A 45,895-nucleotide genomic window follows, 5' to 3' on the forward strand; every position below is an offset into this window, starting at 1 on the left:
TTGGCCCCGCGGGGGGTCCCCCCCCCCCCCGGGGGGGGGGGGGGCCCCGGGGGCCCCCGCGCCCCGGGGGGCCGGCCCCGCACGGAAGGGGCCGGCCGGGAGGGTGCGTTACCGGCCCAGCCGGTCCAGGAGGGCGTGGTACTCGTCCCAGAGCTCGCCGGGCAGGTGGTCGCCGAAGGTCTTGAAGAACTCGGGGACCAGGGCGGCCTCCTGCTTCCAGACGTCGGTGTCCACGTCCAGGACGAACTCCATGTCCTCGTCGGAGACGTCCAGGCCCTCGGTGTCGATGGCGTCGGCGGTCGGCACGTAGCCGATCGGGGTCTCGGCAGCGGTGGCCTCCCCCTCCAGGCGCTCGACGATCCACTTGATGACGCGGCTGTTCTCGCCGAAGCCGGGCCACACGATACGGCCGTCGGCGTCCTTCTTGAACCAGTTGACGTAGAAGATCCGGGGCAGCCTGGACTCGTCGGCCCCCCGGCCCAGCTTCACCCAGTGCGCGAAGTAGTCGCCCATGTGGTAGCCGCAGAACGGCAGCATGGCGAAGGGGTCGCGGCGCAGCTCGCCGACGGAGCCCTCGGCGGCGGCGGTCTTCTCCGAGGAGACGTTGGCGCCCAGGTAGACGCCGTGCTGCCAGCTGAAGGACTCGGTGACCAGCGGCACGGCGGAGGCGCGGCGACCGCCGAACAGGATGGCCGAGATGGGCACGCCCGCCGGGTCCTCCCAGTCGTCGGCGATGGTCGGCGCCTGGCCCGCCGGGGTGGTGAAGCGGGAGTTCGGGTGCGCCGCGGGCTCACCGGACTCCGGGGTCCAGGGGCGGCCCTTCCAGTCGGTGAGGTTGGCGGGCGGCTCCTCGGTCAGGCCCTCCCACCACACGTCACCGTCGTCGGTCAGGGCGACGTTGGTGAAGATGCTGTTGCCCCACAGGGTCTTCACGGCGTTGGCGTTGGTCTTCTCGCCGGTGCCCGGTGCGACGCCGAAGAACCCGGCCTCGGGGTTGATGGCGCGCAGCTGCCCCTGGTCGTCGAAGCGCATCCAGGCGATGTCGTCGCCGACGGTCTCGACCCTCCACCCGGGGACGGTCGGCTGGAGCATGGCGAGGTTGGTCTTGCCGCAGGCGCTCGGGAAGGCGGCGGCGACGTAGTGCGGCCGCCCCTCGGGCGGTGTGACCTTGAGGATGAGCATGTGCTCGGCCAGCCAGCCCTCGTCGCGGGCCATCACCGAGGCGATGCGCAGCGCGTAGCACTTCTTGCCGAGCAGGGCGTTGCCGCCGTAGCCGGAACCGTAGGACCAGATCTCACGGGTCTCGGGGAAGTGCGAGATGTACTTGGTGGAGTTGCACGGCCAGGCGACGTCCTGCTGGCCGGGCTCCAGGGGGGCGCCCACGGAGTGGACGGCCCTGACGAAGTCCCCCCGCTCCTCGATCAGGCGCAGGGCGGCGGTACCCATGCGGGCCATGATGCGCATGGACACCACGACGTACGGGGAGTCGGTGATCTCGACGCCGAGCTGGGAGATGTCGCCGCCCAGCGGGCCCATGCAGAAGGGCACGACGTACATGGTGCGGCCGCGCATGGCGCCCCGGAAGATCTCGCCGAAGGTGGCGCGCATCTCGTCCGGCGCGATCCAGTTGTTGGTCGGGCCCGCGTCCTGCTCGCGCTCGGAGCAGATGAAGGTGCGGTCCTCGACCCGGGCGACGTCGCTCGGGTCGGACTTGCAGTAGAAGCTGTTGGGGCGCTTGTCCGGGTTCAGGCGGACGAAGGTCCCCTGCTCGACCAGCTGGTCGGTCAGGCGGGTCCACTCCTCGTCCGAACCGTCGCACCACACGGTCTCGTCCGGCTGAGTGAGCTCCGCGACCTCGCGAACCCAGGAGACGAGTCCTTCGTGATCGGTCGGTACGGTGCCCACTTCGATACCCACGGCAGTCACAGCGGCTCCTTTACAAGGTCGAGATCTCTCGCATCATGGACGACAACACCCCATGGTGACCAATTGGTATAGGCCAATGGTCTATAGGTGTGACACGGGACGAGCGGATTCCGCCGCACAGCAGGGGATCCGAGTGGTCTACCACCGGGTAGGCGAGCGCACGTCCAGGGAGCACTCCGGTACTGTTCGGAGCCGATTCCCCCGGTCACCGGGGCACACCGCCGACAGCGCACGACACACCGTGCTGTTCGTCACACCAGGGATTCCGGCCGCGGTGGACGCACTAGACCTGTGCCCGCGTCCGAGGACCGTGTGGGCGGATCCGCCCACGTGACCGGGCTCGGAGCCGCCCAGCGGGGCGCGGGGGAGCCGTGACCGGTCAGCGCAGTATCGCGACGGGGCCCTTGGCTCCGTGCAGCACGGAGTGGCTCACCGAGCCGAGCAGCAGTCCTCGGAACCCCCCGCGGCCGCGTGAGCCGACCACGATGAGATCGGCGGGTGTGGCCTCCTCCAGCAGGGCGACCACCGGATGCGCGCGCACCACACGGGTGCGCACGGTGACCCCGGGATGGCTCAGGCGCGGCCCGGCCAGTTCGTCCTCCATCGCCTGCCGGGCCGCCTCGGCGGCGGTCTCGTCGTCGAACAGCTCCGGGGGGATGGGACCGGTCGCGGCGGCGAAGGCCACCAGGGGCTGCCAGGCGCTCACGGCGATCAGTTCGGTCTCGGCGAAGTCGGCCTGTGTGAAGGCGAAGTCCACGGCCCGCCTGCTGGGATCGGATCCGTCGATGCCCACGATCACACGGCCCCGGACACCGTGCGCCGACGCGTGCTCGTGGGGCAGCACGACCACCGGGACGGGCGAACGGGCGGCCAGTTCGATCCCGACGGAGCCGACGAAGGCGGCCGCGATCCCGCTCAGCCCGCGCGAGCCGACCACCACGGCGACGGTGCCCTCCGCCGCGGCCTCGGCGAGCAGCGCCTCCACCGGGCGGGCGTAGGACATGCGGGTCTGCACCCGCAGTTCGGGGAAGAGCCGGGACACCCAGTCGCTCGCGTACTCCAGCAGGCGTTCGGCCCCCTGGGTGTCGGCCTCGTCCGGGGGCACTTCCCGGTCGAGGCGCGTGTGCCCGGCGAACACGCCGACGGAGGCCAGCGGCCCGGCGGCCGCGACGATCCGCACCCCGAGTCCGCGCAGAACCGCCTGGTGCGCCGACCACTCCAGCGCGTGACGGCTGGAATCGGTTCCGTCGATTCCCACGATCACCCAGCGCGTCGTGGATGCGCCGTCCATGCGTGCGCCCTTCTCGTCGGTCGTCACCTACCCGTTACCCGCGTCTTCGCCGGTGTCCCCCGATGATGCCGCGTGAACACGCACCCGTGGATAACAGTGCCGCCGCGAGTTGGGTGACGTCCGGGCAGGGAAAGCGTAGGGTCCCGAGACAACGGTGAATTCGACAGCGCCACCGCTGGACCGTCCCGGTGATGGGAACGTCCGCGGAAGAGGGGGCACGATGCCGCACTCCGCACAGTTGCACTGGGACTACCGGGACGGGAAGGTCGCGGCCGTGGCGGCCGCGATCGTGTACAGCCTGTGGGCCGTGGACGTCATCCTGCCGGGGGGCGCGGCCGTCCAGGGCGCCCTCGCCGACCAGGACGCGGGCTTCAGCAGGTTCCTGGAGAGTGCGCACCGCATCGGGGCCGTCCTGGTGATACTCGCCGCCGGCCTGGGACTGTCCCTGGGCGCGAAGGAGACCAGCGCCTGGCTGTCGGTGTCGTGGTGGTCCATGGTCGTGTTCGGCGCGGCGTCACTGGTCGCCACGCTGTTCCCCGGACCGTGCGTGGTCTCCACCGACGTGGTGTGCACCGCGGAGTCGCTGGCGGAGGGGATCCCCGGAGCCACCGCGGCCCAGTCGCTGGTCGCGGCGGTCGCGGTCCTGGCCGCGCTGGTGGCCGTGTCCACCCTGGCGGTGAACCGGTACCGGCGCCACGACCGCCTGTGGGTGCTGTTGGCGGTCCTGGCCGTGCTCCAACTGGCGTCGGCCGTCGCCATGCTGGTCATGGCGGTGCGGACCTACGCGACCGGGGGCGACGGCGAACCGGGGGTCGTGTTCGGCGCCCTGCAGCGCGCGCACCTGGTGACGGTGGCCCTGTGGCTGCTCGCCGCGGGACTGCTGCCCGGCCCGTGGAAGGGGACTCGGGCCGCGCCCCGCACCGGGGTCAGCCACTGACGCGGAGGACCTCCGGCAGGGGCCGCGCGTGGACCACGTGCAGGGTGCTGACGGCACGGGTGAGCACCACGTAGAGCCGGTTGGCGCCGCGCTCCTCGGCCTCGACGATGGCGGCCGGTTCTGCGACCACGACCGCGTCGAACTCCAGGCCCTTGGCGAGGCCGGCTGGCACCGCGACCAGGCGGCCCGCGTCCGGCCCGGTCCCCGCCTCGCCGAGCAGCGGCGTGGGCAGGCCCCCGGCCTCGAGAGCCTCGCGCAGGGCCGGCAGGTCGGTGTCGGCGGCGACGAGCCCCACGGAACCCTCTCCCCCGAGCGCGGTGCGGCAGGCCTCGACCACGGACGCGGCGAGGCCGTCGACGGCGGGGGTGACGCGAAGCGATCCGGACGCACGGCGCACGGAGACCGGCGCGAAGGGATGCCCGGAGCCGGAGGCCCCCGTCGGGGAGAGGTGCCCGACGGGGGCGATGGAGGGCAGGAGGCGTGCGGCGAAGTCGATGATCTGGGCGGGGACCCGGTACCCGCGGTTCAGGACGCTCAGGTGGCCGGTGGGCTTGCCGAGGTGTTCCAGGAGCGTGGACCAGTCGGTGGCGGCCGACGGGCTGGTGCCCTGGGCGATGTCGCCGAGCACGGTGAGCGAACCGGACACGCAGCGGCGGCCGATGGCCCGGCACTGCATGGGGCTCAGGTCCTGGGCCTCGTCCACCACGATGTGGCCGATCCCGGCCGGGCGCCCGATCAGCGCGGCGGCCTCGTCGACGAGCGCGAGGTCCTCCTCCGACCAGCGGGCCGACTTCGGGCCGCGGGGTCTGCCGGGCAGCAGGACGGCGGCCTGCTCCTCGGGGGACAGCAGCCCCTCGGCGGCGCGTGCGAGCCGCTCGGGATCGGTGAGCAGGCCGAGGACGAGCTTGAGCGGATCGGTCCTGGGCCACATGGCGGTGACCGCCGACCGCACGGCCGGGTCACGGCGCACCTGCTCGTGGGTGCGGTCGTCGCACACCTCCCCCCGGCCCTCCATGAGGGACAGGACGGCGTGGGCGATGCGGTGGGAGAGGAGTTCGCGGCCGGAGCCGTAGGCGACGCCGCGTCCGGCCAGCTCGTCGAGGAGGGGGCGCAGGTCCTCGGGGTACAGGCGCCAGCGGCGCGACCCGCGGCGGACCACGACCGCCTCCTCGGGTGCCCGCAGGTGCGACCACAGGTCGCGGCGCAGCACCTCGGCCATGCGGGCCCGGCCCTTGGTCCGCGCGGTGGAGGGCTCCTCCGTGCGGCGCACCCACCCGGCGGCGGGGCGGGCGCGTTCGGGCAGCCCGGCGGTGAGCATCTCGGTGACGGTGGTCTGCCGGACGTCGACCTCGCCGAGGGCGGGCAGGACGTCGCGGATGTAGGAGAGGAAGGAGCGGTTGGGGCCCACGATCGCCACGCCGGAGCGGGCGAGGCGTTCACGCTCGGTGTAGAGGAGGAAGGCGATGCGGTGCAGGCCGACGGCGGTCTTGCCGGTACCGGGCGCGCCCTGCACGCACAGGGTGGTGCTGAGCGGGGCGCGCACGAGGTCGTCCTGTTCGGGCTGGATGGTGGCGACGATGTCGCGCATGGGCCCGGTGCGGGGGCGCTCGATCTCGGCGCTGAGGAGTGCGCCGGCGCGCTGGTCGGCCTCGGCGGGGGTGACGGTGAGCGGCTCGTCCTCGAAGGCGGTGAGCACCACCTCGGGATCGGCGTACGGACCGTGGTCGAGGGTGGTGAAGCCGTAGCGGCGGCGCTTGCGCACGCCCATCCGGTCGCTGGGCGAGGCCCGGTAGTAGGCGACGCAGACGGGCGCGCGCCAGTCCAGGACCATGGGGCGTCCGTCGGTGTCGTGGACGTGGCGGCGGCCGATGCGCACCCGGTCCGGTTCGGCGCCGGGAGCGGGACCGCCGGGGCCGCCGTCCAGGAAGACGGTTCCGGGCTCGAAGTCGAGGCGGCCGAAGAACAGCGGGGCGCCGGGGACGTCGGCCAGGGCGGCGAGGCGGCGTTCGCGGCCGCGGCGCAGGGCGGCGTTGGTGACCTTGTCGCTGACGGCGTCGCCCAGGACGAGTTCGCTGCCCTCGACGTCCTCGCGCATCCTGCGCAGGGCGTCGCGGGCGGCGGCGAGGTGGTCGCGTTCGGTCTGGAGCTCGGGGCTCACGGGCACGGCTGCGGGATCGGTCGTGGACATCGGGCGACCTCGGAGGGGCTCGGCGGGACGGTGGCGTGTGTGCGCGGGTCCCGCCCCGGTCGCCACGAGGGCCCGGTTCGTTCCGATCCTTGGAGCGCACGGCACCCGCGAAAGGGGTGCGGCCGAAAGGAGGGATCACCTTATCCCGCGGTGTGGCCCCCATCAAACCGCGCGGTGGCCGTGCGCCGCCGCCGGGCGGGACGGGCCCGGGAGGAAGCGCCTGAGGGCACCGTCAGGTCTTGCGCAGCCGGACCCGGCGCACACGGTGGTCGTCGCCCTTGTACAGGACCAGCGTGGCGCGGCCCCGGGTGGGACGGATGTTCTCCACGAGGTTGACCTCGTTGATGGTGCTCCAGGTGTTGGCGGCGAACTCCAGGGCCTCCTCCTCGCCGATGCTGGTGGCCATGTGGTGGAAGTAGGAGCGCGGGTCGGAGAAGGCGGTGCGGCGCAGTTCGCGGAAGCGGTCGAGGTACCAGTTGCGGATGTTCTCGACCTTGGCGTCCACGTAGATGGAGAAGTCGAAGAAGTCGGCCACCGCCAGACGCCTGGCGGTGGCGGGCTGGAGGACGTTGATGCCCTCCACGATGAGGATGTCGGGGCGGCGCACGGTCTGCCGCTCGCCCGGCACGATGTCGTAGCTCAGGTGGGAGTAGACGGGGATGTCGATGCGTTCGGCGCCGGCCTTCATCTCCGACACGAAACGCACCAGGGCCCGGCGGTCGTAGCTCTCCGGGAAGCCCTTCCGGCGCATCAGCCCCCGCGACTCCAGGACCGCGTTGGGGTGGAGGAAGTTGTCGGTGCTGACCAGCTCCACGTCGGGGTGGTTGGGCCACTGGGCGAGCAGGGAGCGCAGCAGGCGCGCCGTGGTGGACTTGCCCACCGCGACGCTGCCCGCGACGCCGATGATGAACGGCGACGGGCGGCCCGACTCACCGAGGAAGGCGCGTACCGCGGCGTGCCGCTGCTGGGTGGCGCCCACGTACAGGTTGAGCAGACGCGACAGCGGCAGGTAGATGTCCCGCACGTCCTCCAGGGAGGTGGGGTCGGTGGTGCCGCGGAGCTCGGCGAGGTCCGCCTCGGTCAGGGAAAGGGGCGTGGAGGCCCGGAGCCCGGCCCAGGCCGCCCGGTCCATTTCCACATACGGCGTGGAGAAGCCGTTTTTCGTCGCGTGAGACACGAATGACCACCCTAGAGGAGAGCGTCGACCGCACCGGGCAGCCGGTCCCCAAGTTTCAAGTCAAACCGCCGAACGTGCTTCAAGCCACACATTCGCGACATGCCCGGCCAAAATTTTTACCTCCCGGTCCGGACGGGTGGAATCGGTTCCACTCTGCGCTCCGCCATGCCCCCCACCTGCGCGGTCTACTCCCCATGCACCAAATGGTCTATACCGTTACCTGCGAAAACGATCAGTGGTATGGGGCACTGGTTGGTCGATCCGTCCTCCCCCTTCGCTTACGCTGGCGGCCATGTGTGGAATCGTTGGCTACGTCGGGCCGCAACCGGCGCTTCAGGTCGTCGTGGATGGCCTCGCAAGGTTGGAGTACCGCGGATACGACTCCGCGGGCGTGGCGCTGCTGGACGAGGGCACCCTGCGCACCGAGAAACGGGCGGGCAAGCTCGCGAATCTGCGCCAGGCGCTGGAGAAGCATCCGATCAGCGGGGACGGCGCCGGTATCGGCCACACGCGCTGGGCCACCCACGGCGCCCCGAACGACGTGAACGCCCATCCCCACGTGGACAACAACCGCCGTGTCGCCGTCGTCCACAACGGCATCATCGAGAACTTCGCCGCGCTGCGCCTGGAGTTGGAGGAGCAGGGCTGCAAGTTCCTCTCCGAGACCGACACCGAGGTGGTCGCGCACCTGCTCAGCACCGAGGTGGCCGCGCACGGCGACCTCGTCGCCGCCATGCGCGCGGTGTGCAAGCGCCTGGAGGGCGCGTTCACCCTCGTGGCGACCTCCGTGGACGACTCCGGGCTGGTCGTGGCCGCCCGCCGCAACTCGCCGCTGGTCGTCGGCCGCGGCCAGGGGGAGAACTTCCTGGCCAGCGACGTGGCCGCGTTCATCGCGCACACCCGCGAGGCGGTCGAGCTGGGCCAGGACCAGGTCGTGGAGCTGCGCGCCGACTCCGTCTCCGTCACCGACTACGACGGCAACCCCGTCGAGGTGAACGAGTACCACGTGGACTGGGACGCCTCCGCCGCCGAGAAGGGCGGCTACGACTACTTCATGCTCAAGGAGATCGTCGAGCAGCCGCGCGCGGTGGCCGACACCCTCCTCGGGCGCGTGTCGGCCGACGGCCAGCTCACCCTGGACGAGATGCGCCTGTCCCCCCAGGACCTGCGCTCCGTCGAGAAGATCGTCGTCATCGCCTGCGGCACCTCCTACCACGCGGGCCTGATCGCCAAGTACGCGATCGAGCACTGGTGCCGCATCCCGTGCGAGGTCGAGGTGGCCAGCGAGTTCCGCTACCGGGACCCGATCCTGAACCAGCAGACCCTGGTCATCGCCATCTCCCAGTCCGGCGAGAGCATGGACACCCTGATGGCGGTCCGCTACGCCCGCGAGCAGCGCGCCAGGGTGCTGGCCATCTGCAACGTCAACGGGTCGACCATCCCGCGCGAGTCCGACGGTGTGCTGTACACGCACGCGGGCCCGGAGGTCGGCGTGGCCGCCACCAAGACCTTCCTCACCCAGCTGGCCGCCTGCTATCTGGTCGGCCTGTACCTGGCCCAGGTGCGCGGGCAGAAGTTCGGCGACGAGATCAGCGCCGTGATCGCCCAGCTGGCCACCATGCCCGAGCAGGTGGAGCGGGTCCTGGACACGGTGGAGCCGGTCCGCGAGCTGGCCCGGTCCCTGGCCGACACCGACACCGTGCTGTTCCTGGGCCGCCACGTGGGCTACCCGGTGGCGATGGAGGGCGCGCTCAAGCTCAAGGAGCTGGCGTACATGCACGCCGAGGCGTTCGCCGCCGGTGAGCTCAAGCACGGACCGATCGCGCTGATCGAGGACCAGCTGCCGGTCGTCGTCGTGGTGCCCTCTCCCAAGGGCCGCAGCGTGCTGCACGACAAGATCGTGTCCAACATCCAGGAGGTGCGCGCCCGCGGCGCCCGCACCATCGTGATCGCCGAGGAGGGCGACGAGTCGGTGCGCCCGTACTCGGACGTCCTCATCGAGATCCCGGCGGTGCCGACCCTGCTGCAGCCGATCGTGTCCACGATCCCGATGCAGGTGTTCGCGTGCGAGCTGGCCCTGGCCAAGGGCAACGACGTGGACCAGCCGCGCAACCTGGCCAAGAGCGTCACGGTCGAGTAGCTCCGCGACGGGGGCGTGTCCGGCGGACGGCGCCGGGCGCGCCCCCTCGTGTGTACCGGGACGGGCGTACCCGTGTCAGTGCGCGGCCCCCTGGCCGACCTCTTCGTGGACGGCGACGGCCGCGGCGACGTCGGCGTGGGTCGGCAGGACCTCGATCAGCCCCAGGACGTCGAGTATCCGGGACAGCTGGCGGGGCGGGCAGGCCAGGAGAAGATGGTGCTGGGTCCTCATGGCGGCGCGCAGCGCGCGGACGAGGGCGTTGACGCCGGAGGCGTCGATGAAGTCCACCGCGGACAGGTCGACGACCACGCAGCTGTCCGCCGCCGCGGTCGTGATCCGGGTGAACGCCTCCTCGGCGGTGGCGATGTCGATCTCGCCGTCCAGCTCGACGACGGTGATCCCGTCACAGACGAACTGGTCCTGTTCCGTGTCCAGCACGGCCACGCCTCGCTCCCGGGATCGGGTGTAGGAAACTCTGCTCAGACGCGATCGGTCAAATGCCGACATGCGTTGACAGCCTACTCGTCCCGGAAGACGTATCGATCTCGTTCGTGGCTCCGAGGTGTTCGCTGTGGAACACGCAAGGGGCGCTGGTCAGCCTTCACCGTCGCATATCGCCCAGACAATCTTGCCGCGCCCCGCGACCGGCTCCCAGCCCCATTCCCGGCTGAACGCGGAGACGAGTCCGAGTCCGCGGCCCGACTCGGCGAAATGGTGGGCGTCCACTCTGACCGGCGCTTTCCCGCTGGAATCGGCCACCATGCACACCACGCCCCCCTGCTCGGCCAGGTGGCGCAGCTGGACCACGACACGGCCGTGCCCGAGCCGACCGCTCCCCGGCCGGGTGTGGCGGCAGGCGTTGCCCACGAGTTCGGAGACGATCAGGCGGACGTCCTCCGCCATGTCCGGGATTCCCCAGTCCTCCAGGGTCGCGGCGGCGAACTCACGTGCCTGGCGGACCGACTCCGGGACCGGCCCGAACGCCCTGGCGGCGGCGTCCCGTGTGCGCGCGCTCTCCCCGACGGCCACACGGCCCAGCGGGTCGTCCCACCAGCCGCCCAGGAGGGCGTTGGACGCCTCGGCGAGGGAGGGGCGGCTCCAGGATGTCTCGGAGTCCAGCTCCGAAGACACGAGTTCTGCGTTCATCACGGTCCTCACGAGTGTGATGTCGGGTGACCCTGTCCGCGTCCGCGGGGCCATCGTGGCTTACATCTGTAAGACACAGATGCACGTGCAGATCAACGTCCGGCTTAGACTATAGGAAGAAGCGCCCTTCTTGGTAGATCCCTTGCCAAGAATTCACAGACGGATACCCACGTTTACACCAGCCACCAAGGCATCCTCAGGACGCGCCCCAATCTCCAAACACCCCTGTCCGTAACAAGGGCCGCTCGGTATACTGAGCGGTCGCTCGCGCCAAAGCCGCTATAAGCAGGAGGCCCTGTGGTCGCCGATCACGCCCAGAATCTCCAGGTCACCCAGGATTTCCTGGCCAATTCCAGCGGTGGCCCCACCGTCCTGCGGATTCTCCTGGGAACACAACTCCGACGGCTGCGGCAGGAGAAGAACATCTCCCGGCACGACGCCGGATACGCCATCCGCGCCTCCCACGCCAAGATCAGCCGCATGGAGTTGGGCCAGGTCAGCTTCAAGCGCCGCGACGTGGACGACCTGCTCAAGCTCTACGGCGTGAACGACGCGGAGCAGCGCGAGGCCCTCCTCGGCCTGATCTCCAGCGCCAACGCCCAGGGCTGGTGGCACAAGTACGGCGACGTGCTGCCGAACTGGTTCGGCGTGTACGTGGGCCTGGAGGAGGCCGCGTCGGTCATCCGTACCTTCGAGGTCCAGTTCGTCCCCGGACTGCTCCAGAGCGAGGACTACGCGCGCTCGGTCATCCGCCTGTCCCGGACGGCCACCTCCGAGGAGGACATCGACAGCCGGGTGCAGATGCGCATGCACCGCCAGCGCAGATTCGTCGAGCCGGAGGCGCCCCGCCTGTGGGCGGTCATCGACGAGGCCGTGCTGCACCGCCCCTACGGGGACGCTGAGGTGATGCACGGGCAGATCGAGCACCTCCTGGAGATGGCCGGCCGTCCCAACATCACCGTCCAGATCGCCACCTTCTCGATGGGCGGCCATCCCGCGGCGGGCGGCCCGTTCAGCATCCTGCGCTTCCCCACCCCGGAACTGCCCGACGTGGTCTACCTGGAGCAGCTGAGCAGCGCCCTGTACTTCGACAAGTACGACGACACCCACCGCTACGCGCAGACGATGGACCACCTCGCCACCCAGGCGCCGCCGCCCAGTGCCACGGAGGGTATCCTCCACGACTTCCTGAAGCGTTACTCCTGACCTCCCGCCCACCGCCCTCGACCGACGGCCTCCTCGCCGCCCTCCACCACCGCCGGTTCCCGAGCCCCTGAACGGGGTCCCCGCTTCGGGACCCACCGGCCCCCCACCGCTTCTCCTCCTCCACGCCTGGTCGCTCTCCGCGCCCGGGCGTTCGCTTTGCGCCCACCATCGCGGGTTTCCGCATGGCCACCTCCGGCCACGGCCGTGGAGGATCCTCGCGGACCGAACCGCACGGGTCCCCGCCGCGTTAGGTCTGACATGCGGTTTCGACACCGCATCACCCCCCGTTCTTGCATAGGTACTTACCTCGGTAAGTACGAATGCACGTGCATGGGCTACGCTTTGGCTCGCACCGGGGACGAAACAACCCACCGGGGGACAACAGGCCGCCCATGCCCGGGGGCCGGCTCCCACCGATGGACCCGGTGGTTCGACACGACGGGCGCGGCGGCCTGGACGGCCGCGTGTGGACACACCCCGCTCATGAGTCCCCCGAAGTTCCAGGAGGTTGAGATGTATCCGATCTACAACGGCGTTCCCGCGAGCCGACTGCCGAAGGTCGTCTGGACCAAGAGCAGCTGGAGCAATCCGGACGGGAACTGTGTCGAGGTCGCCACCCTTCCGGACGGGGACATCGCCGTGCGAAACTCACGGGACCCGCAGGGACCGGCGCTCGTCTACACCCCCGCCGAGATCGACGCCTTCGTGCGCGGCGCCAAGACGGGCGACTTCGACGCGCTCCTCAGGTAACCGGACCAGGCGAACCAGCGGAGACCCACCCCAGGCGCCTGCCCCGGGCCTGGCACCCCCCACCTCAGACCATCCCCGAAGCCGTCCCGTCGATGGCCGCCCGTTCCGCCCGGCGGCCTCTCCGTCCACGACGGGACGCGAGCGGAGCCCGGCACCACCTCGGTGCCGGGCTCCGTTCTTGCGGCCCACGGGAACGCCGGGGGCCGGCGCCGACGGCTCCGGCCCCACGTCCGCGCCTCCCGCCCCAGGGACGCTCCAATTCCCCTGGGACGGGAGAGGCCGGCTGACGGGCCGGAGGGCCGCGCTACAGGCGCGTGGGGTCCACCAGTCCGTCGGTGCCACCGGCCGGCGGCACCTCCCACGGAAGGTGGGTGGCGCCCAGCGCGGGCTTGAGGTCGAACAGCCACGCGGCCTTCTCGTCGTACTCGGCGAAGAAGGGCCTGCCGACCAGCTCCGGGTCACGCGCCTGGATGAAGTGCAGGACGAACACCTTCTCGCCCGCCACCTCCGTGACGCCGTCGACGCACACCTTGCCCGGTGTCGCCGACATCGACGGGCCCCGCACCGTGCGGGCCAGGCCGGAGACCTTCTGGTAGGCACCGCGGAAGATGTCGTAGGCCTCGGCGAGCGGCACCGCGAAGTAGTCCTGCGGGCCGGTGTCGCGCTCGACGAACATGTAGTACGGGACCATGCCGTGGCGCACGTGGGTGCGCCACATGCTCTCCCACACGGCCGAGTCGTCGTTGATCGTGCGGATCAGCGGCGCCTGCGTGCGGATGACGGCGCCCGTCCCGCGGACGCGGCGCACCGCCTCCTGCACGAGTTCGGGCCGCATCTCGTTCGGGTGGGAGAAGTGGGCCATGAACGCGAGGTTCTTGCCCGAGGCGACGACCTTCTCGAACAGGCGGAGGGTGTCGTCGGCGTCCGGGTCGGTGACGAAGCGCTGCGGCCAGTAGGCCAGCGCCTTCGTGCCGATGCGGATGGCCTCCAGGTGCTCGATCTCCAACAGCGGCTCGATGTACTTGGAGATCACCCCCTCGCCCATGATCATCGGGTCGCCGCCGGTGAACAGGACGCTGGTGACCTCGGGGTGCGAGCGGACGTACTCGACGAGCTGGTCGATCTCGCTGGAGGCGAACTTCAGGTCCGCGTCACCCACGAACTGGGCCCAGCGGAAGCAGTACGTGCAGTACGCGTGACAGGTCTGCCCCTGCTTGGGGAAGAAGAGCACGGTCTCCTTGTACTTGTGCTGAACGCCGGGGATCGGCTCCTCGTTGCCCGTCTTGGGCACGTTGAGGTCCATCTGCCCCGCGGGGTGCGGGTTCAGGCGGGCCCGGACCTGGTTGGCGGCCTCGTTCAGCTCCTTGCGCGAGGCGCCAGAGCGCAGCAGGTCGGAGATCCTGGACACGTCGTCCTGGGGCAGCATGTCGGCCTGCGGGAAGACCAGGCGGTAGATCGGATCGTCGGGAGCGGCATCCCAGTCGATCAGCTCGTCGACGACGTAGCTGTTGACCCGGAACGGCAGCACATTGGCCACCGCCTGCACCGCGAGCCGCTCGTCGGCGGCGAGACCGGCTCGTGCGGTGAGCTCTTCAAGGTGCTTCGTCGTGTAGGCACGAAACCGACGTCCGGCGGACGGAGACTGTGTCGCGTCTGGCGTAACGCTCACGCCTCTCCTCTCTGCGTGTGGGTGGGGCCGCCCGCGGGGTTGAATCGGGCAGCCCGGATCCGACGGTTCCGGTGTACGGGTGCACTGGTGGGCCGCCGGAAGGGGTTCGGTGTGGTTGTCGCCTGCACCCGGAGCGTGATGAGACCCCAGGCCAGCGAGCGGGTATACCCCGTTTAGGAGCTTTTACCCATCATGCGGGAAGCCCAGGACTGACCTGGACATACGGGAAGTATCCTCGCATGGGCGCACGAACGTGTCTGTCGGCATCGCCTCCGCGTGACCCGGTACCGTGTCACCACACCTCCCGTACGGCTCGGGCCCAGGCGCGCCCGCGCGTACGGAGTCACGGAACGCGCACACGCATCCGCCCACCACACCCGTGAGGGAACAGTTGACTGGTACACCCGAGGTGGAGGCACCCGTCGCGGAGGCGCCCGCCGCACACCGCACGTCCCCTCCGGTCATCGCCGTGGACGCGATGGGCGGGGACAACGCCCCCTCCGAGATCGTGCGCGGCGCCGTGCTCGCCGTCCGCGAACTCGGCCTGTGCGTGCTGCTCGTGGGCCGACGGACCGAGATCGCCGCACTGCTCGCTGAGGAGGGCGCGCTGCGCGACATCCCGGTGGTGCACGCCGAGGACAACCTGGCCATGCACGAGGGCGCGCTGGCGAGCTGGCGGCGGCCCCGCTCCAGTGCGGCCGTCTCCTGCCGCCTGATCCGCCGGGGCGACGCCGACGCCCTGGTCTCGGCCGGGTCCACCGGCGGGATCGTGGCCACCTCCACGGTGCGGCTGCGCACGCAGCCCGGGATACTGCGCCCGGCCCTGGCGGTGACCCTTCCGACCGGTGAGACGCCGACGATCATGGTGGACGCCGGGGCCAACGCCGACGCCAAACCGGAGATGCTGGTGCAGTTCGCTCACCTGGGCTGCGCCTACGCGCAGACGGCGTTCGGGGTACGGCGCCCGAGAGTGGGTGTGCTGACCATCGGTTCGGAGCCGGGCAAGGGCAACAAACTCGTGCGCAGGGCGACGGAGCTGCTGGCGGCCACCGCCGAGGGGTCCCCGGGGATGGACTTCCGGGGCAACATCGAGGGCCACGACCTGCTCGCGCGCAAGGTGGACGTGGTGGTGACCGACGGCCACACGGGGAACGTGGCGCTGAAGTCGGTGGAGGGCACGGCGACGTTCGCGATGGAGGCCGTGCGCCAGGCCCTGACCGCCACCCCGCTCGCCAAGGCGGGCGCGTTCCTCCAGCGCGGCGCCCTCAAGGGGTTGCGCGAGCGGTTGGACAGCGAGACCTACGGAGGCGCCGCGCTGCTGGGGCTCAACGGGACGGTGGTCATCGCGCACGGCGACAGCCGCGCCAAGGGCGTCGCCCGCGCCTGCCAGCTCGCGCACGACCTGGCGGGCGGGCGGATCGGCGACCAGATCCGGCGGCGGGTGCACACCCGTCCGCCGAACTGGCTGCACCGGTTCGCGCAGTCCGAGGAGCGCTGACCCACCGCGACGGCGGCGTGCCCGATGGCATCGGCCCGGCCTCCGCCCCCGTCCCGGAACCGGGCGGGGAAGGCGCCGCCGGTCGGTACGCTGGTGTGCATGGCCGACCCGCAGGAAGTACTCTCGCGACGGGTCCAGTCCGCCCTCGGCGCCGCCTTCGGCCCCGAGTTCGCCGACACCGACCCCGTCATCCGCCCGTCCCAGTTCGCCGACTACCAGGCGAACGCCGCGCTCGCGCTCGCCAAGCGACTGGGCCGAAAGCCGCGTGAGGTGTCCGCGGCGATCATGGAGCGCCTGGACGTGGCCGACGTCTGCCGCGACGTCGAGGTCAGCGGGCCGGGCTTCATCAACCTGACCCTGCGCGAGGACTGGATCGCCGACCAGGCCCGCCGGCTCCTCGACGACCCGCGCCTGGGCGTCCCGGCCCAGGAGAGCCAGAACATCCCGCTGGACTACTCCGCGCCCAACGTGGCCAAGGAGATGCACGTCGGGCACCTGCGCACCACCGTGGTCGGCGACGCGCTCGCGCGCACCCTGGAGTTCCTGGGGCACAACGTCATCCGGCAGAACCACATCGGCGACTGGGGCACCCCCTTCGGCATGCTCATCGAGCACCTGCTGGAGGTGGGCGAGGACTCCCCCGAGACGGACCTGCTCACCACCGACCCCAACGCCTTCTACCAGGCGGCGCGCACCAAGTTCGACGCCTCCGGTCCCGGCCCGGACGAGTTCGCCGCGCGCGCCCGGCGCCGCGTGGTCTCCCTCCAGGGCGGCGACGAGGAGACACTGCGCCTGTGGCGCGAGCTCGTCGACCTGTCGAAGGTCTACTTCAACAAGGTCTACACCAGGCTCGGCGTGACCCTCACCGACGACGACCTCGCCGGGGAGAGCACCTACAACGCCATGCTCGCCGACGTGTGCGACGAGCTGGAGTCCAAGGGCATCGCCGAGGTCAGCGACGGCGCCCTGTGCGTCTTCCTGGAGGGCTTCACCGGCCGTGAGAACAAGCCCGTCCCGCTGATCGTGCGCAAGAGCGACGGCGGCTACGGCTACGCCACCACGGACCTGGCCACCGTCCGCTACCGCGTGGACGACCTCAAGGCCGACCGCATCCTGTACGTGGTCGGCGCCCCGCAGTCCATGCACCTCAAGATGGTGTGGGCCACCGCACGCGAGGCCGGATGGCTGCCGGAGGGCGTCGAGACCACGCACGTGCAGATCGGCAACGTGCTCGGCAACGACGGCAAGATCCTGCGCACCCGCAGCGGCGCCCCGGTACGCCTGATGGCGCTGCTGGACGAGGCGGTCGAGCGGGCCGCGGCGGTCGTCGCGCAGAACCGCCCCGACCTGGACGCCGGAAGCCAGGCGGCGATCGCCCGCCAGGTGGGTATCGGCGCGGTGAAGTACGCCGACCTGTCGGTGGCGCACGACACCGAGTACACGTTCGACTTCGAACGGATGCTGGCCCTGACCGGCAACACCGGCCCCTACCTGCAGTACGCGCAGGCCCGGATCCGCTCCATCTTCCGCAAGGGCGGCCTGGACATGTCCGAGGCCAGGGGCGAGATCAGCGTCTCCGAGGACGCCGAGCGCGGCCTGGCGCTCAAGCTGCTGGAGTTCGGCGTCGTGGTGGCGCAGGTCGGCGACCTGCTCCAGCCGCACCGGCTGTCCACGTACCTGTTCGAGCTGGCGCAGTCCCTGACGGCCTTCTACGAGCACTGCCCGGTGCTGACCGCCGGGACACGGGCAGAGCGCGAGTCGCGCCTGGCGCTGGTCTCGGTGGCGTTCCGGGTCCTGGTCCGGGGCCTGGACCTGCTGGGCGTGGAGGCTCCCGAGCACATGTAGCCGCAGAACGGGAGTACGGCACGTTCACCGGAGGCCGGGGCCATTCCGCCCCGGCCTCCTCCCGTGCCCGGCCCCCCTCCCCGCGACCGAGTCGAAGATCTCGTACCCGGCCGCGCCAGAACCTTGGTTTCCGGGCGAACGCCAGACCTAAGGTATGGACGAAAGCCATAAAAATGGACAAAAGGGAGAAACCGTCTATGACATCCACACTCACGGAGGTCGGCCCCGGTCCAGGCACCTGGTACCTGGACCCGCTGCACTCCAGTCTGATCTTCGTCGCCCGCTACCTGCGCTTCGGCCGGGTCGAGGGCACGTTCGGACGGGCCCGGGGCCGGCTCCTCGTCGCCGAGGACCCGGCGGAGTCCAGGGTGGAGGTGATCCTCGACTCGGCGAGCGTCAACACCGGCGTGGAGGCGCGCGACGCCCACCTGCGCTCCGCCGACTTCCTGGACGTGGACCGCCACCCCGAGATCCGCTTCGTGTCCACCGGCACGGAGGCGGGCGGACGCGGCCGGAACGCCTTCCGCCTGCACGGCGGTCTGACCTTCCACGGAACGACCGTGCCCACCGTCCTCGACGCCCAGTGGGTGGGCGAGGCACCCGACTACGCGTCCCCGGAGGACACCTACGGCCACTTCTTCTCCGCCACCGCCCGGATCAGCCTCGCGGACTTCGGCGTGGGCGACGGCGGCCCCCTGCCCTGGGGAGGCCGGATGGTCGGCGACACGATCGACATCGTGCTGGAGGTCCGTGTCCAGGACCGGGACCCCGCGCCGTTCCTCAGGCAGATCGGGCACATGTCCTGATCGGCGGCGGGGCTCAGCCGCCGAGCAGCGCCTCGACCTCGGCCCGGCCGGCCATCGAGGAACTGGCCCCGTGCCGCTGGACCGAGAGCGCGGCAGCCGCCGCGGCGAACCGCATCGCCTCCTCGGGACCACGGCCCTCCGCCCGGGCGACCGCGAACGAGCCGCAGAAGGCGTCGCCCGCCGCCGTGGTGTCCACCGCCTCCACCCTGCGCGCGGGAACGCGCACCACCCCGGCGCCGCGACGGCCGTGGAGCGAACCGTCCTCGCCCAGGGTCAGCAGCACCTCCGGAACCCGCTCCAGCAGCGCCGCCAGCGCCTCACGCGGATCGGTACGGCCGGTGATCGCGGCCGCCTCGTGCTGGTTGGGCACCAGGACGTCCACCGACTCCAGGAGTTCGTCGGGCAGCTCACGTGCGGGAGCCGGGGTCAGGTAGACCGGTACGCCCAGCTCGCGCCCGGTGCGCGCGGCGGAGACCACCGCCCCCATGGGCAGTTCGAGCTGGAGCAGCAGGGCGGCGCCGCCCTCGATGACCGACGCGTCGCCCTGGGCCACGCCGGCGACCTCGCCGTTGGCCCCGGGAACGACGATGATCGAGTTGCCTCCCCCGCCGTCCACGACGATGTGCGCCACACCCGACACCCCGGGCACCGTGCGCAGCCCGGACACGTCGATGCCGCGGTCCACGAGGTTGGCGCGCAGCTCCTCGCCGAAGGCGTCCTCGCCCACCGCGCCGAGGAAGGCCACGTCGGCCCCCGCCCGGGCGGCGGCGACGGCCTGGTTGGCGCCCTTGCCCCCGGGAACCTGCCGGAAGGCCGTCCCGGTGACCGTCTCACCGCTGGCGGGCACCCGGTCGACGTAGGCGACCAGGTCCATGTTCACGCTGCCGAAGACCGCGACGCGCGGCGCCGCGCTCACGGGGCCGCCTGCTTCGGCTTGGACTCGCCGCCGTCACCGTCCAGCCCCACGATGACCGGGGCATGGTCGGAGGCGCCCTTGCCCTTGCGCTCCTCACGGTCGACGCTCGCACCGCTCACGCGGTCCCTGAGCGCCGGGGAGGCGAGCACGAAGTCGATGCGCATGCCCCTGCGCTTGGGGAAGGCCAGGCCCTTGTAGTCCCAGTAGGTGTACACGCCGGGGCCGGGGGTGTGGACGCGCACGACGTCGTCGAACCCCGCGCCGACCAGCTTGTCGAAGGCCGTGCGCTCGGGCTCGGTGACGTGGGTGCTGCCCTCGAAATCGGCCATGTCCCACACGTCGTCGTCCTTGGGGGCGATGTTGAAGTCGCCGGCGTAGGCGAACTGCGCGTCGGGGTCCGCGGCCAGACTGGCGGTGCCCGCCTCGCGCAGCGCCTCCAGCCAGCGCAGCTTGTAGTGGTAGTGGGGGTGGTCGACCTCGCGCCCGTTGGGCACGTACAGGCTCCACACCCGCACACCGGCGCAGACGGCGCCGAGGGCGCGGGCCTCGGCCTCCTCGGGGTCGCCGTAGCCGGGCTGGCCCGGGAAGCCGGTCCGGACGTCCTCCAGACCGACGCGGGAGGCGATCGCGACCCCGTTCCACTGGGACAGGCCGTGGTGGGCCACCTCGTAACCGCGGTCGGTGAAGACCGACTCGGGGAACTGGTGGTCCCGGGCCTTGGTCTCCTGGATGGCGAGGACGTCGACGTCGCTCCGGTCCAGCCAGGCGCCGATCCGCTCGGCCCTGGCCCGGGCACTGTTCACATTCCATGTCGCGATACGCACAGCAAAAGGCTAGGCCATGGCGGCGACAGTACGGTGCCGGCGTCGGTGGCACGAGCAAGCCCCGGTGCGGCCGTCCTCCGCACCGGGGCGTCGCGACTCCCGGCACATGCTCGGTTGTTTCCGTCGCGCCCTGTTGGACGGCCACCCCCCTCCGGAGGTTCGCATCGGGCCAAAGGTTTTTGGCCGCCCTCCGCACGCGGGGGCGGACCACCCACGCGTAGGGGCCGTACCAGCGGGTAGCTACGTGATGCAGACCACACACAACTCCCCCTCGATGAGGTGAGAGCGCGCATGTCAACCGTCGAACCCGACACCAACACCGCTCCCGAGGTCGACGAGCGGCGGGCCCGTGCCGTGGCGGAACAGGCCCGGGAGAGCGAGTGGCACCGGCCCAGCTTCGCCAAGGAGTTGTACCTGGGGCGGTTCCGCCTGGATCTGATCCATCCCCTGACCAGGTCCGGGGAGGACGCGCGGCGCCGGGGCGAGGACTTCCTGGAGTCCCTGCGCACCTTCTGCGGGGGCATCGACTCCCAGCGCATCGAGCGTGAGGAGCGCATCCCCGACGAGGTCGTCAACGGCCTGCGCGAACTGGGCGCCCTCGGCATGAAGATCCCCGTCGAGTACGGCGGGCTCGGGCTCAGCCAGGTCTACTACAACCGTGCCCTGGCACTGGTCGGCTCGGCCTCCCCGGCGATCGGCGCTCTGCTCTCCGCCCACCAGTCCATCGGCGTCCCGCAGCCCGTCTCCATGTTCGGCACCGAGGAGCAGAAACGCAGGTTCCTTCCCCGCTGCGCGCGCGGGGACATCAGCGCGTTCCTGCTCACCGAGCCCGACGTGGGCAGCGATCCGGCACGTCTGCACGCCACCGCCACGCCCGCCGAGGACGGGGACGGGTACGTGCTGGACGGCGTGAAGCTGTGGACCACCAACGGGGTGGTGGCGGACCTGCTCGTGGTCATGGCCAGGGTGCCCGAGAGCCCCGGCCACCGGGGCGGCGTCACCGCGTTCGTCGTCGAGGGCGACTCCCCCGGCATCACCGTGGAACGGCGCAACCGGTTCATGGGCCTGCGCGGTCTGGAGAACGGCCTCACCCGGCTGCACCGGGTACGGGTCCCGGCGGAGAACCGGATCGGCGAGGAGGGGCACGGGCTGCGTATCGCGCTGTCCACCCTCAACACCGGACGGCTCTCCCTGCCCGCCATGTGCGTGGGCGCTGGCAAGTGGGCGACCAAGGTGGCCCGCGAGTGGTCCCGCGAGCGCGTCCAGTGGGGCCGCCCCGTGGGCAGGCACGAGGAGGTCGCCAAGAAGATCTCCTACATCGCCGCCACCACCTACGCGATGGAGGCCATGCTGGACCTGGCCAGCCAGATGGCCGACGACAAGCGCAACGACATCCGCATCGAGGCGGCCATCGCCAAGCTGTGGGCGTCCGAGCACGCGTACACCATCGCCGACGAACTCGTACAGATCCGCGGCGGACGCGGTTTCGAGACCGCCGACTCCCTGGCCGCGCGCGGCGAGCGCGGCGTCCCCGCCGAGCAGCTGCTGCGCGACCTGCGCATCAACCGGATCTTCGAGGGATCCACCGAGATCATGCACCTGCTCATCGCCCGCGAGGCGGTGGACGCGCACCTGTCGGTGGCCGGGGACATCATCGACCCCGAGGCCGACCGAGCCGACAAGGCCAGGGCCCTCGCCAAAGCCAGCGGGTTCTACGCGAAGTGGCTGCCCACCCTGGCCGTCGGCCAGGGGCAGGTGCCGTCGGCGTTCACCGGGTTCGGACCGCTCGCCGCCCACCTGCGGTACGTGGAGCGCACCTGCCGCAGGCTCGCCAGGTCCACGTTCTACGGGATGTCGCGCTGGCAGGGAAGGATGGAGGTCAAACAGGGCTTCCTCGCCCGGATCGTGGACATCGGCGCGGAACTGTTCGCGATGAGCGCGGTGGTCGTGCGCGCCCGTGACGACGTCGGGACCCATCCCGAGCGCGGCAGCGGCCCCCTCGAACTGGCCGACGTGTTCTGCCGCCAGTCGCGGCTGCGGATCGACACCCTCTTCGAGGGACTGTGGTCCAACACCGACACCGTGGACGGCAAGCTGTCCCGGCGCCTGATGGACGACGCCTACACGTGGTTGGAGGAGGGCGTCGTCGACCCCTCCCTGCCCGGACCGCTGATCTCACCGAGCGTTCCCGGACCGTCGAAGGAGGAGAACCAGCACCGGCGCATGGGCTGATCCCGGGGACTCCGGACTGTCGTGTGCGGGGACTACCGTGTCGACATGGCCGAACCGCATCCCCGCCGCGACGCGGACCTCTCCCTCTCCCAGGCACGCCGGATCTCGCTCGCCGCCCAGGGCCTCGATGATCCCCGGCCCGCCGGGAAGCCGACCCTCGCCCACCTGGCACGGGTGGTGCGCCGGGTGGGCGTCCTCCAGATCGACAGCGTGAACGTGCTGGCCCGCAGCCAGTACCTGCCGGTCTTCGCGCGCATGGGCGCCTACGACACCGCCCTGCTGGACCGGGCCGCCACCACCGCGGCCGGTTCCGGCGCCGCCCGGCTGGTGGAGTGCTGGGCGCACGAGGCCAGCCTGGTGCCGCCGTCCACCCGCCAGCTGATGCGCTACCGGATGGAGCAGAACCGCGAGCAGACGCGGGTGGGATGGATGAGCGGCGTCCGGGAGGAGCGGCCCGAGCTGGTCAAGGCGGTGTTCGAGGAGGTGGCCCGGATCGGCCCGGCCAGTGCCCGCGAGGTGGAGTCGGCGCTGGCGCACGACGCGCCGCGCGCCAAGAACCACTGGGGCTGGAACTGGTCCGAGGTCAAGAAGTGCCTGGAGTACCTGTTCTGGATCGGTGACCTGACCTCCAACGGCCGCAACACCCGGTTCGAGAGGCTCTACGACCTGCCCGAACGGGTGCTGCCTCCCGAGGTGCGCGCCGCACCGCGGACCACGCCGCGGGAGGCGCACCGGGAGCTGGTGTCGATCGCCGCCCGCGCCCACGGGGTGGCCACCGAGGCGTGCCTGCGCGACTACTTCCGCCTGAGGCCCGCCGAGTCCCGGGCGGCCGTCGCCGACCTGGTGGACGCCGGTGAGCTGGTACCGGTGCGGGTACGGGGCTGGGAGCGCACCGCCTACCTGCACCGGGAGGCCAGGGTTCCGCGGAGGGTGTCCGCGCGTGCGCTGCTGAGCCCGTTCGACTCGCTGGTGTGGACGCGCGGTCGCACGGAGGAGCTGTTCGGGTTCCGCTACCGGCTGGAGATCTACGTGCCCGCCGCCAAACGGGTGCACGGCTACTACGTGCTGCCCTTCCTGCTGGGCGAGGACCTGGTGGCGCGGGTGGACCTCAAGGCGGACCGGAGGTCGGGGACCCTGCTGGCGCAGCGGATCACCCTGGAGGAGGACGCTCCCGCCGAGACCGTGCCCGAGCTCATCGGGCAGTTGGAGGAGACGGCCGCCTGGCTGGGCCTGTCGAACGGCGTCGGCGGCCCGGCGCTGGCCTCCACCCCCTGAGCCTCGTCGTTCTCCAGGCCGGGGCCGGTCGCGGCGCTCAGGACCAGGCTCGGGTGTTCGTCCGTGCTGACGCCCCGGCGTTCAGCAGCGCGCTTCACACGTCGGACGAGTTCGTCTTCCGCTCTCCACGTCACCTGGCTCGTAGGGAGGTGCTGTGTGCATGCACGCAAGAGGGAATCCTGCATGCAAGCACACAGCCATGGAGGGAGACCGTCGTCAGACGCGTTCGATGATGGTGGTGTTGGCCTGGCCGCCGCCCTCGCACATGGTCTGGAGGCCGTAGCGGCCGCCGGTGCGGTGCAGCTCGTTGACCAGCTTGGTCATGAGCACGGTGCCGGTGGCGCCCAGCGGGTGGCCGAGGGCGATGGCGCCGCCGTTGGGGTTGACCTTGGCGGGGTCGGCGCCCATCTCCTGGATCCAGGACATCGGCACCGGGGCGAACGCCTCGTTGATCTCGGTGACGTCGATGTCGTCGATGCCCAGACCGGCCTTCTCCAGCGCGATCCTCGTCGCGGGGATGGGGGCGGTGAGCATGTACACCGGGTCGTCGCCGACCAGCGACAGCTGGACGATCCGGGCCAGCGGGGTCAGGCCGTGCTGCTTGACGGCGCTCTCGGAGGCGAGGAGCACCGCGCTCGCACCGATCGAGATCTGGCTGGCCACGGCCGCGGTGAGCTCCCAGTCCTCGCGCAGCGGCTTCAGGCCCGCCATCTTCTCCAGGGTGGTGTCGGGGCGCACGCCCTCGTCGCGCTCCACCCCGGCCAGGGGGGCGACCTGGTCGTCGAAGTAACCCGCCTCCAGGGCCCTGCCGGCGCGCTGGTGGCTCTCCAGCGCGAACTCCTCCATCTGCTCGCGCTTGAAGCCCCACTTCTCGCACATGAGCTGGGCGCCGCGGAACTGGGAGATCTCCTGGAGCCCGTAGCGCTCGACCCACCCGTCGCCGTACAGGCCGAGGCCGTTGTCGATGGCGTACTGGACGTTGGCTCCCATGGGGACCATGCCCATGTTCTCCACGCCGGAGGCCACGACCAGGTCCTGGGTGCCGGACATGACGCCCTGGGCGGCGAAGTGCACGGCCTGCTGGGAGGACCCGCACTGGCGGTCGATGGTGACGCCGGGGACGGATTCGGGGAGGCCCGCGGAGAGCCAGGCGGTGCGGGCGAGGTCGAGCGCCTGCGGCCCGGCCTGGCTGACGCAGCCCATGATGACGTCCTCGACCGCGGCCGGGTCGACGTCGGTGCGGGTGACGAGCTCCTTGAGCACGTGCGCTCCCAGGTCCGCCGGGTGCACGGCGGCCAGGGCGCCCTTCCTGCCGCCGACGGGGGTGCGTACTGCGCCGACGATGTATGCCTCGGCCACGGGATCCTCCAAGGGCTGGATGACGGTTACAAACCGAACTGTATTCGGTTTACTGGATCCGGCAAGACCCCGGCCCCTGGGAACCCGGATCCGTGCTGGTCGTCCACGGGTCCGCGGCCCCCGTGGCGGTGGACCGCCCGGGGCGAACCTGAGTGAAGAAGCTGGGAAGGGGGCTCCGCGCCCCTCCCCTCGGGCCGCCCTCACGCCCGGTGGGCCCCGTCGTCCAGGCGCGCGGCGTCGCCCTCGTCGCCCAGGATGTCGGTGGTGATCCGCTCCAGGGCGGCCACCACCTCGGGGTGTTCCTCGGGCCCGTAGTCGGCCAGCAGCGAGCGCAGCGCGGTGCGCTGGGCCTCGAACACCGCCCGGGCGGCCTCCGCGCCGCGCCGGTTCAGCGTCCAGGGCTCCCCCTCCCCGGCCAGGTAGCCCGCTTCGAGGAGCTCCTGGTGCACCGGTTCCCAGTAGTCCTCGGACAGCCCGGACATCTCCACCAGCTCCGCGCACGCCAGCGGCCCGGTCACGCCCAGGTGGCTGAGCACCCAGCACGCGCGGGGCGAGATCTCCAGGCCCGCCGCCTCGCGCAGGCGCCCGTACATCTCGTCGGCGCCCTCCTGGCCGCAGGCCCGGAACACCTCCTTCTCCACGTGCGCGATGGCGCTGCGGCTCCCGGCGGCCACGGGCGGGATGGACTCGTCCAGGTCCGGGGAGTCGATGGTGGTGCGCAGCGGGACCTGCCGCAGGAACAGCGCCAGCACGAACCCGGCCAGGGCGACCGGCACCGCCCCCAGGAACACGGTGTCCACGGCGTCCGCGTAGGCCTGGAGGAACGACGCCTGCGCCGCCGGGGGCAGCTGGTCCAGGCTGCGCGTGTCGCTCTCCAGGGCCGACGGGTCCATCCCGGGCGGCAGCTGGATCTGTTCGGCCCGGGCGGCCAGGTTGGCGGACAGCTGCCCGGAGAAGATCGCGCCGAACACCGCCGTGCCGAACGACCCTCCGATGGACCGGAAGAACGTCGCCGACGATGTGGCCACCCCCAGATCGGCGTAGCTGGCGGCGTTCTGCACCACCACGACCACCACCTGCATCACCAGGCCCAGGCCCACGCCGAGGACGAAGAAGTACAGCCCCATCTCCACCTGCGAGCTCTGCGGCCCCATGCGGGAGAGCAGGAACAGGCCCAGGGAGGTCACCGCCATCCCCACCACCGGATAGACCTTGTAGTGGCCGGTGCGGGTGACCAGGCGCCCGCTGGTGATCGAGGTCAGGAACAGGCCCAGCACCATCGGCAGCAGGTGCAGCCCCGAGGCCGTGGGCGACATGCCGTGCACGACCTGCAGGAACAGCGGCAGGAACGCCATCGACCCCATCATCGCGAAACCCACGCAGAGCCCGATCGCCATGGCCACCACGATGGTCGGGTTCCGGAAGAGGCTCAGCGGCATGACGGGCTCCGGGGCCCGCCGCGCGGACAGCCACCAGCCCGTGCCGAACACCGCGGACCCGACGATCAGACCGATGATCTGCGGCGACGCCCACGGGTAGACGCTGCCGCCCCACGAGGCGACCAGGGTCAGGCAGACCGCCGTGGCGGCCAGCAGCACGATCCCGGAGTAGTCGATGCTCTGTCGGCCGACGGGCCGGTGGCGCGGCAGCACCGCGAGCACCGTCGCGAAGGCCGCCACCCCCAGCGGGAGGTTGACGTAGAACACCCACCGCCAGGACAGGTGGTCGACGAACAGTCCGCCGAGCAGCGGCCCGGCCACGCTGGAGATCCCGAACACCGCGCCGAACAGTCCCTGGTACTTGCCGCGCTCCCGGGGCGAGACCACGTCGCCGATGATGGCGGAGGCGAGCACCATGAGCCCTCCGCCGCCGACGCCCTGGACCCCGCGGAAGAGGATGAGCTGGAGCATGTCCTGGGCGGTCCCGCACAGGGCCGAGCCGAACAGGAAGACGGCGATGCAGGTGAGGAAGAGCTGTTTGCGGCCGAACTGGTCGCCGAGCTTGCCCCACAGCGGTGTGACGGCGGTGACCGCGAGCAGGTAGGCGGTGATCACCCACGACAGGTGGTTGAGCCCGCCGAGGTCGGACACGATCGTCGGCAGCGCGGTGGACACGATCGTCTGGTCCAGGGCCGCCAACAGCACGGTGAGCATCAGCGCGGCCATGACGACCGCGATCCTGCTGCCCCGGTGCTCCCTGCGCTCCCGGTGCTCGGGCCCCTGCCGGACCATCGCCCTCCCTCCCAAGCGGGCCGTCCTACGACTCCTCCACCCGTGCTACCCGATCGCGCCCCGCCGCCACCCTAGGAAGGTCCCGCGGCCGCGCACGCCGGGAACCGCCGGGCGGGATTCCACGGGCACGGGAACTTTGCCCGGGCTTGGACCGCCCCCTTCAAACCCGAATATGATTCGGTTACTGTGGCGGCACCCAGTGATCACCGACACTCCGGAGCAGAGCATGAAGCGGGAACTCTTCGACGCCGACCACGACCTCTTCCGCGAATCGGTGGCCGAGTTCCTCAAGCGCGAGGTCGTCCCCTTCCACGACCGGTGGGAGAAGGACGGGATCGTGCCCCGCGAGGTCTGGGCCAAGGCGGGCGAGGTGGGCCTGCTCGGCCACGGCGTGCCCGAGGAGTACGGCGGCACCGGACTGCACGACTACCGCTACAACACCATCGTCAACGAGGAGGTCTGCCGCGCCCACGCCAGCGGTCTCGGCATCACCCTCCAGAACGACGTCATGGCCCCCTACATGGTCGGACTGACCGACGACGAGCAGAAGAAGCGCTGGCTTCCGGGGTTCGCCGGCGGCGAGCTGATCACGGCCATCGCCATGACCGAGCCCGGAGCGGGCAGCGACCTCCAGGGCATCACCACCTCGGCGGTGCGCGACGGCGACGGGTACGTCCTCAACGGTTCCAAGACCTTCATCACCAACGGCATCAACGCCGACCTGGTGATCGTGGTCGCCCGGACCGGCCCCGACGCGGGCGCGCGGGGCCTCTCCCTGATCGCGGTCGAGCGCGGCACCCCCGGCTTCGAGCGGGGCCGCAACCTCGACAAGGTCGGAATGAAGGCTCAGGACACCGCCGAACTGTTCTTCGACGACGTGCGCGTTCCGGCGGCCAACCTCATCGGCCAGGAGGGCGGCGGGTTCGTCCACCTGATGGAGAACCTGCCGCAGGAGCGGCTGTCCATCGCCACCTGCGCGGTGGCCTCCGCCGACTCCATGCTCCAGCACACCATCGGGTACTGCCGGGAGCGCACCGCCTTCGGCCGTCCGATTGGGCGCTTCCAGAACACCCGTTTTGTCCTGGCCGAGTTGGCCACCGAGGTGGACATCGCCCGTACCTACGTGGATCGCGGCATCGACCTGCTCAACCGGGGTGAGCTCACCATCGAGGACGCCGCCATGGCCAAGTGGTGGACCACCGAGCTGTGCAACAAGGTGATGGACCGTTGCCTACAGCTTCACGGCGGGTACGGGTACATGATGGAATACCCCGTGGCACGGGCCTGGCAGGACTCCCGCATCCAGACGATCTACGGCGGTACCACCGAGATCATGAAGGAGATCGTGGGGCGCGGTCTGGGACTGTGACCGCTGGAACCCCCGTTCTGGAAGGATCGGAGCTGTCATGAGCGGTGCGTGGGACGGCCTCATCGTCATGGGCCTGCTGGCCGTGCTGCTCGTGATCGGCGTGCGCAAGCTCCGCCCCAGAGTCCACATCCCGTGGACGACCGGCGGGATCGTGGTCTTCTTCGTCTTCGTGTGCCTGCTGCTGTGGGCCTGGTCCTGGCGCTAGGGACTGCTTTCCGCGTCGTTCCGGGCCCGCGTCCGCCAGGCCGCCCGCCGGCCCGAAAGCCTCCCAAGGAACACCCGCAGGCGGCCGAGAGGTCCCCCGCCCCGCCTCCTGCGCCGTGATCCCGTACTTGTGGCGCGGCGCGACGTTCGAGCCGCGCCACAAGTACGGGGCGTCCGCGGTGGGGCCTCCGGCACGGCCGGGCGGGCCTTCACCCGTGCGGGCTCCGAGGAGCCCGCACGGGGTCACTCCTCGTCGTCCTTCTCGGCTTCCTCGACCCCGTCGTCGTGCATGGGCATCTCGAACCAGACCGCCTTGCCGTCCGGGGTCGGGCGCGACCCCCACCGGCTGGCCAGCTGCTCGACCAGGTACAGGCCCCGGCCGCCCTCGTCGTCCGCGGCGGCACTGCGGATCCGGGGCAGCCGCAGGTCGTTGTCGAAGACCTCCACCCACACCGCGGACGCCCCGCGCCGCAACCGGAGAAGGAACTCCTTCTCCTCGCTCTCGGCGGGCTCGTCGCCGCCCTCCGTCGCCGCCTCCAGCAGGTCCGTCCAGTCCTCGTCGAACTCGTCGGCGGCCCCTCCGGAGCCGGACGGGCTCTCCGAGTCCAGCACCCCGAAGCCGGTGAACTCGCGGTGCACCGGGTGCGGGGTGGCGTGGATGACGACGTTGGTGACGATCTCCGAGACCAGCAGGCAGGCCAGCTCGGCCTGGTCGCGGTCCATCCCCCACTCCTTGAAGGTGTTGGCCGCGAGGTGGCGGGCCTCTCCCACGGTGGAGGCCTCCGAGCGGAACCAGCCCTCGCACAGCGCGAGCGCCTCGGAGTGGGTGCGCACGACCAGCAGCGCGGTGTCGTCGTCCAGCTCGCCCGGAACGCTGTACACGGCCGCCTCGGCGATCTGGTCCACGTCCTTGTCGGCGACCTCGGCGACCCGCTCGGCCAGCCGTTCCAGCGCCCGTTCGGGATCGGGGCTGCCGCCCACCGGCCGCCGGTCCACGAGACCGTCGGTGTACAGCACCAGAGTGGCGCCGGTGGGCAGGCTCAGGTCGGCCTGGTGGTAGACCAGGTCCTCGCCAGAGCCGCCCTTGGCGCGCACGCCCAGCACCCGGTCGGTGACCTCCAGGTCGAGCTTCTCCACCGACTCGGAGGTGACCAGCAGCGGCGGGGCGTGTCCGGCGTTGGCGTAGGACAGCTCACGCGACCAGGCGTCGTAGACCATGTAGAGGCAGCTGACGCTGGGAATCCAGGTGTCGCCGTCCGCGTCCTCCTGGCCGAGCTGACGGACCCACTCGTCGAGTTCGCGCAGGATGTCGGCGGGTTCGCGGTCGGCCAGGGCGAAGGCGCGCAGCGCGGCGCGCAGCTGCCCCATGACGGCGGCGGCGTGCGGCCCCCTGCCCTCGACGTCGCCGATGACCAGGCCGACGCGTCCGGCCGAGAGCGGGATGGCGTCGTAGAAGTCGCCGCCCACCTGGGTCTGGACACCGTGCCCGTGCGCCTGCAGCGGGCCGGCGGGCAGGTAGCGGTGGGCGATGGTCAGCCCGTCCAGGGAGGGCAGCTTGCTGGGCAGCAGGCTGCGCTGGAAGGCGAGCGCGGTGCTGCGCTCCTCCTCGAACAGGCGGGCGTTGTCGATGGCCAGGGCCACCCGGGAGGCGATGGCGCCGACGAGGTCGCGGTCGAAGCCGCCGTAGGTGCTCTTCTGCCGCGGGGAGAGCCCCGAGAGTGCCAGGGTGAGCACCCCGAGCACCTCGCCGCGGGCCCGTAGCGGGGCGGCGATGGCGGAGGTGACGCCGACCTGGCGGGAGACCTGGTCGGAGCGGGTGCTGGGCGAGTTCTCGAACAGGTACTCGCTGCTGACCACCGTCTCCAGCCGGCGCAGCGCCTGGGTGACGAAGTGGCGCTCCGGGTAGCGGACCTCCTCCCCGGCGTCGAACCAGGTCCGCGGCGGGGGCGTCCACCCCTCGGCGTGCACCGACACCTGCCTGACCAGGCGGTCGTGGTCGTAGAGGTCGATGAAGCAGTGGTCGGCGAACTGCGGGACGAGGATGCCCGCCACGCCCCTGACCGTGGAGTCGAACTCCAGCGAGCTGGCCAGGCGGCTGCCGATGCGCTCCAGCAGTCCGTACTGCTCCTCCACCCGGCCGCTGCGCAGTGCCTCGCGGGCGATGAGGGTGATGCCGTCGACCTCGCCGGACTCGGCGCGCATGGGCACGGCCTGGGCGCGCACGTGGATCCACGTGGAGTCGCCCCTGAGCACGGCGAAGGTGCCCTCCCACGGCTCGCCGCGCAGGACCCGGCGGGCCAGCTGGGAGGCGTGTTCGCGGTCCGACTCGTGGATACCGATGTCGAGCAGGGAGAGGCCGACGTAGTCGCGACCGTCCACGAAGCCGAAGAGCTCGCGCGCGAAGGGGTTCCAGTAGCGCAGCAGGCTGAAGCGGTCGATGACGACGATGGCGATCTGCGCCTGGTCCACCACGGCGGCCGTGGCGAGCGCGTCGCTCTCCCGGAAGGGCTCACCCCACCGTGTCATCTAGCCGCCACCTCGCCGTCATGAGCTGCACACATGCCCGCTCCGGGTACCCCGAACGACCGCACCTTGGGGCGAGCGTAGCAACACCGTCAACGTTCCCGCAGCGCAATGTGACAATCCTGATGAGCAACCAATCAACGTGTCCGTACGGTTCACGGCTTGGCGACGAAGATGTGTCCGGCGACCAGTGCCGGGAGTTCGGTCCCCCCGGATTCCCCGTCGATCACGCGAACCCCGTCGTCAGAGGCACGCAACACCACTTCCTGCCCCGGTTGTACCCCGCATTCGCGCAAGGTGAGCATGATGTCGGCGTCCGACTGGATCTGCTCACTGATGCGGCGCACGGTGGCGGTGATCTCGCTGTTCCCCGCGACGTCGATCATCGGGACGATGGAGTCGTCGGTGAAGGGTTCGGGGGAGTAGTCCTCCAGACCCAGCTCGTCCAGGCCCGGGATCGGGTTGCCGTGCGGGCACACCGAGGGGGCGTTGAGCAGCGTCACCAGCCGCTCCTCCACCGCCTCGGAGATCACGTGCTCCCAGCGGCAGGCCTCGATGTGCACGTCCTCCCAGGGGAGACCGATGACGTCCACGAGCAGGCGCTCGGCGAGTCGGTGCTTGCGCATGACGTGAGTGGCCAGGCGCCGTCCCTCGGCGGTCATGACGAGGTGTCTGTCGTTCTCGACCCGCAGCAGACCGTCACGCTCCATGCGGGCCACGGTCTGGCTCACCGTGGGACCGCTCTGGTGCAGACGCTCGGCGATACGGGCCCGAAGCGGAACGATCCCCTCCTCTTCGAGCTCGAAAACCGTACGGAGGTACATCTCCGTGGTGTCGATCAGCCCGTGTGCGGTCAAGTCTCCCCTCCCAAGGCTCTGTGCCCGACGCGCGGTCGCGGCGGGCACGGCGGGTCTCTCTCAACACAGGCCGGGGCGACGTCATTCCCAGGGGCCGGATGGGGACCGGGGCGTCCGCAGGACCGCGGGAGCGACCACCGATACGGCAAGCATATCGCGACACGAGGAACCCGCATTTCCGTACTGTCTCACAACGCGGACACACTCTCCCGACCGCGCGGGACCCCCGCCCCCGAACGGGGTCCTCCCGGCGCGGGACGGATGCTCCGCGTGCCTACGCACGGTCCTTCCCGGAGAAGCCCTTCCCGAACTCGCGTACGAGGCGGCGAAGATCACCCGGGGAAGCGGTGCGGAGGGGACGCGTCACCGGTCGGCCGTTCGGGGGCCTTCCGCGGTGGTCGGCGGAGCACGGGGCGGGAACCCTCCTCAGGGCATGAGGCGGTCGATCTCCCAGGTGCCGTCCTCACCCCGGAGGTAGCGGAACCGGTCGTGCATGCGGTCGGCACCGCCCTGCCAGAACTCCACCTCGCCGGGCACCAGCCGGAACCCGCCCCAGTAGGCGGGCCGGGGGATCTCCTCCCCGGCGGACCACACCGTGTCGAACTCCCGGTAGAGCCGGTCGAGTTCGACGCGGTCGACCACCGGACGCGACTGGCGCTCGCTGGCCCAGGCCCCCAGCTGCGATCCGCGCGGGCGCGAGGCGAAGTAGCGGTCGTTCTCCTCGTCACTGAGCCGTTCCACCCTCCCGGCCACCAGGACCTGCCGCCGGATGGCGTGCCAGGGGAAGACGACGCCGGCCCGGGGGTCGGTCTCCAGGGCCCGTCCCTTGCGCGAGGTGTAGTTGGTGAAGAAGCGCAGGCCGGTGCTGTCGTAGCCCTTCATCAGCACGGTGCGGGCGCGGGGCATGCCCGAGGGCTCGACGGAGGCCAGCACCATGGCGTTGGGCTCGGCGAGCCCGGACCCGTAGGCCTCCTCGAACCACAGGTGGAACTGCGTCATGGGGTGGTCTGCGAGGGAGGAGCGCGTCAGGGGCTCACCCGTGTACGGTTTGCGCAGCTCGGCGGGGTCTCTGTGGTCCACACGGGGCATCCTCTCGCGCCGGGTGTCCCACGCGCCACCCGGTCCGGAGCCACGTGGTCCCGTCTCCGAACAATCGCGGCCCTGACCGGCGGTGTCGCCACCGCCACCACTACCCTGGGACCGTGACCGACGAGATTCAGATCCCCGCGAACCTGCTGCCCTCCGACGGCCGTTTCGGCAGCGGCCCGTCCAAAGTCCGCCCCGCGCAACTCGACGCCCTGGCCTCCTCCGGTTCCCGTTACATGGGCACCTCCCACCGGCAGAAGCCGGTCAAGTCCCTGGTCTCCCGGGTGCGCGCCGGCGTGAGCGAGCTGTTCTCCCTGCCCGACGGGTACGAGGTGGTCCTCGGCAACGGCGGGACCACCGCCTTCTGGGACATCGCGGCGCACGGCCTGCTGCGCGCCAAGTCCCAGCACCTGTCCTTCGGCGAGTTCTCCGGCAAGTTCGCGAAGGTCGCCCAGGGCGCCCCGTGGCTGGAGGAGCCCACCGTCATCAGCACCGACCCCGGCAGCCACGGCGAGGCCGTCGCCGAGGCCGGTGTGGACGTGTACGCCCTCACCCACAACGAGACGTCCACCGGTGTGGCCGCGCCCATCAGGCGGGTGGCGGGCGCCGACGACGACGCGCTCGTCCTCGTGGACGCCACCAGTGGCGCGGGCGGCCTGCCCGTCGACATCGCCGAGACCGACGTCTACTACTTCGCGCCGCAGAAGAGCTTCGCCTCCGACGGCGGGCTGTGGCTGGCCGTCATGTCGCCCCGGGCCCTGGCCCGCGTGGAGGAGATCGCCGCGAGCGGCCGGTACGTCCCGGAGTTCCTCTCGCTGACCACGGCGGTCGCCAACTCCCGCAAGGACCAGACCTACAACACCCCGGCCGTGGCCACGCTGCTGCTGCTCGCCGAGCAGCTGGAGTGGATGAACGGCCGGGGCGGCCTGGAGTGGACGGTGGCGCGCACCGCCGAGTCCTCCTCGGTCCTCTACGGCTGGGCGGAGAAGTCCCCGGTCGCGACGCCGTTCGTCACCGACCCCGCCAAGCGCTCCCAGGTGGTCGGCACCATCGACTTCAGCGACGACGTCGACGCCGCCGCGGTCGCGAAGGTGCTGCGCGCCAACGGCGTGGCCGACACCGAGCCCTACCGCAAGCTGGGCCGCAACCAGCTGCGCGTGGCCATGTTCCCGGCGGTCGAGCCGGACGACGTGAGGGCGCTCACCGAGTGCGTGGACCACGTGCTCACCAAGCTGTCCTGAGCCCTGAGCGCCGCGTTGCACAATGGTGGCCGACCCGGATCCGGGTCGGCCTCCCCCTTTTCCCGGCTTCTCGCTTACCAGGACGGTTCGGCTGTGCGCAGGAACAAGAAGGAATCATCCCCCATCAAGATCATCTCGCACCGCGGCGCGCCGGGGCACCGGCCCGAGCACACCCTGGCCTCCTACGAGCTGGGGGCCAGGCACGGCGGCGACTTCATCGAGGTGGACCTGGTCGCGACCAGGGACGGGAGGCTGGTCTGCCGCCACGAACAGGAGATCGGCGGGACCACGGACGTGGCCGAGCACCCCGAGTTCGCCGACCGGCGCACCACCCGGACCGTCGACGGGCGCGAGGTGACCGGGTTCTTCGCCCAGGACTTCACCCTGGAGGAGATCCGCACGCTGCGCGCGGTGGAGCGCCTCCAGGAGATCCGTCCCGACAACGCGGCGATGGACGGGACCTACGGGATCCCGACCCTGGACGAGGTCATCGAGCTGGCGTTCTCGCTCACCGGGGAGCTGGGCCGGCCGATCGGGATCTACCCCGAGACCAAGCACCCCGCCTACCACGTGGAGCAGGGGCTGGAACTGGAGCCGGGCCTCATCAGCACCCTGCGTGAGGCCGGGCTGACCGGGCCGGAGCCGAGGGTGCCGGTCTTCCTCCAGTCCTTCGAGGCTGAGAGCCTGCGCAAGCTCGCCGGGACGGAGCTGCCGCTGGTGTACCTGATGGGCACCGAGGACCGCTGGCTGCACCACACCACCCCGGACGGCCTGGCGGAGGTGGCGTCCTTCGCGCAGGCGATCGGCCCGCACAAGAGCCTGGTCGTCCCCACCGACGAGGACGGCTCGCTGGGCGAGCCGACCGGCCTGGTGGAGAACGCGCACGAGGCCGGACTCCTGGTGCACCCGTACACGTTCCGCAGCGAGAACCACTTCCTGCCCGCCGACCTGCGCTCGGACCGCGGCCCCAAGGACTACGGGGGCTTCGCCGCCGAGTACGAGGCGTTCTTCGAGGCCGGTGTGGACGGCGTGTTCACCGACTTCTCCCGGCACGCGTTCCTGGCGCGCGAGTACTTCCTGGACCCGCAGCCCGTGGACTAGGACGTCACTGCACGTCGAACTCGTTGCCCTCGGGGTCGCGCATGGTGACGTGCGAGGACCCGTGCTCCTCCACGGTCCGGACGACGGAGGCGCCCAGCCCCTCCAGCCGCCGCACGGCCCCGTCACGGCTCTCGGGGCCCACCCGCAGGTCGATGTGCAGGCGGTTCTTCACGCTCTTGGGCTCTGGCACGGTCTTGAAGAGCACGCGCCTTCCCATGCCGGCGCCGGTGAAGTCGTCCACGGGGTCGTCGGGGTGACGGATCGCGGCGGCCTGGATCCACGCCTTGCGCCCGTCCACCTCGGTGTAGTCCTCCTCCCCCGCCATCCCGGCGGCGACCGCGTGCTCGACGATCCCGCTGTTGTCCTCGGGCTCGTACTCCAGCGCAGCGGCCCAGAAGCGGGCGAGGGGGATGGGTTCGGCGCAGTCCACGACGAGCTGCCACTCCACGGCCATCGCTGGCCTCCTCCCGGTTCGCGCGGACCCGCCTGCTGCGGCCCCGCCTGTGATTCCAGTTATACTGGTTACATGACGCGGAACACAACCGGCCTGCCGATGAATCCCCGGTCCGGGCATCCCTACGTCTTCGACCCGGGCGCGCTGTCCCTGGAACTACTGGTCACGGGCGGACCCGGCGCGTACGCGGTCCACGAGAGCCTCCACGAGCCGCGCGACCTCGCCGACTGGCTCGCGCTGTTCCGCCTGCGCCTGGATCCGGAACTGGTCGCCGTGTCCGAGACGGAGCTCACCGCCGCCCGGACGCTGCGCGACGCGCTCTGGCGCGTGGTCCTGGCCCACCTGGACGGTCGCCCCCTGCCGCCGGATGACGTCGCCGGGGTCAACCGGGCCGCCGCACGGGCGCCGCTGGCACCGGAGATGAGCCCGGAGGGGGAACGCGCCTGGTCGCTGCCCGCGGACGCCACCGCGGCGCTGTCCACCATCGCCCGCGACGCGGTCGACCTGTTCACCGGCCCCCTGGCGGACCGGATCCGCGAGTGCGGTTCGCGCGACTGCCGGCTGGTCTTCGTGGACACCTCGCGGCCCGGCCGGCGCCGCTGGTGCTCCATGGAACGCTGCGGCAACCGCCAGAAGGTCCGGGCACTGCGCGCCCGCAGGGAGACGGAGGACCCGTCGTGACAGCGCGCCTCAGCCCCGGCGGGCCAGCAGGACGATGCCGGTGATGAGCAGCGCGGCCACCGCGGCCCCGCCCACGATGAACGGCAGCGCGCTCCTGGCCTCCGGTCCGGCCGTGCCGCCCTCCTCCTCGGCGGGCGGCTCCTCCCCGGCGGCCTCCTCGGCGGCCTCCTCGACCAGGTACCGCTCCTCCAGCGGAATCCGCCAGACCGACGCGTTCAGCCCCTCGGTCCCGGCCATGAGCGCGGTTCCGTCGGGGGTGAAGGCGATGGACTCGCCCTGGTCGGACTCGGGCAGGTCGAAGGAGCCGATCGCGGAGCCGGGCACGCCCTCGGTGGAGTCGTAGACCGTGACGCCCCAGTAGGTGCGGATCGCGTAGCGGGCGCCGTCCGGGCCGAAGGCGGCGTCGGTGGCGAACAGCGGCACCGAGTCGATCCGCTCCAGCACGTGCTCGGCCCCGGGTTCCAGGGTCTCGGGCGCCGCGTACAGACCGCCGGAGAACTCCTTGGACGCCACGTACAGCCGCCCGTCACGGGGGTCGACCATCATCGACTCCGCGTCGCGCCCGCCGTCCTCGTAGGTGAGGGTGAACACCTCGGGGTCGATCAGCACGTCGGTGAGCGCCTCGGGTTCGGCGAACCGGTACACCCTCACGTCGGGCCAGCCGCCGCCGAAGTTGTCGCCGATGTCGCCCACGAGGACCGACGGCGTCCCGTCGGGGCCCTCCGTGACGGAGACCGCCTCCCAGTCGCGCCGTTCCAGGCCGAGGGTGACGGTGGCGAGCGTGCGCCCCTCCCCGTCGACCGCGTACACCTCGCTGAGGTGGTCCCCGCTGTCGTTGTGCGTCCACCACACGCCCTCGTGGCGCAGGGACGGAGCGATCCCGCTGGACTCGGAGATGCGGGGGTCACCGAACTCGAACGCGATCTCCGATCCCTCGGGGCCCTCTCCTCCACGGGGGTGGTCGATACCGTCCGACACGGGTTCGCTCGGTTCCTCGGGAAAGGCGGGGACCGGGAGGGCCGCGTAGAGCACGGCTGCGGCAAGAACGAGCGGAGTTCTCATGACCGACATCCTGCCAGGGAACCGTTCGGATGGCTTGCACCCGGGTGGTAACGGGCACATGGGGCTTACGGAGCGCCGTAAGGAGGGCCCTCATGAGGATCGTCGCCTGTCTGAACGGGGACCGCCGTCCCGGAGCGCACCCCGCCCTGCCCGTGTCCGCGGACCAGGTGGTGGCGGACGCCCACGCGGCGGTGGCCGCGGGCGCGACCGAGATCCACCTGCATCCGCGCGACCCCGGCGGTGCCGAGTCGCTGGAGCCTCAGGTGGTCGCCCCGCTGATGGAACGGCTGCGCGCCGAGGGGCCGCGGGTACCGGTGTCGTTGACCACGTCGCTGTCGGCGGAGTCCGACCCCTGGCGGCGCTACGACCTGGTGCAGCGGTGGGCGGCCTCGGCGCTGCCTGACTCGGTGACGCTGAACCTGCACGAGGCCGGGTCGGTGGACCTGGCACACCTGTTGGAGGACCGCCGGATCGGGGTGGAGGCCGGGGTGTGGACGGTGGAGTCCGCGCGCATCCTCGTCGCCACCGGGCTGGAGGTCGCCGCGGTGCTGGTGGAGCCCACACAGGTCGCGGTGGAGGACGCCAGGCGCAACGCGGACGCGATCCTGTCCCTGCTGGACCGGGCGGAGGTGGACCGGCCTCGGCTGATGCACGGGGCCGACGCCACGGCCTGGCCGGTCCTGGAGTCGGCGGTCTCCGCGGGCTACGACATCAGGATGGGGCTGGAGGACACCATGCGGCTGCCCGACGGCGAGGAGGCACACGACAACGCGGCGCTGGTCGCGCACGCGGTGAGCCTGGCCTCCGCCTCCGCCTGAGCGGCGGGCTCAGCCGAGCAGGGCGCCGAGGATCACGATGAGCATGATGGAGCCCAACACCACGGGCAGCAGCCAGCGCTGCTTGCGGTTGCTGGTGAGCATGCTCATGACGTGCTCCGCTCCGGAGATGGGGTGGAATCCGTTCCCCAGCCTAATGCCCAGGTCCGGACGGTTCGGTAGCGGTCCTCCTTCCCGGCACGGCTCTCCACCAGGCGCACCTCGTGCGCCCTCCACATGCGGCTGCGCAGGGGCCCGAGGGCGCGGACGGTGTCGGTGAGGTCGCGTGCTGGGCGGCTGCGGGCGACCGTGATGTGCGGCACGTAGGGGCGTTGCTCCACGGGGACACCGGTCCCCGCCGCGGCGGCGCGCAGTCCGTCGGCGAGGGCTCCCAGGGCCTCGGTGTCGCCGTCGAGCCCGGCCCAGAGCACGGAGGAGCGGCCGCCGCCGGGCGGGAAGGTGCCCCAGCCGTGCGCGGCGAGGCAGAGGGGCCGGTGGGCGCGGACCTCGCCGCCGAGCGCGTCGGTGAGCGCGGGAAGGCGCTCCTCGTCCACCTCGCCGAGGAAGACCAGGGTGAGGTGCCAGTCCCGGGGCCCGCTCCACCGCAGGCCGGGGTCGTGGCGCCGCCCCCGGTCGACGGCCTCGCGCAGCGCGTCCACCACGTCGGCCGGCGGATCCAGGGCGGCGAACAGCCTCATGTCCCCATCCTGCTCCGCGCGGACCGGGGCGGACCACCCCTGTTCCCCGGGGAGTCCGAGGCGTGGCACGGCCCGTCGTCGTCCCGGGTGAGCCCGACCCGGGCCGAGCCGTCCGCGCGGCGCTCCACGCGGACATCCTCGTACTCCGGTCCGGGTTCGGGTTCGGGAGCCTCCTCGCGTTCCCGCTCGGTCTCGGGCGCTCCCCGGCCGGCGCTCCCGGCCGGGCGCCTCCCCGGAAGGAGGTCGCGTACCCGCACCCCCTTGACCCGGAAGAGCAGGGCGGACAGGACCGAGACCACCACGAGCGTCACCGAGCCGCCGATCACGAAGCTGGCCTGCGGGCCGAACGCGTCGGCGAGCAGTCCCACCACGGGTGCGCCGATGGGCGCCACGCCCATGAACACCAGCAGGAACATGCTCATGACCCGACCGCGCATCTGCGGGTCCACACTGAGCTGGAAGGTGGCGTTGAGGGTGGTCACGTACGTCATGAAGGCCATGCCCATGGGCACCAGCACCACGACGAACGGCACGTAGCCGGGCATGAGCCCCGCGACCACCTGGAGTGCGCCGAAGGCCATCGACCCGATGAGCACCAGCCGCAGTCTGGGCCGTTCGCGGCGGGCGGCCATCAGGGCGCCCGCCAGCGCGCCGACGGCCAGGAACGCCGCGGCCGCGCCGAACGCGTCGGCCCCGGTCTCGAACACGTTGTTGACCACCAGCGCGATCTGGTTCTGGCTGTTGGCCCCGAAGAACTGGGTCGAGGCGGCCAGGGCCAGGAGGAGGACGAGGTCGCGCCTGCCGCCGATGTAGCGCAGTCCCTCACGGATCTGCCCCTTGCCCCGGGGAACCCGCTCGGTGGGGTTGAGTTCGGCGGTGCGGATCATCGCCAGGGCGACGATGGTGAACCCGAACGAGGCGCCGTTGATGAGGAAGACCGGCCCGCTCCCGATGACCGCGATGAGCAGGCCTGCGATGGCCGGGCCGGTGACCCTGCCCAGCTGGAAGCTGGCGCTGTTGAGCGCGATGGCGTTGGACAGGTGGTCGCGGCCGACCATCTCCGGAACGAAGGTCTGCCGCCCGGGGTTGTCGAGCACGGTGATCATGCCGAGTCCGAGGGCGAACAGGTACACGTGCCAGACCTGGGCGGCCCCGACCGTGGCCAGGACGCCGAGGCCGACGGCGAGCACGCCCATGGCGGTCTGGGTGCAGATCAGGAGCCTGCGCTTGTCCATCCGGTCGACCAGGGCGCCGCCCCACAGCCCGAGGAAGAGCATGGGCAGGAACTGCAGGGCGGTGGTCATGCCGAGCGCGATGCCGCTGCCGCCGCTGAGCTGGAGGACCAGCCAGTCCTGCGCGATGCGCTGCATCCACGTACCGGGGTTGGACAGCAGCTGGCCAAGGGCGTACAGCCGGTAGTTGCGGACGGACAGTGAGCGGAACATGGCGATACGCCGCATCAGTCCCTCCCCGCGGACGGGTGGAGAGGGACTGATGCGGCCACTGGCCGGTATCGGTGACATGGCGGACAAAGAAGTAAACGGCGTTGACTCATCATGGGAGTCAACGCCGTTCACCGCCGCCGGAATTCCCGCCCGGCGGGAAAGGTGGAGATCAGCCGATCAGGGCGTTGATCGGCGCCTCGGCGAAGTGGATCAGGAACACCAGCGAGATCAGCCACAGCAGCGGGTGGACCTGGCGGCCCTTGCCCAGGACGAGGCTGACGAAGGCGTACGTCAGCAGGCCGAACCCGATGCCGTTGGCGATCGAGTAGGTGAAGGGCATCATGATGATCGCCATGAAGGAGCCCAGGCCCAGTGCCGGGTCCCTGAAGTCGATGTTGATCACCTGGGTCATCATCATGAAGCCCACGATCACCAGCACCGGCGTGGCGGCCTCGAAGGGCACCAGGTTCACCAGCGGGGTGAGCAGGGTGGCCAGCATCATCAGCGCACCGGTGACGATCGGCGCGATACCGGTCCGGGCGCCCTCACCGACGCCCGCGGCGGACTCGGCGTAGATGGTGGCCACCGAGGCCGAGCCCAGACCGCCGAGGATCGTACCGAAGGAGTCGGCGGCCAGGACCTCGCGGCTGCCGGGGATGTTGCCGTTCTCGTCGGCCAGGTCGCCCTGGTGGGCGACGCCGACCATGGTGCCCATGGTGTCGAAGAAGTCGGCCAGCAGCAGCGTGAAGACGAGCATGATCACGGTGGCGAAGCCGATGTCGGACCAACGCGCGACCACGTTGAGGCCGCCGTCGGTGAACAGGCCGATGAGCGAGAAGTCGGGGACCGCGACCAGGCCTCCGGCGCCCTCGGGCAGGGCCGGGACGGTCAGGCTCCAGCCGAGGCGGTTGTCGCCGCCGCCGAGGACGGCCTCGACGACGAGGGCGATGGCGGTGGAGGCGATGATGCCCAGCAGCATCGCGCCCGGCACCTTGCGCACGTACAGCGCGACGGTGATCAGCAGGCCGATGACGAAGATCAGGATGGGCCAGCCCTGGAGGCCGCCGTTGCCGAGCTGCACCGGGGTGCCCTCGCCCGCCTGCACGAAACCGGCGTTGACCAGTCCGACCAGTGCCAGGAAGAGGCCCACGCCCACGGCGATGGCGACCTTGATGCCGGGCGGGATCGCGGCGAAGACCGCGGTGCGGAACCCGGTGATCACCAGGATCAGCAGGACCACGCCCTCGACCACGATCAGCAGGAAGACGTCGGCCCAGGGCATGACCGGAGCGATGCCGTAGGCGACGACGGCGTTGAGCCCCATGCCCGCGGCGATGGCGAACGGGTAGCGGCTGACCACGCCCATGAGCACACAGGAGATCGCGGCGACCAGGGCGGTGACGGCGGCCACCTGGGGGATGCCCAGGGTCTCTCCGTTGACGTCCTCGGCCGTGCCGATGATCAGGGGGTTGAGGACGACGATGTAGGCCATGGCGAAGAAGGTCGCCAGGCCACCGCGGATCTCGGTGCCGAGGGTGGAGCCGCGCTCGCTGATGCGGAAGTAGCGGTCAAGGGGGCCCGACGGGCGCTTGCCGGTACTGCTGGGGGATGTGCTTGGAGATTTCACGTCGACAGCCTGACCTGGTCGTGTTACCGGACAACAAGGATTCTGCGCCAGGTTAGTTGCATCTTCATACAACCCCGGCCACAAGTTTCGCAGGAGTTTCGGAGAAAACACCACATGGTCGGATGACCACGCCTCAGAATGTGACGAACGCTTCCCTGGTCAGTGGTGTCGCCCCCGGATACACCCCTTCCCATGGGTGAGCGGATAGCCTGGAGAGCGTGCGCACACCTCGCCAGCCCGACCCGGACGTCCACGAGAGCGACTACCGCGTGCCCGCCGCGATCGGCACCCTGGCGTGGACGGTGGCGCTCGTCGTCCTCCTCGCCATGGGCGACGGCCTGCCCGCGTCCGAGCGCTGGTGGATCGGGGTCTGCGTGACCGGGATCGCACTGGGCGTCTTCGGGTTCCTCTACATCCCGTACCTGCTCCGCAAGCGCTCCGGAACCGCCGACCACGCGTCCGACTCCCCCTGAGCCGCGGTCACCACCGACCAACGGGGGCACCGTGCTTCTGCCTGATAATGGGCGAGTGTCTGAGACGAAATTCCCGCGCGGTCTGGCCGAGCGACTCCGCGGCATCCTCATCGACGCCGACTACACGGTGTCCGGCGTCCGTGACCGACTCGGCGACGCCGCCGCGCGGGCGCTGGCCCGCGAGGAGCTGGTGCCCGCACTGCGCGCCACCGGCGGCGAGGAACGGCTCGGACTGCTGCTGCGCCTGTGGTGGCTCCGCTCGCCCATCCCCGCCAGGGCCGCGCGCTCCATCCTGCCCGTGGACGAGCTGGCCGAGGCCGGCCTGGTCACCGTGGAGGAGGGCCCGGACGGACCCCTCGTGCACGCCCTGGTGCACCTGGGGCCCTGGGAGCTGGAGGACGGCAGGCCCGGATTCGTGGTCTCCGACCCCAAGGTGCGCCCCGGCAGCGGCGGCGTCCCCCGCCCCGACCACGTGGTGGGCACGGGCGGCGCCTCCTCCACCCTCTCCCAGCTGATCGTGGACGGTCCGGTCGAGCGTGCCCTGGACGTGGGCACCGGCTGCGGCGTACAGGCCCTGCACCTGGCCTCGCGGGCGCGCGAGGTGGTGGCCACCGACCTCAACCCGCGCGCGGTGCGCCTGGCCGGGATCAGCCTGGCGCTGTCCGGTGTCGACGGCGCCCGCCTGGAGCAGGGTTCGCTGTACGAGCCGGTCAGGGACGAGCGGTTCGACCTGATCGTGTCCAACCCGCCGTTCGTGATCACCCCCGACTCCTCCCGGTACACCTACCGGGAGTCGGACCTGCCCGGCGACACCGTGTGCGCCGAGCTGGTGCGGCAGGCCCCGGCGCACCTCACCGAGGGCGGCTGGTGCCAGATCCTGGCGAACTGGGTGCACCGCGACGGAGACGACTGGGAGGACCGGGTCGGCGGCTGGGTGACCGGAACCGGCTGCTCGGGCTGGGTGGTCCAGCGCGACGTGCAGGACCCCGCCCAGTACGTGGAGCTGTGGCTGCGCGACTCCTGCGAGCACGGCACCCCCGAGTACACGCGACGCTACGACGCCTGGCTGGACTACTTCGAGCGCGAGGGCATCAAGGGCATCGGGTTCGGGTGGATCAGCCTGCGCAACGACGTCGCCCAGGACGCGACCGTGCGCGTGGAGGAGCTGCGGCACGAGATCGAACAGCCCGTGGGCCCGTACCTGCCCGACGTGGTGGACGGGGCGATGACCGCGCTGCGCCTGACCGACGCCGCCCTGCTGTCCGCGCACGTGGCGCTCGCGCCGGGCGTGGTGGAGGAGCGGGTGGGGCGCCCGGGCGCTCCGGATCCGGAGAGGATCGTGCTGCGCCAGCGCGGCGGGCTGCGGCGGGTCGCCCGGGTGGGCACGGTGGAGGCCGCCCTCGCCGGGGTGTGCGACGGCACCATGCCCGTGGGCCCGCTGCTGGACGTGATCGCCGAGCTCATCGGCGAGGATCCGGTGGCCGTGCGGGAGCGGGCGCCCGAGGCGCTGCGCACCCTCATCTCGGAGGGGTTCTTCCGGGTGGCCCGCTAGGTCGGCCGGTTCGCCCGGCGGACACCCGCACCGCTCGCGACGGACGGCGCCCACCGGGCGCGGCCTGACCCGCGGGGATCGCGGCGGGTCCTCCTGCCTCAGGCCCCCTGCGCGGTCCCGGCCTCCGGGTCGGTGGTGTAGAAGGCCACGGTGCGCTCGGCCGCGGCCTCGGCCTCCCTCGGGTCGGCGCCGGCCGCGGCGTGCGCCTCGCCCCACAGGCGCCCGCCCAGCTCCATGAACCGGCGGGCCTCCTCCGACCCGCTCCACTCCGCCGCCTCCGGCGGCACGTCGGTGCCCGACGACAGGTGCAGGAACAGGCCCAGGATTCCCAGCTCCCAGCCGATGCCGGTGGCCCCCGGACCGAACCGCTCCCAGAAGTCGTTGAGCGGCGCGACGTGGGTGAGCGCGAAGCGGGTGCGGGTGTCCGACAGCGCGGCCAGGCGCACCTCCACCTCGCTGCCCTGCCCTTCGAACTCCCAGGTGATCCGGAAGGAGTTCGGCGGATCGCACGAGAGCACCCGGCCCCCGGCGTTGCCCTCCAGCTGGTAGGTACCGCCCTCGCGCAGGTCGCCCGTGACCGGCATGAACCACCGCGGCACGCGTTCGGCGCTGGTGCAGGCGTCCCACAGGTCCCCGATCGGCGCGTCGTAGTCCTGCGTCAGCGTGATGGCGGTGTCGTCCCCGGAGCCGCTGAGCGCGACCGACCTGCCGGCCGCGTCGAGCTGCCGCTGGATGTCCATCGTGTGCTCTCCCTGTTCACCGGTCCCCGTCGGCGGACTGCCGGCGTGCACGCCTGCCCCGGGCGAGCTCGGTCTCCAGCGCCGTCAGGTGCGGCTCCCAGCGGGCGGCGAAGCGCCGCAGCCAGGCGTCGACGTCGCGCATCGGGGAGGGATCGACCGCGTAGAGCCTGCGGGTGCCCTCCCTGCGCACGGTGGCGAACCCGTTCTCCCTGAGCACGCGCAGGTGCTGGGAGACGGCGGGCTGGGATATGCCGAACTCGGCCCGTACGGTCCCGGTCAGCTCGCCCGAGGAGCACTCACCGTCGTTGAGCAGCTCCAGCAGGCGGCGCCGGACGGGATCCCCGAGGACGTCGAAGGCGTGCATGGACCCACCATATAAACAGGTACTTATATAAGTCGAATCTAATAAAGCGGGGTCACGCCTCCTAGATGAGTAATTCCAAGGGGTGCATGGTCTGAGCATGAGGCGAGGGAGCCCATGGTCATGTTGTGACGCAAGACCTGAACTCCCTCGCCCGTGCACTCTACGACACCACCGCACGACTCCTGGA

At 71.3% G+C, this 45,895-nt stretch carries 38 protein-coding genes; 17 read left to right on the forward strand and 21 right to left on the reverse strand.

The genetic code is table 11. The features are described 5' to 3' along the window. Positions 1-108: 108 nt before the first annotated feature. Entirely contained in the window at positions 109-1,917 is a 1,809-nt protein-coding gene (locus tag FYX01_RS02165) for a phosphoenolpyruvate carboxykinase (GTP) (RefSeq protein ID WP_150237019.1), read from the reverse strand. Positions 1,918-2,305: 388 nt separating this feature from the next. Further along, positions 2,306-3,217, reverse strand: coding sequence for a universal stress protein (locus tag FYX01_RS02170; RefSeq protein ID WP_150237021.1), 912 nt, complete (start codon positions 3,215-3,217; stop codon positions 2,306-2,308). A 220-nt stretch (positions 3,218-3,437) separates the two neighbouring features. Between FYX01_RS02170 and FYX01_RS02175 the strand changes: the two genes are divergently transcribed. Continuing rightward, positions 3,438-4,154 carry a DUF998 domain-containing protein gene (locus tag FYX01_RS02175; protein WP_150236939.1) on the forward strand — a complete coding sequence of 239 codons (717 nt, stop codon included), beginning with the start codon at positions 3,438-3,440 and terminating at the stop codon, positions 4,152-4,154. Here FYX01_RS02175 and FYX01_RS02180 read toward each other — a convergent pair. Then, entirely contained in the window at positions 4,144-6,342 is a 2,199-nt protein-coding gene (locus FYX01_RS02180; RefSeq protein ID WP_150236941.1) for a HelD family protein, read from the reverse strand. The genes FYX01_RS02175 and FYX01_RS02180 overlap by 11 nt on opposite strands. 232 nt (positions 6,343-6,574) lie before the next feature. Next, positions 6,575-7,480, reverse strand: a complete 906-nt coding sequence (coaA, locus tag FYX01_RS02185; RefSeq protein WP_223830272.1) for a type I pantothenate kinase — start codon at positions 7,478-7,480, stop codon at positions 6,575-6,577. 331 nt (positions 7,481-7,811) lie between these two features. On the opposite strand from coaA, the gene glmS reads away from it, so the two are divergent. Continuing rightward, complete coding sequence (gene glmS, locus FYX01_RS02190) at positions 7,812-9,659, forward strand: glutamine--fructose-6-phosphate transaminase (isomerizing) (RefSeq protein WP_150236944.1); 1,848 nt, start codon at positions 7,812-7,814, stop codon at positions 9,657-9,659. A gap of 75 nt (positions 9,660-9,734) precedes the next feature. Here glmS and FYX01_RS02195 read toward each other — a convergent pair whose 3' ends face one another. Continuing rightward, a complete protein-coding gene (locus tag FYX01_RS02195; RefSeq protein WP_150236946.1) occupies positions 9,735-10,103 on the reverse strand; it encodes an STAS domain-containing protein in 369 nt (122 codons plus the stop codon). Positions 10,104-10,253: 150 nt separating this feature from the next. Then, positions 10,254-10,805: an ATP-binding protein gene (locus FYX01_RS02200; protein ID WP_150236948.1), complete on the reverse strand. Its 552-nt coding sequence runs from the start codon at positions 10,803-10,805 to the stop codon at positions 10,254-10,256. 297 nt (positions 10,806-11,102) lie between these two features. Here FYX01_RS02200 and FYX01_RS02205 point away from each other — a divergent pair, with 297 nt between their 5' ends. Further along, positions 11,103-12,011 (forward strand): helix-turn-helix domain-containing protein, encoded by a 909-nt coding sequence (locus FYX01_RS02205; RefSeq protein ID WP_190394146.1) that lies wholly within the window; start codon positions 11,103-11,105, stop codon positions 12,009-12,011. Between the two features lie 513 nt (positions 12,012-12,524). Next, complete coding sequence (locus FYX01_RS02210; RefSeq protein ID WP_077692097.1) at positions 12,525-12,761, forward strand: DUF397 domain-containing protein; 237 nt, start codon at positions 12,525-12,527, stop codon at positions 12,759-12,761. A 304-nt stretch (positions 12,762-13,065) separates the two neighbouring features. Here the strand turns inward: FYX01_RS02210 and FYX01_RS02215 are convergent, their stop codons facing one another. Beyond that, the gene (locus tag FYX01_RS02215) at positions 13,066-14,307 is read right to left on the reverse strand and encodes a KamA family radical SAM protein (RefSeq protein ID WP_223830273.1); all 1,242 of its coding nucleotides are present in this window, start codon (positions 14,305-14,307) and stop codon (positions 13,066-13,068) included. Between the two features lie 514 nt (positions 14,308-14,821). Here FYX01_RS02215 and plsX point away from each other — a divergent pair. The 3 genes from plsX (at position 14,822) to FYX01_RS02230 (ending at position 18,579) form a co-directional block, all read left to right on the forward strand. Then, entirely contained in the window at positions 14,822-15,928 is a 1,107-nt protein-coding gene (gene plsX, locus FYX01_RS02220; RefSeq protein ID WP_150236951.1) for a phosphate acyltransferase PlsX, read from the forward strand. A 99-nt stretch (positions 15,929-16,027) separates the two neighbouring features. Beyond that, the gene (argS, locus tag FYX01_RS02225; RefSeq protein ID WP_150236954.1) at positions 16,028-17,773 is read left to right on the forward strand and encodes an arginine--tRNA ligase; all 1,746 of its coding nucleotides are present in this window, start codon (positions 16,028-16,030) and stop codon (positions 17,771-17,773) included. 197 nt (positions 17,774-17,970) lie between these two features. Beyond that, positions 17,971-18,579, forward strand: a complete 609-nt coding sequence (locus tag FYX01_RS02230) for a YceI family protein (protein ID WP_150236957.1) — start codon at positions 17,971-17,973, stop codon at positions 18,577-18,579. Positions 18,580-18,592: 13 nt separating this feature from the next. On the opposite strand, the gene FYX01_RS02235 is transcribed toward FYX01_RS02230, so the two are convergent. Next, positions 18,593-19,495, reverse strand: a complete 903-nt coding sequence (locus FYX01_RS02235) for a ribokinase (protein WP_150236959.1) — start codon at positions 19,493-19,495, stop codon at positions 18,593-18,595. Beyond that, positions 19,492-20,319, reverse strand: a complete 828-nt coding sequence (locus tag FYX01_RS02240) for an exodeoxyribonuclease III (RefSeq protein WP_190394147.1) — start codon at positions 20,317-20,319, stop codon at positions 19,492-19,494. Before FYX01_RS02240 ends, FYX01_RS02235 begins: the two co-directional genes overlap by 4 nt. A 291-nt stretch (positions 20,320-20,610) precedes the next feature. Here FYX01_RS02240 and FYX01_RS02245 point away from each other — a divergent pair, with 291 nt between their 5' ends. Continuing rightward, positions 20,611-22,551, forward strand: a complete 1,941-nt coding sequence (locus tag FYX01_RS02245) for an acyl-CoA dehydrogenase family protein (RefSeq protein ID WP_150236960.1) — start codon at positions 20,611-20,613, stop codon at positions 22,549-22,551. A gap of 45 nt (positions 22,552-22,596) precedes the next feature. Beyond that, positions 22,597-23,826, forward strand: a complete 1,230-nt coding sequence (locus FYX01_RS02250) for a winged helix-turn-helix domain-containing protein (RefSeq protein ID WP_150236961.1) — start codon at positions 22,597-22,599, stop codon at positions 23,824-23,826. Positions 23,827-24,042: 216 nt separating this feature from the next. Here the strand turns inward: FYX01_RS02250 and FYX01_RS02255 are convergent, their stop codons facing one another. Both FYX01_RS02255 and FYX01_RS02260 read right to left on the reverse strand, forming a co-directional pair. Further along, positions 24,043-25,185: an acetyl-CoA C-acetyltransferase gene (locus FYX01_RS02255; protein ID WP_150236962.1), complete on the reverse strand. Its 1,143-nt coding sequence runs from the start codon at positions 25,183-25,185 to the stop codon at positions 24,043-24,045. A 200-nt stretch (positions 25,186-25,385) separates the two neighbouring features. Beyond that, positions 25,386-27,416 carry an MDR family MFS transporter gene (locus FYX01_RS02260; protein WP_150236963.1) on the reverse strand — a complete coding sequence of 677 codons (2,031 nt, stop codon included), beginning with the start codon at positions 27,414-27,416 and terminating at the stop codon, positions 25,386-25,388. Positions 27,417-27,642: 226 nt separating this feature from the next. On the opposite strand from FYX01_RS02260, the gene FYX01_RS02265 reads away from it, so the two are divergent. Next, complete coding sequence (locus FYX01_RS02265) at positions 27,643-28,785, forward strand: acyl-CoA dehydrogenase family protein (protein WP_150237027.1); 1,143 nt, start codon at positions 27,643-27,645, stop codon at positions 28,783-28,785. A gap of 37 nt (positions 28,786-28,822) precedes the next feature. After that, complete coding sequence (locus tag FYX01_RS25980) at positions 28,823-28,990, forward strand: hypothetical protein (protein ID WP_190394148.1); 168 nt, start codon at positions 28,823-28,825, stop codon at positions 28,988-28,990. A 242-nt stretch (positions 28,991-29,232) separates the two neighbouring features. Here FYX01_RS25980 and FYX01_RS02270 read toward each other — a convergent pair whose 3' ends face one another. The 3 genes from FYX01_RS02270 to pdxH form a co-directional block, all read right to left on the reverse strand. Further along, positions 29,233-31,515 carry a SpoIIE family protein phosphatase gene (locus FYX01_RS02270; protein ID WP_150236964.1) on the reverse strand — a complete coding sequence of 761 codons (2,283 nt, stop codon included), beginning with the start codon at positions 31,513-31,515 and terminating at the stop codon, positions 29,233-29,235. 152 nt (positions 31,516-31,667) lie between these two features. Then, positions 31,668-32,369 carry an iron-dependent transcriptional repressor DtxR gene (locus FYX01_RS02275; RefSeq protein WP_150236965.1) on the reverse strand — a complete coding sequence of 234 codons (702 nt, stop codon included), beginning with the start codon at positions 32,367-32,369 and terminating at the stop codon, positions 31,668-31,670. Positions 32,370-32,795: 426 nt separating this feature from the next. After that, positions 32,796-33,449: a pyridoxamine 5'-phosphate oxidase gene (gene pdxH / locus FYX01_RS02280; RefSeq protein WP_150236966.1), complete on the reverse strand. Its 654-nt coding sequence runs from the start codon at positions 33,447-33,449 to the stop codon at positions 32,796-32,798. A gap of 122 nt (positions 33,450-33,571) precedes the next feature. Here pdxH and serC point away from each other — a divergent pair, with 122 nt between their 5' ends. Further along, on the forward strand, positions 33,572-34,696 hold the full coding sequence (gene serC, locus FYX01_RS02285) for a phosphoserine transaminase (protein WP_150236967.1): 1,125 nt from the start codon (positions 33,572-33,574) through the stop codon (positions 34,694-34,696). Positions 34,697-34,789: 93 nt separating this feature from the next. Beyond that, a complete protein-coding gene (locus FYX01_RS02290; RefSeq protein WP_150236968.1) occupies positions 34,790-35,797 on the forward strand; it encodes a glycerophosphodiester phosphodiesterase family protein in 1,008 nt (335 codons plus the stop codon). A 4-nt stretch (positions 35,798-35,801) separates the two neighbouring features. On the opposite strand, the gene FYX01_RS02295 is transcribed toward FYX01_RS02290, so the two are convergent. After that, complete coding sequence (locus FYX01_RS02295; RefSeq protein WP_150236969.1) at positions 35,802-36,251, reverse strand: VOC family protein; 450 nt, start codon at positions 36,249-36,251, stop codon at positions 35,802-35,804. A gap of 72 nt (positions 36,252-36,323) precedes the next feature. Between FYX01_RS02295 and FYX01_RS02300 the strand changes: the two genes are divergently transcribed. Next, the gene (locus FYX01_RS02300; protein ID WP_190394149.1) at positions 36,324-36,932 is read left to right on the forward strand and encodes a CGNR zinc finger domain-containing protein; all 609 of its coding nucleotides are present in this window, start codon (positions 36,324-36,326) and stop codon (positions 36,930-36,932) included. 9 nt (positions 36,933-36,941) lie between these two features. Here FYX01_RS02300 and FYX01_RS02305 read toward each other — a convergent pair whose 3' ends face one another. Beyond that, a complete protein-coding gene (locus FYX01_RS02305) occupies positions 36,942-37,994 on the reverse strand; it encodes a hypothetical protein (protein WP_150236970.1) in 1,053 nt (350 codons plus the stop codon). Between the two features lie 92 nt (positions 37,995-38,086). On the opposite strand from FYX01_RS02305, the gene FYX01_RS02310 reads away from it, so the two are divergent. Next, positions 38,087-38,812 carry a 3-keto-5-aminohexanoate cleavage protein gene (locus FYX01_RS02310; protein WP_150236972.1) on the forward strand — a complete coding sequence of 242 codons (726 nt, stop codon included), beginning with the start codon at positions 38,087-38,089 and terminating at the stop codon, positions 38,810-38,812. Positions 38,813-38,916: 104 nt separating this feature from the next. On the opposite strand, the gene thpR is transcribed toward FYX01_RS02310, so the two are convergent. From thpR to FYX01_RS02325, 3 genes are all read right to left on the reverse strand, one after another. After that, positions 38,917-39,507: an RNA 2',3'-cyclic phosphodiesterase gene (gene thpR / locus FYX01_RS02315; protein WP_150236973.1), complete on the reverse strand. Its 591-nt coding sequence runs from the start codon at positions 39,505-39,507 to the stop codon at positions 38,917-38,919. After that, a complete protein-coding gene (locus FYX01_RS02320; RefSeq protein WP_150236975.1) occupies positions 39,504-40,967 on the reverse strand; it encodes an MFS transporter in 1,464 nt (487 codons plus the stop codon). Before FYX01_RS02320 ends, thpR begins: the two co-directional genes overlap by 4 nt. A 154-nt stretch (positions 40,968-41,121) precedes the next feature. Next, positions 41,122-42,579, reverse strand: a complete 1,458-nt coding sequence (locus tag FYX01_RS02325) for an NCS2 family permease (RefSeq protein WP_150236977.1) — start codon at positions 42,577-42,579, stop codon at positions 41,122-41,124. A 218-nt stretch (positions 42,580-42,797) separates the two neighbouring features. On the opposite strand from FYX01_RS02325, the gene FYX01_RS02330 reads away from it, so the two are divergent. Together FYX01_RS02330 and FYX01_RS02335 are read left to right on the forward strand one after the other, a co-directional pair. Beyond that, positions 42,798-43,052, forward strand: a complete 255-nt coding sequence (locus FYX01_RS02330; RefSeq protein WP_150236979.1) for a DUF2530 domain-containing protein — start codon at positions 42,798-42,800, stop codon at positions 43,050-43,052. A 55-nt stretch (positions 43,053-43,107) separates the two neighbouring features. Beyond that, on the forward strand, positions 43,108-44,604 hold the full coding sequence (locus FYX01_RS02335) for a DUF7059 domain-containing protein (RefSeq protein ID WP_150236981.1): 1,497 nt from the start codon (positions 43,108-43,110) through the stop codon (positions 44,602-44,604). 98 nt (positions 44,605-44,702) lie between these two features. Here the strand turns inward: FYX01_RS02335 and FYX01_RS02340 are convergent, their stop codons facing one another. Together FYX01_RS02340 and FYX01_RS02345 are read right to left on the reverse strand one after the other, a co-directional pair. Next, positions 44,703-45,344, reverse strand: coding sequence for an SRPBCC family protein (locus FYX01_RS02340; RefSeq protein ID WP_150236983.1), 642 nt, complete (start codon positions 45,342-45,344; stop codon positions 44,703-44,705). Positions 45,345-45,360: 16 nt separating this feature from the next. After that, positions 45,361-45,708 carry an ArsR/SmtB family transcription factor gene (locus FYX01_RS02345; RefSeq protein WP_150236985.1) on the reverse strand — a complete coding sequence of 116 codons (348 nt, stop codon included), beginning with the start codon at positions 45,706-45,708 and terminating at the stop codon, positions 45,361-45,363. Positions 45,709-45,895: the final 187 nt, after the last annotated feature.

This window comes from Nocardiopsis quinghaiensis, from assembly GCF_008638365.1.
In the GTDB taxonomy this organism is placed as follows: domain Bacteria; phylum Actinomycetota; class Actinomycetes; order Streptosporangiales; family Streptosporangiaceae; genus Nocardiopsis; species Nocardiopsis quinghaiensis.

Excerpts from the sequence above, each read along its gene's own strand:
- FYX01_RS02170 (WP_150237021.1), bottom strand. The coding sequence starts at position 3,217 with ATGGACGGCGCATCCACGACGCGCTGGGTGATCGTGGGAATCGACGGA.
- FYX01_RS02175 (WP_150236939.1), top strand. The coding sequence starts at position 3,438 with ATGCCGCACTCCGCACAGTTGCACTGGGACTACCGGGACGGGAAGGTC.
- FYX01_RS02180 (WP_150236941.1), bottom strand. The coding sequence starts at position 6,342 with ATGTCCACGACCGATCCCGCAGCCGTGCCCGTGAGCCCCGAGCTCCAG.
- glmS (WP_150236944.1), top strand. The coding sequence starts at position 7,812 with ATGTGTGGAATCGTTGGCTACGTCGGGCCGCAACCGGCGCTTCAGGTC.
- FYX01_RS02200 (WP_150236948.1), bottom strand. The coding sequence starts at position 10,805 with ATGAACGCAGAACTCGTGTCTTCGGAGCTGGACTCCGAGACATCCTGG.
- FYX01_RS02210 (WP_077692097.1), top strand. The coding sequence starts at position 12,525 with ATGTATCCGATCTACAACGGCGTTCCCGCGAGCCGACTGCCGAAGGTC.
- argS (WP_150236954.1), top strand. The coding sequence starts at position 16,028 with ATGGCCGACCCGCAGGAAGTACTCTCGCGACGGGTCCAGTCCGCCCTC.
- FYX01_RS02230 (WP_150236957.1), top strand. The coding sequence starts at position 17,971 with ATGACATCCACACTCACGGAGGTCGGCCCCGGTCCAGGCACCTGGTAC.
- FYX01_RS02245 (WP_150236960.1), top strand. The coding sequence starts at position 20,611 with ATGTCAACCGTCGAACCCGACACCAACACCGCTCCCGAGGTCGACGAG.
- FYX01_RS02250 (WP_150236961.1), top strand. The coding sequence starts at position 22,597 with ATGGCCGAACCGCATCCCCGCCGCGACGCGGACCTCTCCCTCTCCCAG.
- FYX01_RS02260 (WP_150236963.1), bottom strand. The coding sequence starts at position 27,416 with ATGGTCCGGCAGGGGCCCGAGCACCGGGAGCGCAGGGAGCACCGGGGC.
- FYX01_RS02265 (WP_150237027.1), top strand. The coding sequence starts at position 27,643 with ATGAAGCGGGAACTCTTCGACGCCGACCACGACCTCTTCCGCGAATCG.
- FYX01_RS25980 (WP_190394148.1), top strand. The coding sequence starts at position 28,823 with ATGAGCGGTGCGTGGGACGGCCTCATCGTCATGGGCCTGCTGGCCGTG.
- FYX01_RS02270 (WP_150236964.1), bottom strand. The coding sequence starts at position 31,515 with ATGACACGGTGGGGTGAGCCCTTCCGGGAGAGCGACGCGCTCGCCACG.
- FYX01_RS02295 (WP_150236969.1), bottom strand. The coding sequence starts at position 36,251 with ATGGCCGTGGAGTGGCAGCTCGTCGTGGACTGCGCCGAACCCATCCCC.
- FYX01_RS02300 (WP_190394149.1), top strand. The coding sequence starts at position 36,324 with ATGACGCGGAACACAACCGGCCTGCCGATGAATCCCCGGTCCGGGCAT.
- FYX01_RS02305 (WP_150236970.1), bottom strand. The coding sequence starts at position 37,994 with ATGAGAACTCCGCTCGTTCTTGCCGCAGCCGTGCTCTACGCGGCCCTC.
- FYX01_RS02310 (WP_150236972.1), top strand. The coding sequence starts at position 38,087 with ATGAGGATCGTCGCCTGTCTGAACGGGGACCGCCGTCCCGGAGCGCAC.
- thpR (WP_150236973.1), bottom strand. The coding sequence starts at position 39,507 with ATGAGGCTGTTCGCCGCCCTGGATCCGCCGGCCGACGTGGTGGACGCG.
- FYX01_RS02320 (WP_150236975.1), bottom strand. The coding sequence starts at position 40,967 with ATGCGGCGTATCGCCATGTTCCGCTCACTGTCCGTCCGCAACTACCGG.
- FYX01_RS02340 (WP_150236983.1), bottom strand. The coding sequence starts at position 45,344 with ATGGACATCCAGCGGCAGCTCGACGCGGCCGGCAGGTCGGTCGCGCTC.
- FYX01_RS02345 (WP_150236985.1), bottom strand. The coding sequence starts at position 45,708 with ATGCACGCCTTCGACGTCCTCGGGGATCCCGTCCGGCGCCGCCTGCTG.